Annotated in this window: 31 protein-coding genes; all 31 read left to right on the forward strand. The window is 43.2% G+C overall.

Translation table 11 applies throughout. The annotated features are described in order from the left end of the window. Positions 1-407: 407 nt before the first annotated feature. The gene (pilV, locus tag H8K32_RS18845; protein ID WP_222613196.1) at positions 408-983 is read left to right on the forward strand and encodes a type IV pilus modification protein PilV; all 576 of its coding nucleotides are present in this window, start codon (positions 408-410) and stop codon (positions 981-983) included. An 8-nt stretch (positions 984-991) separates the two neighbouring features. Further along, complete coding sequence (locus H8K32_RS18850; RefSeq protein ID WP_281388618.1) at positions 992-2,041, forward strand: PilW family protein; 1,050 nt, start codon at positions 992-994, stop codon at positions 2,039-2,041. Positions 2,042-2,069: 28 nt separating this feature from the next. Beyond that, a complete protein-coding gene (locus H8K32_RS18855; RefSeq protein ID WP_186914111.1) occupies positions 2,070-2,696 on the forward strand; it encodes a pilus assembly PilX family protein in 627 nt (208 codons plus the stop codon). After that, positions 2,693-6,676, forward strand: coding sequence for a pilus assembly protein (locus tag H8K32_RS18860; protein ID WP_186914112.1), 3,984 nt, complete (start codon positions 2,693-2,695; stop codon positions 6,674-6,676). The genes H8K32_RS18855 and H8K32_RS18860 overlap by 4 nt, the downstream gene beginning before the upstream one ends. Positions 6,677-6,751: 75 nt before the next feature. After that, entirely contained in the window at positions 6,752-7,210 is a 459-nt protein-coding gene (locus H8K32_RS18865) for a type IV pilin protein (RefSeq protein ID WP_186914113.1), read from the forward strand. Between the two features lies 1 nt (position 7,211). Next, complete coding sequence (locus tag H8K32_RS18870; protein WP_186914114.1) at positions 7,212-7,775, forward strand: GspH/FimT family pseudopilin; 564 nt, start codon at positions 7,212-7,214, stop codon at positions 7,773-7,775. 304 nt (positions 7,776-8,079) lie between these two features. Then, positions 8,080-11,586 carry an exodeoxyribonuclease V subunit gamma gene (gene recC, locus H8K32_RS18875; RefSeq protein ID WP_186914115.1) on the forward strand — a complete coding sequence of 1,169 codons (3,507 nt, stop codon included), beginning with the start codon at positions 8,080-8,082 and terminating at the stop codon, positions 11,584-11,586. Beyond that, positions 11,583-15,332, forward strand: coding sequence for an exodeoxyribonuclease V subunit beta (recB, locus tag H8K32_RS18880; RefSeq protein ID WP_186914116.1), 3,750 nt, complete (start codon positions 11,583-11,585; stop codon positions 15,330-15,332). Before recC ends, recB begins: the two co-directional genes overlap by 4 nt. Then, complete coding sequence (gene recD / locus H8K32_RS18885) at positions 15,329-17,407, forward strand: exodeoxyribonuclease V subunit alpha (protein ID WP_246447501.1); 2,079 nt, start codon at positions 15,329-15,331, stop codon at positions 17,405-17,407. The genes recB and recD overlap by 4 nt, the downstream gene beginning before the upstream one ends. A 366-nt stretch (positions 17,408-17,773) precedes the next feature. Then, positions 17,774-18,520 carry an isoprenyl transferase gene (locus tag H8K32_RS18890; protein WP_186914118.1) on the forward strand — a complete coding sequence of 249 codons (747 nt, stop codon included), beginning with the start codon at positions 17,774-17,776 and terminating at the stop codon, positions 18,518-18,520. A gap of 163 nt (positions 18,521-18,683) precedes the next feature. Then, positions 18,684-19,148, forward strand: coding sequence for a MarR family EPS-associated transcriptional regulator (locus H8K32_RS18895; protein ID WP_246447502.1), 465 nt, complete (start codon positions 18,684-18,686; stop codon positions 19,146-19,148). A 34-nt stretch (positions 19,149-19,182) separates the two neighbouring features. Next, positions 19,183-20,625: a mannose-1-phosphate guanylyltransferase/mannose-6-phosphate isomerase gene (locus tag H8K32_RS18900; RefSeq protein WP_186914119.1), complete on the forward strand. Its 1,443-nt coding sequence runs from the start codon at positions 19,183-19,185 to the stop codon at positions 20,623-20,625. A 141-nt stretch (positions 20,626-20,766) separates the two neighbouring features. Then, positions 20,767-21,021, forward strand: a complete 255-nt coding sequence (locus tag H8K32_RS18905; RefSeq protein WP_186914120.1) for an acyl carrier protein — start codon at positions 20,767-20,769, stop codon at positions 21,019-21,021. Continuing rightward, positions 21,018-22,355, forward strand: coding sequence for a class I adenylate-forming enzyme family protein (locus H8K32_RS18910; RefSeq protein WP_186914121.1), 1,338 nt, complete (start codon positions 21,018-21,020; stop codon positions 22,353-22,355). The genes H8K32_RS18905 and H8K32_RS18910 overlap by 4 nt, the downstream gene beginning before the upstream one ends. After that, positions 22,352-23,071, forward strand: coding sequence for an SDR family NAD(P)-dependent oxidoreductase (locus tag H8K32_RS18915; RefSeq protein ID WP_186914122.1), 720 nt, complete (start codon positions 22,352-22,354; stop codon positions 23,069-23,071). The genes H8K32_RS18910 and H8K32_RS18915 overlap by 4 nt, the downstream gene beginning before the upstream one ends. Next, on the forward strand, positions 23,068-23,844 hold the full coding sequence (locus H8K32_RS18920) for an acyltransferase (protein ID WP_186914123.1): 777 nt from the start codon (positions 23,068-23,070) through the stop codon (positions 23,842-23,844). Before H8K32_RS18915 ends, H8K32_RS18920 begins: the two co-directional genes overlap by 4 nt. A 173-nt stretch (positions 23,845-24,017) precedes the next feature. Beyond that, positions 24,018-24,443, forward strand: a complete 426-nt coding sequence (locus H8K32_RS18925; protein ID WP_186914124.1) for a sugar 3,4-ketoisomerase — start codon at positions 24,018-24,020, stop codon at positions 24,441-24,443. Next, on the forward strand, positions 24,440-25,531 hold the full coding sequence (locus H8K32_RS18930) for a DegT/DnrJ/EryC1/StrS family aminotransferase (RefSeq protein ID WP_186914125.1): 1,092 nt from the start codon (positions 24,440-24,442) through the stop codon (positions 25,529-25,531). The genes H8K32_RS18925 and H8K32_RS18930 overlap by 4 nt, the downstream gene beginning before the upstream one ends. Next, positions 25,528-26,784 (forward strand): O-antigen translocase, encoded by a 1,257-nt coding sequence (locus H8K32_RS18935; protein WP_186914126.1) that lies wholly within the window; start codon positions 25,528-25,530, stop codon positions 26,782-26,784. Before H8K32_RS18930 ends, H8K32_RS18935 begins: the two co-directional genes overlap by 4 nt. Positions 26,785-26,910: 126 nt before the next feature. Beyond that, the gene (locus tag H8K32_RS18940; RefSeq protein ID WP_186914127.1) at positions 26,911-28,161 is read left to right on the forward strand and encodes a glycosyltransferase; all 1,251 of its coding nucleotides are present in this window, start codon (positions 26,911-26,913) and stop codon (positions 28,159-28,161) included. 4 nt (positions 28,162-28,165) lie between these two features. Beyond that, complete coding sequence (gene wecB, locus H8K32_RS18945; RefSeq protein WP_186914128.1) at positions 28,166-29,335, forward strand: non-hydrolyzing UDP-N-acetylglucosamine 2-epimerase; 1,170 nt, start codon at positions 28,166-28,168, stop codon at positions 29,333-29,335. Next, positions 29,332-30,417, forward strand: coding sequence for a glycosyltransferase family 4 protein (locus tag H8K32_RS18950; RefSeq protein WP_186914129.1), 1,086 nt, complete (start codon positions 29,332-29,334; stop codon positions 30,415-30,417). Before wecB ends, H8K32_RS18950 begins: the two co-directional genes overlap by 4 nt. Next, complete coding sequence (locus tag H8K32_RS18955) at positions 30,408-31,442, forward strand: hypothetical protein (protein WP_186914130.1); 1,035 nt, start codon at positions 30,408-30,410, stop codon at positions 31,440-31,442. The genes H8K32_RS18950 and H8K32_RS18955 overlap by 10 nt, the downstream gene beginning before the upstream one ends. Before the next feature lie 25 nt (positions 31,443-31,467). Next, positions 31,468-32,412, forward strand: coding sequence for a glycosyltransferase family 2 protein (locus H8K32_RS18960; RefSeq protein WP_186914131.1), 945 nt, complete (start codon positions 31,468-31,470; stop codon positions 32,410-32,412). A gap of 62 nt (positions 32,413-32,474) precedes the next feature. Then, positions 32,475-33,287: a glycosyltransferase gene (locus H8K32_RS18965; RefSeq protein ID WP_186914132.1), complete on the forward strand. Its 813-nt coding sequence runs from the start codon at positions 32,475-32,477 to the stop codon at positions 33,285-33,287. A gap of 15 nt (positions 33,288-33,302) precedes the next feature. Next, positions 33,303-34,304, forward strand: a complete 1,002-nt coding sequence (locus H8K32_RS18970; RefSeq protein WP_186914133.1) for an NAD-dependent epimerase/dehydratase family protein — start codon at positions 33,303-33,305, stop codon at positions 34,302-34,304. An 11-nt stretch (positions 34,305-34,315) separates the two neighbouring features. Next, on the forward strand, positions 34,316-35,308 hold the full coding sequence (galE, locus tag H8K32_RS18975; protein WP_186914134.1) for a UDP-glucose 4-epimerase GalE: 993 nt from the start codon (positions 34,316-34,318) through the stop codon (positions 35,306-35,308). A gap of 271 nt (positions 35,309-35,579) precedes the next feature. Continuing rightward, the gene (locus H8K32_RS18980; protein ID WP_222613197.1) at positions 35,580-36,686 is read left to right on the forward strand and encodes an MraY family glycosyltransferase; all 1,107 of its coding nucleotides are present in this window, start codon (positions 35,580-35,582) and stop codon (positions 36,684-36,686) included. Positions 36,687-36,811: 125 nt separating this feature from the next. Further along, positions 36,812-39,241, forward strand: coding sequence for a polysaccharide biosynthesis/export family protein (locus tag H8K32_RS18985; protein WP_246447503.1), 2,430 nt, complete (start codon positions 36,812-36,814; stop codon positions 39,239-39,241). Between the two features lie 2 nt (positions 39,242-39,243). After that, complete coding sequence (locus H8K32_RS18990) at positions 39,244-40,479, forward strand: Wzz/FepE/Etk N-terminal domain-containing protein (RefSeq protein WP_246447504.1); 1,236 nt, start codon at positions 39,244-39,246, stop codon at positions 40,477-40,479. A 163-nt stretch (positions 40,480-40,642) separates the two neighbouring features. Beyond that, on the forward strand, positions 40,643-40,822 hold a 180-nt coding region (locus H8K32_RS18995; RefSeq protein WP_186914136.1), incomplete at its 3' end, for a GDP-mannose 4,6-dehydratase.

A 40,822-nucleotide genomic window follows, 5' to 3' on the forward strand; every position in this document is an offset into this window, starting at 1 on the left:
CAAATTGCAACCCCTCTCTGTGAAAACAGCGAGGGGTTTTGCTTTTGTGATTCAGAAATTCTTCTACAATCACCAAGGTTATCAAATCCCATTCTCCGTTCACCGTTCTCAGTTCTTCGCCCCACAACGACTCGCTCTAAGCTCTGCAATGTAGGACAACTGCAGCCCGCTGATCTAAATATCCAACACCCTGAGAGCTACCCCACAGCGTACTCTCGTCAACACAAGTTTTCGGTGTGAATGATCCTTTCAATATTTTTCATTTCGTTCTGTTTTTTTTTAAACCATAAATAGTTACCTGTATCAAATTTGAAACAAGTTCATTGTTTTTTTTAAACAAAAAACGCAAGAGTTTTATTGTTCATAGGGTAATATAAATATCATTAAGTAACGTAATGTATATTTATATGATTCAAAGAACTCAACAAAGTGGTTTTTCGTTAATTGAAGTGCTCATTGCTTTCGTTATCTTATCGATCACATCGCTATGCGCAGTTGGATTGCAACTCGAAACCTTAAGAGCATCGCAGCAAGCAGGGTTTAATACTTCAGCTGTTGCGTTGGCTAACGAATTAGCGGAAAAGATCCGCTCAAACGACGCTCAAATGAAACTCTCTGATGGTGCAAATTTATTTAGTAACATCAGCTACGATTCACGTAAAGACGGTGCGTTAGCGAGACCGACTATGTGCTACGCAACTTCAGCAAATTGCACTCCGGTTGAACTTGCAAAAGCAGATATCTACGAATGGCTGTCAAGCTTGAAACGCGAGTTGCCTGCGGCGCGCGCTGTGGTTTGCAGAGATGCATCACCCTTTGATGGCTCAAAGGGCGCACTGACCTGGTCTTGCACTCCGGGCGGTCAGGCAGGTTTTGTCATTAAGATTGGTTGGCTTTCAAAAAAGCCGACGAGAGAGGTTTCTGACAGCGATGAAGCTGCATCGCCTCAAATTGCGATACCTGTTGAGCCCTACGCGAGGTAATAGTAACGATGTCAAGACTTTGTTGTTACGATTCTGAATCTCATCTCCAGCAAAACCGAGGATTCACCTTAGTGGAATTGATGGTGTCAGTCACTTTAAGCTTGTTATTGCTGCTTATTGCTTCGGGCTTGATTTTCTCGACCAAAAGCGTCTTTTTGACGAATGCTGACTACGCTGATACTCAGGAAACCGCGAGGTTCGCTTTGGATAATATTGGCCGTTCATTAAGACAGGCTGGATTTGTTAACCTTGATTTTAATAATGCGCCCCAGATTACACCATCGATAGCATCCGCAGACGTTGGCGGTCTGGATGCAAACAGTCTGAGTGCTGCTTCGTCAGATCTTTCGTCCCCTCTTGGTGTGTCGGTCAATTCAAGCGATGTCTTGGCGGTGCGTTTTTTTGGTTCTGGCACATCGTCTGGCGGAGATGGCTCTATTACTAATTGCGCTGGGTTTTCTGTTCCGGCACCATCCTCAGCAGAAACTGTCGACGAGGATCGGGGATGGAGCATTTACTACGTTTCCAACGATATAAATAAAGAGCCCGAGCTATTTTGTAAATATCAGTCAGTCAATTCTAAAGGTGGATCAATCAGTTGGAATGCGCAGGCTGTCGTTAAAGGTGTGGAGTCATTTCAAGTGCTATACGGTATCGATACAAATGAGCCCGCTAATGGTAGCGCCAGTAAATTTTTAAATGCCACTGCGATTAATGCGCTTGATGCGGGTTTAGTTCTGTCTGGAGCGACTGAAGCAGAGAAAAAGGCAGACTTGAACCGCAAGACCTTTTGGAAAAAAGTAACGGAGATCAAAATCGCGCTTCTGATTAGTGGTTCAGAAAGTGCCAGGGTCGATAGTGCAACGAACACCTATAACTTGTTTGGTGATGACTACGCATCCCTTTCAGCAAGTACTGACAAGGGCACGACGATCCGTGAAAAAGACCTGACTCCAGATCGTAGAAAACGACTGAGAAGAATTTACACAATGTCCGTAGTTTTGCGCAATCGCTGTGATGTAGATCCTGTGCGTGGTACTTGTCAGGCACCAAACTAATTTTCTGATTTGCTTTAAAAATTACTCAATGAAAGTCTTGATTCAAGAAAATTTGATTTCCCGCCCACGCGGCATTTCCCTCGTCGTCGCGCTTTTAATGACATTAGTAATTCTGATTCTAAGTATGTCACTGGCAAACCTTGCGCTTCAAAATGAAAAAGCATCGCGTACTGACAGGGATCGTCAAGTTGCTTTTATGGCGGCAGAAGCTGCATTGAAAGATGCTGAGATGGATATCGATTCGCAGGCAGTATTACCAGGAAGTCGAAGTTATTTATTTGATTCTGCCTCTCAGCTTTATTTTGAGACTGGATGTGCAAAGGGGAACGGCAATATTTATCAAGGTATGTGCTTGCCGTCACCTCCCGGACAGATCCCAGTCTGGTTAAGCATAGATTTAGCTGATGATAGTGATGATGCATCGTTGGTGAAATTGGGCCGCTTTACTGGACAAACTATGGCCATCGGCAAGGGGATATTTCCAGCGAAGTTGCCAAAGTATCTGATCGAGGTGGTGCAAGATGTCGAAGCGGGGCAGAGCGCAGACGAACGGACAAAATATATTTTTCGAATTACGGCAATTGGTTTTGGATCTGATTCCAAAACACAAGTCGTACTACAAACTTACTATCGAAAGGCGCCGAAGTCCGCATGAGTGATTTTATTCTCCAAGCCATCAATACAGTGAAGCAAAGTACGTTATGCGTTCTTCCATGGATTTTTTTTACACTCGGCATGTGTTCTTATTCCTTTGCGACACCTCCAACATTGGTATTATCTGATACGCCGCTGTATATCAGTAGTGGTCGTGTTCATCCTAATTTGCTATTGGATTTGTCAGTTGAATTTCCGACTGTTAAAGCGGCGTATGCTAATGCAAGTGACTACAATAAAGCGACCGAATATCTGGGATATTTCAATAGTAAAAAATGTTACTTAAGTGGCGGCGTTAAAAATTTTGTGTTGGCAAATAGCAGCGGTTTCAATACAGTCGATGCCAACGGTAATGCCACCCGATTTGCAAGTTGGTCTGATATGCAGAATGGCTATTTTTACGTGGTCAAGGATGCTGATACAAACCATGAGTGCGATGGGGCTTCCTTTAGTGGCAACTTTATGAATTGGGCTTCAGCCTCAGCCATAGACATGCTGCGGCTGTCGCTGACTGGTGGTGATCGAGTCGTCGATAACGTTTCCCAGACGATTTTGCAGCGCGCTTTTTTACCTTCCGGATTTTATAACTCTGGATATTTCCCCAAGAAAATAGTGAGTGCCACATCAACCATGAGTGCACCGGGCAAGGTGACCCCATATCAGGTGGCTAAACTCTACGTTCTTAACTGCGAGAATAAAATTATTTTTTCAGACGTTGACACTCAAAGTTCATGCGCAGCTACGCGTACCTATCCGAGTAATAATGCCTCTTCAGATATCAAACTTTATATGTCGTCTGACAGGGGGCTGGGAGAATTTTTAGTTCGTGTTCAGGTTTGCGATAGTTCCGAAAGTAATTCCAGAATTGACTTATGCATGCAGTACCCTGGCGGAAATTACAAGCCAGTTGGTCATATGCAGCGTTACCAAAATTCGGTGAGATATGGCGCATTCGGCTATTTGCTTGACAACGCAAACACACGCTATGGTGGCGTATTAAGAGCGCCTGTTAAGTATATCGGCAGCTTACAGTATCAGGCAAGCAGCGGCTTCTTAGCCGAACCAAATGACAGACCAGAATGGGATTCTGTAACAGGCATATTTGTCGTCAATCCAGAGAAAGACCTCAGTGGTAATAGCGGGGTCATTAATTACCTCAATAAATTTGGACGTAGCGGGAACTATAAAACCTATGACCCATTAAGCGAGTTGTATTATGAAAGCATCCGCTATCTGCAAGGAAACTCCCCTACACCAGAAAGTACCAATGGCATGACAATAGCCATGCGGGATAATTTTCAGGTGGTGACGAAATGGGTGGACCCGATTGTTGCCTCATGCCAGCGAAATTATATTGTCGCCATTGGTGATGCCAATACGCATCAGGATACATATATTCCGGGGACTGCATTGACTGGCGCAAATCGTTCTAAACGCGCTGTTGAGACTTCATCTAATGATGCTAGCGGTAACGCCAGATTACCTGCATTTGACGTTAAAGCGCAGACCGATGTGTTAGCAGCAATGGAGTCCAGTGCCATCTATGGCAACAGCAATCCATATCCGAATTTATCCAACATGTCCACGTCTTATACCGGGTCAGTGAATGGGACCTTTTATCTCGCCGGTATCGCCTATTGGGCGCATACCAATGATATTCGTTTTGATAAGCCTGTGAGGGTAAAAACCTTCACGCTCGATGTCGATGAAAGTGGCAATGGTTCTATCGATAACCCGGCGCGTGTCAATACTGGTCCGCGGGTATCTCAATTATATCTGGCTGCCAAATATGGTGGTTTTAATGATGTGAATGGAGATAAAAATCCGTTTAAGACATTCGCTAGTGATGGAAAGTCTGTCGTCAATAATAATTCCGAGTGGGCGAGTGGTAACAAGCTTGATCCCGACAATTTCTTTCTCGCAAGCGATCCAAAAAAAATGATGAAGGCGATCAATACGATTTTTCAGTCTGTCACGTCATCGGGTGGCACCCTGTCTGGTGTTGGTATTTCATCCTCCATGATGAGTGACAACCCTTACGTTTATGAGCCCGGTTTCTCGTCTAATAAATGGTCAGGGAGTTTATTGAAAAAGAGTGTAATTAACGCAAATCTGATCCCAGAGTGGGATGCTGGTCAAATTCTGACGGGTAACGTCGTGGAAAAAATTGCGCCATTTCCAGCACCTGAGGACAGACAGATATATACGGCAAGAATAAATACGGACGGTAGTTTAAAAATGACGCCATTTTTGTGGGCTGATGGTAGCAATTTTAGCGCCGCTGATCAGGAAAAGCTTAACACGGATCAAAGCAGCGGCGTCATTGATAATCTCGCTACAGAACGCATTAAGTATTTGCGCGGTGATCGTAGCCTGGAGTCGCATATAGATGGTAAGGGCATGCCAGCTGGGCGATTCAGAACAAGGGACAGTGTTTTAGGCGATATTATCAACAGTACACCTAGTTACTATGGCGCACCGGCAAAAAACGTTTCAGGTCCAGGTTACACAGCTTTTTATAATCGGAATGCTGCACGCAAAAAAGCCGTTTATGTCGGCGCCAATGATGGTTTTTTACATGCATTTGATGCGGATAATGGCAAAGAACTATTTGCCTACGCTCCGAATGCCTTGATACCACAATTGAGTAACTTAACGGATCCGTCCTACACTCATCAATCGTTTGTTGACGGAAAAATTGTCATCAAGGATGTGCAAATTAAGGAAAATTGGGCAACAGTCTTAATTTCCGGAATGGGAAATGGGGCAAAAGGTTTGTTCGCTTTAGATGTTACTCGTCCGGATCACTTTGCAGAGGGTTATGGTGCCTTATGGGAGTTTACTGATAAAACAGACCCAGACATGGGGAACCTCGTCTCCGCGCCTTTGATCGCTAAATTCCGGGTAGGTGGAACAGCAAGTAATCCGACCTACGGAAATTTTGCTGTTGTTTCTAGTGGCTACAATAATTACGGCCAAGACAAAGGAAGCGGGCAAGGTGCCATCTTTTTTCTATCTCTCGATAAAATGCCGGATGAGCCTTGGGTGCTTAATTCAAATTATTTTAAATTGATGACGCCAGTGAAGGACGCAACTCAAGCAAACGGACTCGGTGCGCCCAATGTCACTTATGGCGGCGATGGCGCTGTCAATAATCTGTATGTCGGTGATTTGCAAGGAAATTTGTGGAGGTTTTCGTTTATTACCAGTGGCTTTGGAAATATTCCCAAAACGCCGACCCTATTATTTTCAGCTAAGTCTGCGAATGGTAAAGCACAAGCTATTACGGTCCAACCCCAAATTGTCTTTGCACCTGGCGGTGGTTATTTAGTGCTATTCGGCACCGGCAAATATCTGGAGGCAAATGATATTGTTGTCAGCAATTTTGTACAAAATTCGTATTACGCCATTTTTGATACGACCTATAACGCTGATGTTGTGACGGGACGTAGTCAATTGGTGCAACGTGTAATGATAGCAACCGCGAATGGCTATGCTATTGCTGGAAAAAATTTTTCTTACGGAACAAAGTCGGGAAGCAACAAAGGCTGGTATGTGGATTTCGTGAATTCCCAGCTTACTGGTGAACGTATTCATCACGATTTGCCAGGTACGGTTGTCGGTAATTACTATGGATTTAATAGTATGACTTTGACTGGCAACCCTTGCTCACCTGGAAGTGGTCGTAGATATTTGGTGGATGTTTTAACTGGATTGAGCTTGGGAGAAACTGGGTTGATATCCGGGATAGGTTTGCACAGTGCGCCAGTGACAGTGCATGTGAATACCACCGTGAGCGATAGAAACGCAACTGGAAGCCGGCGTGTGACAAGTACTTTTGTACAAAAAAATTACGGTCCCAACGGAAATGAAACCCTAGCCTTGCCAGATGTCATTACTCGCGCGGGGAGACTCAGTTGGCGTGAACTGCAGAATTACCAGGAACTTCGCAAAGACGCACTGTCTAGAAAAACACAATAAAAAGCTCGATAAATGCTGTATGAAAACAGTCAAGATCATAGTGAAGATTGGAAAACGAAAAGTTAAGGAAAACGTATGAAAACAGATAGGAGCAAAGGGTTTAATCTCATTGAATTAGTTATTGCACTTGCGATAGTCGCTGTATTGAGCACCGTCGCGTACGCATCGTATAGTTCTGGCGTGACAAAGGCAAAACGCGCAGAGGCAAAAAGTGCTTTGCTCAAAATGATGCAACAAGAAGAGAAATTTTTCACGCAAAACAATCGTTATATTGTTTTTGGAAAATCATCAAATGATCCCGATGCAGTAAATTTTTTATGGTATTCCAGTGATGTCGCTGGCAAAAGTAGTTATGAATTAGAAGCTACTGCTTGTAAGGACGGCGATATAAAAAGCTGCGTTCTCATTACAGCAGTGCCCGGCTCTTCTAATGTTGATAATCGCTTTCAAGATTTAGTATGCGGTAATTTTACGCTCAATAGTAACGGCGTCAAAGGATACACGGGATCTGGTAGTAAAGAACAATGCTGGTAATATGAAGAAATATTTATCTAGCAGTCTTCGTATCGCTGGCGTGACTTTAATTGAACTCCTGGTAACCATCAGTGTGATTGGCATTTTGTTGACCTTAGCCGTTCCTAATTTTAGTACATTGATAGAACGGCAAAAACTAATGACGACAGCTACAGAGTTTTATGCCGCGGTCAATTTAACGCGCTCTGAAGCGATCAAACGTGGTTCCCAGGTCAGTGTTGCGGCGAATGATGGCGTCAGTTGGAAATCTGGTTGGACAATTTTTATTGACAGCAATATCAACGGCCATGCTGATCCGGGTGAGACCATTATATTTTCACACGAAGCATTAAACGAAAAATTTAAAGTAAGCCATAACTTTACCGATGCAGCACAACCTTACATTTCGTATGCCGGTAATGGGCGTTGTCGTACGAATGCTAACAGCCAGCAACCACAAGCGGGTACCGTTTCTTTTTCTTTGGGCGATAGTACTAAGCGTGTGAAAGTAAATTTTTTAGGCAGAGTAAAAATTTGCAACCCTGAACGCGAGCTAGGTTGTGGCGATACGCAAACAGGCAATTGATGTCTGAGTTTTAAAGGGTCAACATCCCAGCGTCGCTATATCACCATATCATTACATTAGTTAAATCAGAAAGATCAGATTCATCAGATTCATAAAAAATCTTTTCTGGGTCTAATTCCTAAGACATGCCTTCCGCTTCATTGATGAATATTCGTTAATATATGTCACAATATGTGCTTTCCGCATTCGCGGTTTACGCTCAAGGTTGAATAGAGGTTTGAGCTTTTCTGCCTAGGTTTGTTGGCATGAAGTGGCTTAGCTTAAAACTTCAAACGATGCGCATTTCATTTTAGTTGGAACACATATGGCGCCAGTGATAAAACCAGGTTTGATTATTCTGCATGGCAATCAATTAGAGCTATTACAGGAAGCGGTATTTGATTGGATTAAGCGATACCCTTTGAACCCTCTCGAAAAAGACATCTTCCTGGTGCAATCGAATGGCGTCGCAGAATGGTTGAAAATAGCCTTGGCGGAAAATGCCGGCATCTGCGCTGCCAATCGAATTGAATTGCCGGGCCGTTTTTTGTGGATGGTGTATCGATCCATGTTGGGACGCAGTGAAATTCCATCGAGTTCATTTTTAGATAAATCACCATTAACCTGGCGCTTAATGCGCCTGATTCCAGAATTGCTCGGTGATACAGATTTTTTACCACTTAGCAACTTTTTAGCCAACGGTGATGCAGAGCGTCGATTGCAATTGGCTGCACGTCTGGCAGATTTGATCGACTTATATCAAATGTATCGCACAGACTGGTTGATTGATTGGAGTCAAGGCAACAATCGACTCAATCGCGCTAGCAGTGATGCGCTTCCATTGAGCGATGATCAAGTTTGGCAAGCGAAACTGTGGCGCGCTATTTTGCAAGACATTCCCGAACATGAAAGGCAATTAGGTCGCGTTAATGTTCACCAGCGTTTTATCGACGCTATTCATAGCGGTAAAAAACCACAGGCTGCTTTGCCCCGGCGCGTTATTTTGTTTGGGGTATCTGCGTTGCCACGCCAGACTTTAGAGGCACTATCAGCATTATCCGTTTATACGCAAGTGATTTTGGCGGTACCAAATCCTTGTCAATTTTATTGGGGCGACATCATTGATGGACGTGAATTACTGAAGTCGCAATTCAAACGCCAAAAAAATCGCAACGACATCGACTTATCCTCAGTACCTCTGGCGCAATTGCACATACACAGTAATCCATTACTAGCCAGTTGGGGTAAGTTAGGGCGTGACTTCATCCGTATGCTGGATGAATTTGACCAGGTAGAGCAAACCAGATCGAATTTCTCCAGTCTTAAAATTGATCTTTTTTCGGAAGAAGCGAGTACGCATTTGTTAGGGCAAGTACAAAACGCGATTCGCGACCTATCGCCAATCGATGAAGTCGAACGAAAAAGCATTAGCGCCCAAGACCAATCGATAGAATTTCATGTGGCACACAGTGTCCAACGCGAAGTAGAGGTACTGCATGACAGACTTTTATCCATTCTCGCAAACGCTAATCCTGGTCAGCATGTAATTCAGCCCAAAGACATCGTCGTTATGGTTCCCGATATTGCCGTATTTTCAGCGCCGATCAGGGCTGTCTTTGCGCAATACAAACGTCACGATGCGCGTTATATTCCTTTTGAAATTGCGGATGCCTCTGACCGCAAAAATAATCCTTTATTGCTTGCGCTTGAATGGTTGCTGCGCTTGCCGCAACAGCGATGTTTGCAAAGTGAAATTTGTGATCTCCTTGATGTCCCAGCACTCTCCGCGTGTTTTGGTCTTACAGAGGGCGATCTGCCCAAACTCAAACATTGGATACAAGGCGCAGGAATACGTTGGGGTTTGAATCAAGCTCACCGCAGCGGTTTAGGCTTAAGTGCCGCCGGCGAGCAAAATTCATGGATATTCGGTATTCAAAGAATGTTGCTTGGCTATGCGGTAGGCGCGGCAGAAGACTACCAAGGGATTGAGCCTTATGCAGAAATTGGCGGCCTGGATGCTGATCTGGCTGGATCATTGGCTGAATTCGTCACGCGCCTGATCGCGTGGCGAGCACGGATGCTCTCTTCAATGTTACCTAACGAATGGAGCGTTGTAGGGCGCGAATTTTTAGAAGCTTTTTTTGTTGCAGCGTCTGATAATGATCGCGTCGTCTTAATGCGCTTAAATGAGTCTTTAGCAACATGGGCAGATCTGTGTGAACAAGCCGATTTCTCAGAACCCGTTTCCCTCGCGGTGTTCCGTGAAGCATGGCTAGGTGGCTTAGATGAAGCGAGCTTGAATCAGCGCTTTATTTCTGGTGGCGTAACATTTTGTACTTTCATGCCGATGCGTTCTATGCCTTATAAAGTCGTGTGTTTGCTCGGTATGAACGAAGGTGATTTCCCGCGACGTGCTCAACAGGTGGATTTTGATTTGCTTGCTTTGCCGGGAATGGCTCGGCCTGGTGATCGTTCGCGCCGCGACGATGACCGGTATTTGATGCTCGAAGCCTTATTATCGGCACGAGATAAGCTCTATGTCAGTTGGGTAGGGCGCAACATTCGCGATAATTCTGAACAGCCACCATCCGTTCTGATTTCTCAATTACAAGACTATTTGCGTGCTGGTTGGGATATCGATCTCAACCAGCATACAACGGAATATCCGTTGCAACCATTCAGTGCCAAATACTTCTATCCTTCAGAGCAAAGACCTGTCACCTACGCCACCGAATGGGGCGCGGCGCATGGCTTGCGAGATATAGACAATAATAAAAAAAAGCGGGATAAAAATGATGCCGCTACGCAATCGGTGCAACCTGAAATGCCAATCACTGAAGAGCCAATTCATGTCTTTGAATTAGAACCAGAGTTCCGCTTAAAGCTCAGTGAATTGGCACGCTTTATCCGACAACCTGTTGCCTATTTTTTTCAAAAACGCCTTGGTGTGATTTTTAATGAAAACCATTTAGCGAGCGATGATGAAGAACCATTTGCGATTGACGGTTTGAGTGAATACTTATTTGCAGAGCGCCTGTTAAGTGCAGACGCGGAAAATCGTGACGGCATGAATGTTGAAGAACAATTGCGCCTCAAAGTCCAGGCCCTGGCGCGAGAAGGTAGCTTCCCCATTGGCTTGCCAGGGCGATATTTACAGGACAGGCTCGTCACTGAATTAACGCCTATCGTCGATGCTTATCAGGCACTACGTAATGACTATCCGATTGAAGCGGAGAAATTGCCACTGATGTTTGAACATCAAGGCATCATTTTGTCTGATTGGTTAGATCGCTTGCGGCACAATCATCAAGGCATCGACAAAGAGACGGTGTGCTTGTTGAAAACGCCAAGCAAAGTTCTCGACGCAAAAGGTATGATACGCCCGGACAAGTTAATCGACGCGTGGCTCAGACAATTAGCTGCCGCGCAAGCTGGCCTGACTGTCAGCGCCTATCTAGTCGCACGGGATGCTGTCATCGTTATGCCACCATTGTCTGCGGCAGAAGCGACAGCGAGCTTGTCATGTCTGATCGAATTATGGAAAAAAAGTCTGGATCATATTTATCCATGTACCTGCAAAACCTCCCTGGCATTGATTGCCGGAAAAGATCCGCGACCGGTTTATGACGGTGGTTTTAATCAGTCTGGTGAGGTTGATAATGCTTATCTCGCACGCGTTTGGTCAGATTTTTCTGCGCTCAATGCCACCCCTGAATGGGAGTCCAGTGCCCGCGCGCTATATGAACCTTTATGTACCTGGGTGAACCAATTGCAAATCCGGCCACTTGTACCAGAACAAAATGACTTCTCTGCGTCTGGAGTCGCGTTATGAGTCTTCACCTCCAACCTATTCGTTTCCCGCTCCATGGATCACGCCTGATCGAAGCCAGTGCAGGTACCGGCAAAACGTGGACGATTGCCGCTTTGTATTTGCGTCTGGTGCTAGGGCACGGTGACGAGAACGCATTTAAGCGCAGCTTACATCCGTCAGAGATTTTGGTCATGACGTTTACCCGCGCAGCGACCAGAGAGCTGACCGATCGCATTCGTCAGCGACTCTCTACGGCTGCCGTGTATTTTCGTGCTTCTGGCGGTGAGAAAATATTCGATGATGATCCATTTTTGAATCTGCTTTTGCAAGACTATCCTGATCTTGAACAACGTCAACAAGCCGCCTATAAACTTAGCATGGCGGCAGATGCGATGGATGAAGCGGCGATTTTTACCATCGATGCCTGGTGTCAAAGGATGTTGCGAGAGCATGCATTTGATAGTGGCTGTTTGTTTGATGAAGAGTTATTAAGTAACGAATCAGGCATCACAGAAAACGCCGTCCGTGATTATTGGCGACAGCAAGTGTATCCGCTCAATAGCCAGGCGTTGAATATCGTCACTCAATGCTGGCGTGACGTTTATGCTCTGCAAGATGTCTTGAGAAGTTTACTACCCCATGCGGCGATCATGGCGGACAGTTCTTCGGCGTCACTCGCAAATGTCATCGCTCAGGCGCAAGCTGCGCAAATTGAACAATTACATGAGATAAAAAAAGGCTGGTCAGAAATAGCAGACCAAATGCTCGCGTGGTTTGCCAGCGAACAAGAAAGAGCACCTAAACAATTTAGTGCAACAAAATTAAAGCCCGCGAATGTGCAAAAATGGTTGATTGCCCTCAAACAATGGGCGCTCGACCCTGCTTTGTTGTGGCCACACGATTTTGATAAAGCCTTTGAAAAATTTCAGCCAGACGCGCTGGTCGGTGCTTGCAATAAAGCTTATCAAGTCGTCGTTCCGGAGATCTTTGATCGCATTGCGCCGCTGCAAGAAGCATTAAGTCAAATCGAACCAATCGCCCATATTTTGTCCCGCCACGCTGTGAGCATGGTTGCCGCACGGATTGATGAATTAAAGTTGCAACAAAGTCAGTTTGGTTTTAAAGATATGCTGCAAAGGCTAAAAGCAGCATTGACCGGAAAAAATAGCGTCGCAATGCGAAATCGCATGATCATGCAATATCCGGTTGCTTTGATTGATGAATTCCAGGACACGTCGCCAGACCAATATGCGATCTTTGATGCGCTCTATCACGTGCAAGACAATGCTAGTGATCTGGGCTTATTTTTGATTGGCGATCCTAAACAATCGATTTATGGTTTTCGTGGAGCAGATATCCATAGCTATCTGGCCGCGCGTAAAGCGACGGAAGGGCGACATTATTTGCTGGGAATGAATTATCGCTCCACCACCAATTTGGTTGATGCAGTGAATCAGGTGTTCTTGTTTTCCGAAAACCAGTCCGGATATGCGGAACATCAACCCGGCGCGTTTCGCTTCCGTACTGAGTCTGAAAACCCTGTCCCATTTGAAGCTGTGCAAGCAAAAGGCTTGAAATCACACTTCATAGCATTCGATACCAAAACTAACTCGCCAGCACCCGCCACAGCACTGCAATTGTTCTATGCGGACAATGCAACTGCGACCAAAGACGACGCGCAACAATTTTTTGCAGGGCATTGTGCGCAATACATCGTTGAACAGCTCAATTCTGAACAGGCCGGTTTTCAGTCTGAAGATGGATTTGTTCGATTAAAGCCGGCTGACATTGCCATTCTGGTCAAAGACCGCAATGAGGCAAGCGCAATCCGTAAAGCCTTGCAAGAACGCAATGTCGCCAGTGTCTATTTGTCCGATAAAGATTCAGTTATCAAGAGCGATGAGGCGCGCGATGTCTTGCGTTGGTTGCAGGCATTTGCTGAACCGTTAGATAGCGAATTGGGGCGCGCAGCATTTGCGACCGAAACAGCGATGCTCAGCCTTGCTCAACTCGTAGAACTCAGCGCCGACGATATTGCGTGGGAATTGCGTCTGGAACAATTGAAAGACTGGCATCTGGTATGGCAACGGCAAGGTGTGTTAGCGGCGATACGACGCTTTATCCATGATCTGGCTTTACCAGAAAAATTATTGCAGCACGTCGGTGGCGAGCGGAGCTTAACCAATGTATTGCACCTGGCAGAACTACTCGAGAGCGCGACTGAGCAACTGGAGGGCGAACATGCGTTGATACGCTGGTTTGCCGAACAAATCGCTGATGACACTGATGGCAGTGATGAACACATTCTGCGGCTGGAAAGCGATGCCGATTTGGTCAAGGTTATTACGATTCATAAATCCAAAGGTTTGGAATATCCTTTGGTATTTTTACCATTCGCCAGTTCGGCTAAGGTCACGCAACGACGTAACCGCAGCTTTTTCAAATACCTTGATGATCAAGGTAATCAGGTCATTGATTTGAGTCTGAGTGACGAAGCATTACAAGCCGTCGATCGTGCGCGGATTGAAGAAGAATTACGGTTGTTTTATGTGGCGTTGACCCGCGCCTCGCATGGTTTGTGGCTGGGTGTCTCATCGCACCAAAAGAAATTGCACGAATCTGCCCTAGGCTATTTGATCAATGGTGGTCAACAACTAGAAATAGAGCAATTGCCAGCGGTCTTGCAGCATTGGCGAGCTCAATGCGATGCAATACACATGGACGTATTAACGGACGAGGCACCACGGTCACAACTCAAACAAAAACAACAAAACCAAACGCCGATAGAGTTTCCGATCTATCAGGCGCAATTTGATCGTGCCTGGTCCGTCACCAGTTTTTCTTCTATCGTTCGTAATCTGAGCCAGACGTTTTCAGTCGCACGACTAGAAGACAATAAGCTATTCGAAGATGATGAACCTGTCGTGGTACATCCATCACAAAATGCCGCCTGGCATCGTTTTCCAAGAGGGGCTGTGCCAGGACAGTTTTTACATGAGCAATTAGAGTGGATGGCAAACGAAGGATTTTGTATTGTCGCAGATGATAATTTCAGCGCGCGTTTAGCTAAACGCTGCTTACGTGCCGGTTGGGATAATCATCAGGAAGATACCCTAACGTGGTTGTCCAAAATCGCCAGTACAACACTCCTGCCACTTGGCGCGAGCTTGATGGAAATCGAACATTCGATTCCAGAGATGGAATTCTGGTTTCCATGTACGGCCGCATCAGGTCAGGCACTGGATGCAGTGTGCCAAAAATACTTCTTAAACGGCATCGCCCGTCAAAACCTGAGTGAGAAAAAATTACACGGCCTCTTGATGGGCTTCGCTGATCTGGTCTTTGAGTATGAGGGTAAATATTGGGTGCTTGATTACAAATCAAACTCGATAGGTTCAGACGACGCCGGATATCATCAATCTGCACTGGAATCTGCAATGGCAGCACATCGCTACGATGTGCAAGGCGCGATTTACATGCTGGCGCTGCATCGCTTATTGCGCTCACGCCTGGGCGATGAATATGATCCAGAAATATATTTGGGTGGCGCTGTGTTTTTCTTCTTACGAGGGATAGCGAATGAAACAACACATGGTTGTTATCATTTACCTGCCAGTACAAAGGTATTGAACGAGCTTGATGTTCTCATGAAAAATATAGAAAAGATTGCAGAAATAAGCGCAGAAACCAACGCTGAAACAAGTGCAGAAAAAGAAGCAGAAAAATCGGCTGTGCAAGCAAAGAACAGCGAATGGGAGCGCAAATGAAGACCACGGCAGATCTGTTGGCAGACTTGACTTTGCTGGTGGAACAATCTCACTTGCGTCGCTTAGCGCTGGCATTCGCCCGCTTTATGATTGATCGTGGTATGCGCGATCCGGTGCAGCTATTTGGTGCAGCGGTTCTGACAGAAATCGAGGCACGTGGCCACATATGTCTTGACCTCAATAGCTTTGCGCAAGATCCGTGTGCGGTCCTCGAATGGGAACCCAGCATCTGGAATAAACTGAGCACCGAATGTGATTTCCCCAAAAACAGTCAGGCATGGATGGCGGCCTTAAAGACAGGCGAGCATATTTATATCGCCGACCTTGATGCGCCTCCATGCAGCGCCGGGCAAACGAACGATTTGTTTTCCCCATCGTCCAATGAGGACCAACAACAGCCTATGGTTTTACAAGGACATCGCCTTTATCTGAGACGTTATTGGAAAGACGAAACTGTCGTCGCGCAAGCGATACGAACGCGGGCCAATAGCCGTATTGATGTTGCCGAAGACGATGTACGGCGTTGGCTTGATGTCTTGTTCGACGCGTCATCTACAGTTCAAAATACGTCAGTCAACACAGAAACAGATTGGCAAAAAGTTGCCTGCGCGATCGCCGTCAGAAGTCGTCTTTCTATCATTACGGGTGGTCCCGGTACCGGCAAAACATATACCGTCGCGCGGCTGATCGCACTGATGTTTGCGCTAAATGAAAGACCAGAACGTTTGCGTATAGCACTGGCAGCACCAACCGGCAAAGCAGCAGCACGCTTAAAACAATCGATAGATAATGCCTTGCAAGAGCTTGCCCGCAAGCTCGGCAATTCTTTACCTTTGCAAGAACTAACCTCGCGTATGGGCGCCGCCCGCACGTTACATAGCCTGCTGGGTGCCCGACCAGATACACGTCATTTCAGACATCATGCTGGCAACCCCTTGGATGTGGATATTCTGGTGGTCGATGAAGCCTCCATGATCCATTTAGAAATGATGGCGTCCTTGCTTGACGCCTTGCCACCGAACACCATTTTGGTATTATTGGGCGATAAAGATCAACTTGCCTCCGTCGAAGCAGGCGCAGTATTAGGCGATTTGTGCGGCGACGCAGAGGTTGGTGGATACTCCGATGCCAGCATTTCGTACATACAAAGAACTGCCGGACAAACTATTGCAAAACCATTTGCCGGCAATGCAGGTTCTATCGCACAGCAGACGGTGATGCTGCGTAAAAGCCGCCGTTTCAGTGGCCCCATAGGGATGTTGGCGAATGCGGTTAATGATGGTGACACCGACGCCGCCAATACGTGCCTCCGCACTAGCGAACCTATTTTGCATTGGATAGAACATGCAAAACCTACCCAGCTTATCCAATTGGCGATGGCGGGGCGTGCTGGCGCTGCTGGTGGCTATAAAGCCTATCTGGAATTGCTGAAGCAGCGTCCCGCACCAGTACCAGCACCAGCACCCGCGCTGTCGCCCAGTCAAACCCAGGATCAACACGCCGATGCAGAAAATAGATTTAAAGAATGGGTCATTACTGTTTTACGTGCTTTTGATACGTTCAGAATTTTGTGTGCCATCAAAGAAGGCGAGTGGGGTGTCAATGGTCTCAATGCAGAGATAGAGCAAAGCCTGCACGCACAAGGCCTCATCAAGCGCGATAGCGAATGGTATGTCGGACGCCCGGTCATGGTTACGCGCAACGACTACAACACTGGTGTGTTTAATGGTGATATTGGCCTGGCATTACCTGATACCGATCCCGGTAAGCCAATCCGCGTGTATTTTCTCGATGGCGACAAACTACGCAGCATTTTGGCATCCCGCTTAAGGTATGTAGAAACCGCCTACGCCATGACCGTACACAAATCCCAAGGCTCAGAATTTGCCCATACGGTGTTGGTATTGCCGCAAGACATGTCGCCGGTCTTGACCCGGGAGCTGGTGTACACCGGCATTACGCGCGCCAGAACTCACTTTTCCTTAGTCAGTCCAGTCAACCTGATCTGGCAGAAAGCGTTATCTGTCAAAACGCGCAGAGCGAGTGGCTTGATGGCTGCCCTGCATTCTGAATAGATTGCCTTGCCGAAATTGGGATAGGGGATGTTTATCAGAACTCACTTATGTAAGACAGCTATATCCCTAGTGATAGAAATGCCTTCGGTCTGTTCGGCTTTAGTCGGATTTGATTTATAAAATAAGCTACATTATGAACATAGTTCGCCCCGAAACACGAAGATACAAAACTTAATTCACATTACCATGCCAATAAAGCAACGAAACTGATTTTCAAGTGATTGTTTTAATTATAAAATGGGAAGATATATACATTGTGGATTGTCACAAGTGGTATTCGCTCAGTTATCAGGGACTTTAAGAGCGTGCGTTTTGCACCTTAAGTTCCCCTTTAGTTGTGCAATGTAAAAAGAAGATAACGAGAATATGAGTAAAAATAATAGCGCTTCAGTGGATGAAAAAAATAACGGTGTACCACGTCATATCGCCATCATCATGGATGGAAATGGACGTTGGGCTACAAAACGCTTCATGCCGCGCTTCGCTGGACATGCTAAGGGTGTAAGGACGGTCAATAAGGTTGTCGAAGCCTGCGTCAACCGTGGTATAGAGTATTTGACCCTGTTTGCCTTCAGTTCAGAAAACTGGCGTCGTCCGCCAGATGAGGTTTCACTGCTGATGCAGCTTTTCAGAAAAGTCCTGATCGGTGAAATCAGAAAAATGGGCGAGAACAATATCCGCCTAAAAGTCGTTGGTGATCTAAGCAGATTTGACAAAGACCTTCAATCCTTAGTTCGTACCGCGGAATCTGAAACGGCTGGCAATACAGGTTTGACACTGACGATCTGCGCTAATTACGGTGGCCGCTGGGATATTTTAGACGCTTGCAATAAGCTAGTTGCTGCCGGTGTGAAGCAAGAAGATATTACCGAAGATCAATTGAGCGCCAATCTGGCGATGGCGTATGCGCCAGATCCAGATATGTTAATCCGTACTGGTGGCGAGGCAAGGGTCTCAAACTTCCTCTTGTGGCAATTGGCCTATTCAGAATTCTATTTTACCGACACCTTCTGGCCAGATTTTGATGTCAAAGCACTCGATGAAGCGATAGAGTCGTTTCAAAAAAGAGAGCGTCGTTTTGGTAAAACTAGTGAGCAAGTGCAGGCGCAATAAGGAGTATGTAGCTAAGTGCTCTAAGGTAAATACCGAGGGCGCTTAGTTGATGTTGATATGTTTTTGATCTGTGGCTAATGATTTTTATTTCATCACATTGTCATTTAGCTTGAATACAATGAGTCGGAATAAAAATTTATGGCAAATAAAATAATGCTATACTTTGCGTTCATTAGTTGAACGCACTTTATTTGTGGCCATTGAGCTTGTGGATTTTGGCGTTCATCCGGTTCGCATCAGTGGCTTAAACGAAAACTGCATATTTTATTTAAATAGATCCCAAGCACGCATGTATCGCCAAAAAATTGATGATGAAGATGCCTACCTGGAGGTTATGCGCTTGCTCGAAGCTAACCCGCAAATGTCGCAGCGTGAAATAGCCGCAGCACTGGGGGTGAGTTTAGGTAAGGCAAATTATTGCTTAAAAGCCTTACTCGATAAAGGTTGGCTAAAGATGCAGAATTTTCAGGGGAGTAAAAATAAGTTGGCTTACGCCTATTTATTAACCCCCAAAGGCATCATAGAAAAGAGCGAAATTACTGCCCGTTTTCTGCAAAAAAAAATGCATGAATACGAGCACCTGAGATCATTAATTGAATCACTGCAGTCAGAAGTGAATTCAAAATGAATCTGACGTAAAAAGATATAGAAGGATAAAGCTCATGTTAAAAGTATCCCCAGTGATTTTGTGCGGCGGCTCAGGTACGCGCTTATGGCCTTTGTCACGCTCTGGTTTTCCTAAGCAGTTTTTGGTGTTATCTGGCACCACCAGTTTATTTCAACAAGCAGTTGAGCGCATCAATGCGATCACTAGCCATGATATTACGCTTGACGAGACCCTGGTCGTCACCAATGAAGAACATCGCTTTTTAGCGCTTGATCAATTGCGTGAACTAAAAACGGTCAATGCCACTTTATTGCTTGAGCCCATCGCTCGCAATACCGCTCCGGCACTGACTCTGGCTGCCTTGCGCGCGGTAGAGCAGGGCGACGATCCTATTTTGGTCGTAACACCTGCCGACCAAACCATTACTGATCAGGCCGCCTTTACAACAGCCTTGCAACAAAGCGTACGTGCCGCAGCTGATGGCGCCATTATCATTTTAGGTATTACGCCAACGGCACCAGAAACTGGCTACGGTTACATCAAACACCAAGGCAATGTTAAAACCTTTGGTGAATACAGCGTTGCCCAGTTCGCAGAAAAGCCAGACGCAACGACCGCACAACAATATGTAGATAGCGGCAACTACTGCTGGAATAGCGGCATGTTCGTCTTGCGCGCTAGCACATGGCTCAATGCGCTCAATCAATTCCGCCCTGATATCGCCGAAGCGACACAAGCATCCTGGCAAGACCGTAGTTCTGACGCGCAATTCATTCGCCCAGCTAAAACAGCGTTCGCAGACATCCCTAGCGAATCCATCGACTATGCCGTCATGGAAAAATGCCCGGGTTCAGGTATTACCATCAACATGGTGCCGCTGGCCGCAGGCTGGAATGACCTCGGCGCTTGGGATGCCGTCTGGCAGGTAGGCGCACAAGACACCAATGGCAACGTCATGCAAGGTGATGCATTTCAGGCGGACACCACCAACAGTTTAATCTACGCATCCAGCCGCTTAGTTAGCGCGGTCGGCGTCGACAACCTCGTAATTGTAGAGACCGCGGATGCTGTATTGGTTGCTAATCGTAGTCAAAGCCAGCAAGTAAAGCAAATCGTGAATGCATTAGAAGCGCAGGGTCGCGAAGAACATACTTTGCATCGCAAAGTGTTCCGTCCTTGGGGGTGGTACGACAGCATTGATGAGGCAGAACGATTTAAAGTAAAGCGTATTCAAGTAAAACCCGGCGCCAGCCTGAGTCTACAAAAACATCACCATCGTGCAGAACACTGGATCGTTGTCAAAGGCACTGCTGAAGTCACATGCGGCGAGAAAGTGATTTTGTTGACGGAGAATCAATCGACCTATATCCCGCTGGGAGAAGTGCATCGCTTAAAAAATCCTGGTGCTATTCCACTAGAAATTATAGAAGTTCAGTCCGGAAGTTATTTGAATGAGGATGATATCGTGCGGTTTGAGGATACATATGGAAGATATTGAGTTATATACTTGCTTCAATAACGATAGTTCACTCATAAATATAATTTTTTAATGGATTTGAGTTCGAATCAAAAACTAATTTACCGTTATTTTGTAATTGCTTGTAATTACATTTTATATTCAACCTATTTAGGAATTTAAATGAATAATCTTCGTGCAAATATTATTGCAGCAATTGAGGAAACCGCTGATGTCAGGGGTGCGAATATAGTTGGTGCTTTTGTAGACGAAACTGTTTTGCTGGATTCTGGCTTGGATTCATTGGGCTTTGCTATTTTGGTCGCTCGCCTTGAGGAAGAGCTTGGTTATGATCCATTTGTTTTGATGGATGAGCCCGTTTATCCTCGTACCCTTGGCGATTTTGTTGCGATTTATACGAAATTTTATCCAAAATGAGAAATTTGGCAGAAAGATTTGCAACTTTTAATGCCAACGAGATTGCTTGGTATGGTGCGAATGATTTTTTTATTGATGCTACAAAATTGAGCAAAGTATTTGGTCAAATTTCTCCCGAAGCTTGGAAAGGGAAGCGTGTTGCCATTAGCGACATGTCGGTTATTGAATTGGTCGCGTCCATGGTTTTTTTGGATGGAATTGCCGAAACAATTTTACTGCTGCCTAGCGAAGATAACTCAGAAATACATACAGAACGTTTAGTACAAGCAAAAATAGATATTGTTTTGAATGAGGATGGGATCGGATTCCTGAAAATATTGCATGGAAAATCGCCTGATATTGCTGTGTCGCCTAGGCAATGGCCGTCAAGTGACTATTTAGATGATCCGATTTCTACCACATGGTTGTTGCCTACTTCTGGTACAACGGGTATTCCAAAGCTTATTCCGCACACATTTCAATCGTTAACACGTAGCATGGTCAGCCGTAACGTAAGTGCTAAATTTGTGTGGGGAAGTCTTTACAGTTTGCGACGATTTGCTGGTTTGCAGGTGTTTCTACAATCTTGGCTCTGCGGAACCCCTCTAATCCTAAATGATGATTCGGATTCGTTAGATACCAAACTAACTCGATTTGCTGAGTTAGGGTGTAATGCACTCTCTGCCACTCCTTCGATGTGGCGAAAACTTGCTATGCATCCCATGTTTGACCAGTTGAAGTTGACTCAAATCACTTTAGGTGGCGAGATAGTGGATCAAACTGTTCTTGATTTGCTATCCAGAAAATTTCCTTCTTCACGCATCACGCATATTTATGCTTCAACAGAGGCCGGAGTTGGATTTGTTGTACGAGATAATAAGGCTGGATTTCCCTTAACATTTTTGAATTCTTCTATCTCTGGAGTAGAACTCCGTGTTGATGAATTAGGTCATTTGTGGCTCCGCTCTCAGCGTGATAATCAGGCGGCATGGATTGATTCTGGGGATATGGTTGATGTTCGTAAAGAAAGAGTGTATTTCTTAGGACGTGCCAATGGTTCGATCAACGTTGGTGGAAACAAAGTGATGCCCGAAGAGGTCGAGTTGGTCATTCAGGAGTTGTCCGAAGTGGCTTTTGTGCAGGTCCGTGCACGTAAAAGTGCTATGTTAGGTAGTTTAGTTGAGGCAGCCATTACGCCCTCACCGGGCATTTCTTTTGATGCATCTATAAAAAAGAAAATTATAGATCATTGTCGTGAGCGCTTAGAGGGCTTTAAAGTCCCTGCGTTTGTTGTAGTAGCCGACTCCATTGCTTTGTCGGCTTCTGGGAAACTTTTACGAGGTAATTTGGAATGAAAAAAACGGTCATTGTAACTGGTGCACGCCGTGGACTCGGCCTTGCTATTTGTTCGCGGTTGGCGGCTGATGGTTATAAGGTGGTTGCTGTCGGACGTAGTGAGAGCGAGGAGCTTAATTCTTTGCGTGCAGCTGGGAATGTTTTTTTTGAGTTATTCGATTTGTCAAACGTAGAAGAAATCCATACTTGGGTGAATGTTTTAACCAAGCGTTATGGAAGAATTTACGGGCTCGTAAATAATGCTGCTGTTGGTAGTGATGGTGTGTTGGCAACAATGCATGAACGCGATATTGCTGATTCACTATTAGTTAATTTGCAGTCACCGATCGTGTTGACAAAATATGTGTCGCGCTCGATGTTGTTGGCCGGTGGTGGACGAGTCATTAATATTTCATCGATTATTGGTTTCACAGGGTTCAGCGGATTGTCAGTTTATGCAGCTACAAAGGCAGGGATAATTGGCTTTACAAAGTCGCTGTCACGGGAGTTGGGAAAGGCGGGAATTACCGTTAATTGCATAGCTCCTGGGTATATGGATACTGATATGACCAAGGGAATCGCGCCGGATAAGCTGATGTCCATCAAGCGGCGTAGCCCTTCAGGTAAACTTGCATCCGTAGAGTCTGTCGCCGGATCAGTTTCTTATTTACTCGGGGATGATGCAGCCATGATTAATGGTACTACGATCACAGTAGATGCAGGGAGTACAGCATGACGAATTGTATCCATCCTAGTGCTATCGTTTCTCCAAAAGCGAAATTGGGCGATAACGTGACTGTCGGCCCGTTCACAGTCATTCATGACAATGTTCAAATTGGTGCCGGCGCGCGGATTGATGGTTATTGTGAGTTAGGTTATCCGACCGCTCTTGCCGAAGGTATGTCTTTAGTGATCGGTACTAACGCAACTATTCGATCGCATAGCGTTTTTTATGAAGGCTCAAGTTTTGGCGATGGTCTTGTAACGGGACATCATGTGACAGTTAGGGAAAAAACGATTGCTGGTAAAGGTTTTCAAATCGGTACGATGGCTGATATACAAGGTCATTGTGAAATTGGGCATTATGTCAAAACGCAAAGTTCAGTCACTATTGGACAGAAATCCAAAATTGGAAATTTTGTATGGCTTTTCCCTGGCACATTATTGACGAATGACCCAAATCCTCCGAGTAACGACTTGCAGGGCGTTGAGCTTGAAGATTATGTTGTGGTTGGCGTTAAGTCGACCTTGTTACCAGGAGTACGAATTGGGAAGGGGTCATTTGTTGCGGCACATTCGTTGGTCGGGCAGGATATGCCTGAGGATTCATTAATATCTGGTGTTCCCGCGAAACGTATTCTCAAGGCTAGTGATATGCGTTTAAAAGGTGATGTCAGAGTTAAAGCATATCCTTGGACGAAACGGTTTGCTAGGGGCTACCCTAATTATGTCATTGAGCAATGGGCAAATGGCATTGATATCGTTGAGTTTAATAGTTGTGAGACTTAGATTCAAATTCCTGATATATAAAATCGCGAATTTGATTCCTTGTTAATTTAAAAATTATAAATTAACAAGCAGAGTCGTTATGCTGTAATGTCCAATCAAATTGGTATATTTTTGTCTTTGCGCCTTTGACATGGGTGTAAATAAAAAAACTTTACTGAAATTTAAATTATTTTATGAAAACTCCATTTAATGTTGATGCTTGCGGAATCATTGCATTGCCAAAAATTTCTGATCCACGTGGAAATTTAACTTTTATCGAAGGTGGTGATCACATCCCTTTTGATATTCGTAGAGTTTATTATCTCTACGATGTTCCCGGTGGTGCTGAACGAGGGGGGCATGCACATAAGGGACTGCAGCAACTTATTGTCGCAATGTCAGGAAGCTTTGACATCGTCTTGGATGACGGTGTAAATAAAAAGCGTATCCATCTTAATCGTTCGAATTTTGGATTATATGTATGCCCGATGATTTGGCGAGAGCTTGATAATTTCTCGTCGGGCTCGGTATGCATGGTTCTCGCTTCTAATAAATATGATGAAGATGATTATTACCGAAATTATGATGAATATTTGGCCGCGCGCGGAGTTTCTAAATGAACGTACCTTTTCTTGATTTAAAAGCAGCCTATACGGAACTGCAAACTGATATCGATACTGCTGTAGCACGTGTTCTTGCTAGCGGTTATTATATCCACGGACCAGAAGTTGAGGCCTTTGAAGTTGAGTTTGCAAAGTACTGTCAAGCAGATCATTGCATCGGGGTTGCGAATGGCCTTGACGCGTTATCTTTGGCGCTGCGAGCAATGGATGTTCAACCTGGTGATGAGGTGATTGTCCCAAGTAACACGTTCATCGCGACTTGGCTGGCAGTGAGTCAATGCGGGGCTATTCCTGTTCCTGTTGAGCCACACCCAGCTACGTTTAACATAGATGTAAGCAAAATCGAAGCGGCTATTACTCCGCGGACTAAAGTCATCATTCCTGTGCATCTTTACGGACAACCTGCCGATATGGATGGTGTACTGACAATTGCGAAAAAATATGGTTTGAGAGTCCTTGAGGATGCTGCTCAGGCACACGGAGCAAGTTACAAGGGGCGAAGAATTGGTTCTCACGGGGACGCTGTGACATGGAGCTTTTATCCTGGGAAAAACTTGGGTGCCATCGGTGATGGCGGAGCGGTAACAACAAACGACTCGATGTTAGCAGAGCGTATTCAGGTTTTGCGAAACTATGGTTCAAAACAAAAATATGTCAATGAAGTAAAAGGTGTAAATAGCCGACTCGATCCTCTTCAGGCTGCGATTTTACGGGCTAAATTGCCACATTTAGATGAATGGAATAATCGCCGTCGTGAAATAGCGAAACGTTATCAGCACGAGCTAGCCGGGTTAGGTTTCATCTTGCCAACAGTTCCAGAGGGGACTGAGCCAGTATGGCATCTCTACGTTATTTGTAGCGATGACAGAGATGGTTTGCAGGCTCGCTTAAATGCGGTTGGAATAACGACACTAATACATTATCCGATCCCGCCTCACCTACAACAAGCATACGCAGACATGGGAATGAAAGTCGGCGATTATCCGATTGCAGAAAAAATGGCTCGTGAGGTGTTGAGTATCCCGATTGGGCCGCAGATGAATAACGCGCAAATTGAAGCAGTGATTGCGAATATCCGACAATGACTCTAGTAAGAACCAGTCTTTTAAATGCTATTGCAGTTGCTGTTAAAGTAAGCTGTTCAATGGTTTTAAACAAGATTTTGGCGATCTACGTCGGTCCTTCCGGATACGCTGCGATTGGTCAATTTCAAAATATCTTATCCGTTCTCTCAAATTTGGCGGGTGGCGTAATGTCATCCGGCATTACAAAAGGGACGGCGGAGAACTATAACGATCAACTTCGCCAACACTGGATTTGGCAAACTGCGGTGAAGTTGACTTTGGTTTGTAGTTTGTGTTTAGCGATACTACTGCTCTTGTTCGGCTCATGGCTCTCTCGGGTCTTACTACAGGGACATGATTTTGGTGGTGGCCTCGTTTGGGCTGCACTTGCTTTACCAGCAATTGCAGCAAACAACTTGCTCTTGGCGATCATTAATGGCAAAAAAGAGATTGGTATTTATGTTGTAGCAAATATTAGCGGAAGTATCGTCAGCTTATTGACTATTGGTCTTCTGACATATTTTTTTCATTTGCAAGGGGCCGTAATTGCTTTGTCTGTTAGTCCAGCAATGTTGCTACTTGGTACGGGCTATATGGTATCGAAGCGGCCATGGTTTAAGCTCCATTTTTTGATTGGTGCAGGGCATAGATCAATCGTTAAAGAGCTTACGAACTTTGGACTAATGGGATTAACTACGGCTTTGGCAGCACCGATTACATTTATATTTATTCGGGATTTTCTATCTAAGGAACTTGGTGTAAATGCTGCTGGATTTTGGCAAGCATCGTGGAAGATAAGTGAGATTTACTTAATGCTCATTACGACGACGCTTTCTGTTTATTATTTACCAAGGTTGGCCGAAATAAAGAATGCTGAAATATTACGATATGAAATATTCAAAGTATATAGATTTGTACTCCCAGTCGTAATTTTCGGTGCAGTTTCTATGTTTTTTTTGCGCGATTTCATAATAACTACATTGTTTTCTGCGCAGTTTTTTCCAATTAGAGAATTATTTTTTTGGCAGTTGAGTGGAGATGTGATCAAAATTGGATCGTGGATTTTGAGTTTTATTATGCTCGGTCGAACAATGACGAAGTCTTTTATTTCAACTGAAATTCTTTTTTCATTTACTTTCTATTTTTTTACAAAATTATTTGTTCATAGCCACGGATTGGTGGGAGTATCAATTGCATACGCACTAAATTACGTAATATATTGGATTGTTATGTATTTAATAATAAAAAAAGAAATAACTAAGATGCGAAATTAAAAATGTAACGTTTAAATAAAAATTTCTGATAAATACGGTTGTTTTTGACTATATTCTTTTAGAATTTTTCCAGAATATTTATATAAATATATACTTTTAAGCAATTAATGCGTGGTAATAAATTTGATGATTAACACTGAATACTTACTTTTTTACCCCAGCGTTGAGGTAGGTGGAGCTGAGATGCTTTTTGCTAGGCTTGCTGATGAATTGGCAAATTTGGGTCATAAAGTTACAGTGCTGGATAGTGAAAAAAAGATCATATTTAAACATATTCAAAACGAAGCAGTCGAGCTTATTGTGGTTTCAGAGGGAGACCCAGTTCTTATTAAATCTAAATATATTTTAGCCTTTGCTTCTCACATTGCAAATATCGCCAGATATATCCATAAGGATTCGCTAGGGCGGCTTTTGTTTTGGAATGTTCATCCGTTGAATGGTATCTATCTCCCCCCTATCATTGGTGAGAAAATATTTCATATTGGCATTAATTGGCTTAAAAGCGTAAACAGATTTTTTTTTCAGGAAGAGGATGATGTCCGTAAAGTTGCGCTTGCATACTTGATAAAAAACCGAGCGTTTGTTTGTATGGATGGTGAATGTTCAGATACTCTAAGCAGGTATTACGCAGGAATAAGAATTGGTGATTATGTTCCCGTTCCTGTTCCTAAGTTGTCATTAGATGTTACGCACGATCGATCGATTTCCTTGAATGACACCGTCACTTTTTTATGGTACGGGCGATTATGCGATTTCAAATGTTATGGATTGATTTATCTGATAAAACGAATCGCGAGTTTTAAAAATGCCAACAGTTTAATCAAATTGATTATAGTCGGTGATGGACCTTATCGCAAAACAGTTCAAAAAGCATTGAAAAAATTTAATGTAGAGGCATCCCTTCTTGGAACATTGCCTAACAAGGAAGCTCTCGAATTAATTGCCACGAACGCAGACATAGCCTTTGCAATGGGAACGGCCGCTCTAGAGACCTCAGCATTAGGTATTCCTACTATTCTAGCTCCAGCATCATTTGGTCCAATTAAAAATAATTATCGATTTAATTGGTTTTACAACACGACCCATTACAACTTAGGAAGTTTTGTAAAGTCTAATTCTAATGTCGAGGGTTTGACAATTGAGGAGCTTCTGTTTGAATTGAGGGCTAACTTTGCAAAGCATTCGAATTTATCGAGCTCATATGTCGAAAAGAACCATCGAATGGATCACGTTGTTAAGTTAATCGAGTACTTCGCAGCACACTCTACGATGGATTTTTCCAATTTTGCGAACATTACCCAATATAAGCGTCCATTTTTAAATAGATTTTCAAAATATTGCATTAACAAATTTAACGTGCTCACTAAAATTAATTAAGAATATGAAAAAGAAAATACTAATCGTATTTGGTACTCGTCCAGAAGCTATCAAGATGGCACCAGTTGTTTCGGCGTTAATTGAACGCCAGGAATTTGAGACGAAGGTCTGTGTTACAGCACAACATCGGGAGATGCTAGATCAGGTACTGAATATTTTTAAAATAATTCCGGACTACGATTTAAATCTCATGTCTACTGCTCAGACTTTAGATTGGATATCTGCGAGGATACTTGAATCCATGTCTAAAGTACTTAGCGAGTTTATTCCTGATATTGTGTTAGTCCATGGCGACACGACAACTACCTCTATGGTTTCACTTGCGTGTTTTTACAAAAGAATCCCAGTTGGGCACGTTGAGGCTGGATTGAGAACTGGTGACATTTGGTCGCCGTGGCCAGAGGAGTTAAATCGTAAATTAACTGGAATGATTTCTCATTTGCATTTTGCGCCTACTATCAATGCTGAGCAAAATTTACTTGCCGAGGGTATTCCAGCATCCAATATTCAAGTAACCGGAAATACAGTAATAGATGCTTTATTGCAGGTTACTCAACGATTGTCCGCAAATAAAGATTTGATTTCCCCACTGGAGCAACGTTTCTCTTTTATCTCAAATATTAAAAAATTAATTTTGGTTACAGGTCATAGGAGAGAAAATTTTGGTGGTGGGGTTCGTGAGATTTGCGAAGCTCTTCTTACGTTAAGCCAAAGAGATGATGTTCAAGTAATTTACGCGGTACATTTGAATCCTAATGTCAAAGGTCCTGTAGAAGCTATATTAGGACAACAAAATAATATATTTCTAATTCCGCCACAAGACTACCTATCATTCGTTTATTTAATGATGAAAAGTTATGTAATTCTCACTGATAGTGGTGGAATCCAAGAGGAAGCTCCATCCCTCGGAAAGCCAGTACTCGTAATGCGCGACACAACCGAGAGGCCTGAAGCGGTAAGAGCAGGGACGGCATGTTTGGTTGGTGCGAATTCGCGTAATATCGTCACTTCGGTTAGTAAATTGTTAGATGACTGCGAATTTTACTCTTCTATGTCGACACGTCAAAATCCCTATGGCGATGGCAATGCTGCTGAGAAAATTGTACGCAGATTGACCGAGTTCTTTTTTCCGAAGAATACGCAGTCTAGTATTGCAAAGGAGAAACTTTCATGAATTCTCTGGTTATCGTTGGACGCTATCCATTTCCTGGCAGAAGACTTGAGGGAATGGTTCAGCGAATTGCGAATATCGATGGAAGGTTGCAAGATATTCCACGTACATACCTTGACCTATATGGATTTAAACACTTGAAATCTTCTAGGGAAAATATTGCTAACGTTGAGGTGTACACAGCAAGTTTTCTACACATGTTTGACATTTTTCTGATCCTAAGATCGGCTCGAACAGTTTATGTCCACTCAATATATTTTTATGCGTTAATTCTCTTTCCATTGTTATTGGTTGGGAAAAAGACAAAAGTAATTTTAGATATACATGGAACAGTTCCTGAAGAATTGCAGCATTCTGGGAAAACGGTTTTATCAAAAATAATGAAAATCGTGGAAAGAGTCGCTTTTTCACGTATTAAGCTTGCTGTTTGCGTTACAAGGCGTATGTGCCGACTTTATAGCGAAAGATATCCAATTAGTGATGCGAAATTTTTATATCTTCCGATCTTTACCTCACAAGTTTGCTGTCGGGCAAATTTTGATGAAGTTGAGGAGCTTAGGCTCAAGTTAGGAGTGCCAATCTCTGCAAAGGTTTATTTATATTCTGGCGGTTTGCATACCTGGCAAAATATTGACTTAATGCTTAAAGTATCTAAATCACTTTACTCTTCAGGGGATAACTGGTTTCTATTTTTGACTGGAGAGACTGAAGAGCTGAACAGAAAAATAGGACAGGTTTTTGGCGAGGCAGCATCTCGGATTATCGTGACTCACGTGAAGCCAGAAGATTTGCGAAATTATTACGAGTTAGCTGATTATGGATTTATTCTTCGCGAAGATCACATTCTGAACAAGGTCGCGAATCCGACAAAAATGATTGAATATTTATATTTTGGGATGAGGCCAATAGTTCTGTCATCAGATATTGGTGATTTTAGTGAGCTTGGATATGAATATGTTGACGTAAATACAGTCAATTTTCTCGCAGAAAATAACGAGAAATCAGAAATAAACCGAAATATTAGCTTGAGATTATTTGCTGATGTCGAAACCGTAAATTTACCGGAACATATTCAATGCCAGTGAGTGGTGATCATGTAACAACGAAAAATTTCGGATCTCGAAAGAGGAGTCGTGGCCTGTCATTTTCGATAAAAATGCTGCTTTTCGGGATTTTTTTTGTATTATTTTTTTTAGCACCACAACTTCCAGATTATGAAACTTATCGAAAAATTTATGAGTCTGGTGGAGGGCATTTAGCCGCGTTTGGTAGGGATCTAGGCTTTGTCGTGTTGATTCAATTGGCAAGCCAACTTCTTAGTTATGACGAATTTCGTTTTGCTGTCTTGCTTTTCATTGAGATATTAATTTTTGACTCTCTTAGTCGACTGCAAAAATTTCATCAATATCGTATTAGTCCCCATATAGTTACTGTACTAGTTCCGATTATTTTATTGAAATTTGGAGCTCAAATCCGTGAAGGGCTCGCCCTAGTGTTGTGGTTGCGTGTTCTGTTATGTGCCAAAGTGCATCCTCGTGCATTGCATTTTTTAGTTATGGCTCTACTCTCTGTTTTGATACACATGGGTACTGCGCCATTGTGGCTATTATTATTTGCCGCATTTTATTTGCAAAAATTTAAGAATATTTCTATTTTAATTTCTTCGATAGTTTATGCTGCGTTCATTTACGAAGTTTCAAATGTCTCGCGGTTAGATGTAGATGCTTTTTCGGGACTCAACACTGAAATAGTTGTCCCAGACATTTCTCAAATAATTTATTGGACGATATTTCCTTTGATAATGGTACATACAATTTTTTGCAAAAAATTGGATTTAAGGGGGAACCAACGATTTAGTTTACCTATTCGTGGGTTTAGTGTTGTACTCAAATCAGCGATGATTGGTCTGCTACTAGGTTTATGTCTCCAAATTGCGAATAATGGGTTTTCTTTTTTGCAAAAAGGAATTTTTGCTGACTTATTGCGTGTTGAATCTTTAATACTAATGCTCTTTTGTATTTATCTAGTGCTGATTGGGAAAACCAGATATGCGATTTATTTGAGCTTTTTTTTGATATTGGATACCGTGCGTACGCTGATGGCTGCCTAACAGTGGTTGATTTTTATTTATATATATGAAAAATTTGCAAGAAAATATTTTGAGTTCTGATTTAAAGAAAGTTGTTGTTATTTCAATAATAGTTACCTACAATCCTTCATTGGAGGGAATTTCTCGTGTTTTTCTATCTTTGGGGGGGCAGGTTGATCAAGTGTTTGTTGTAGATAATGGGAGTCAAAATTCTCAGGAAGTTCATCAAATGGTTTCGAGGGTAACTAACGCTAGATTTTTTTCGTTAGCAAAAAATTTTGGAATTGCTCACGCACAGAATGTTGGAATTCGCGCTGCACACGACTTAGGTGCAACTCACGTTCTTACACTTGACCAAGACTCTGTTCCGTCACCTGACATGGTGAATAAGTTACTTAGTGTCTACACCGAAAATATTGGCAGTGATAAACATATTGCTGCTGTCGGACCACTTTTGAGAGATGAGACTACTGGCATCTCTCTACCTTTTTTTTCTTTTTCTGATGGAAGAAAAAAACGAATTTCTCCCGTAGTGGGGACTGGTAATTTTGACGTTGGGTTTCTTGTTAGTTCCGGGTCTTTAATTTCAATGGATTCTTTGGTTGAGGTCGGATTGATGCAAGAGCAGTTATTTATATCTTACGTTGATGTTGAATGGGGTTTGCGTGCACGAAGTTTTGGTTACCAAATACTGGGTTGTTGCAGTACATACATGACCCACAATCTTGGAGAACGGCGGTTAAAAATTGGACGCTGGTTAATCCCGATGCATTCGCCTTTGAGGCACTTTTATCTAATGAGATCTGGAATATATATGCAAAAACTTGAGCATATTCCGGCGAGTTTTAAACGTGGAGATGTTATACAACTACTACGAAGTTTTGTCCTTTTCTCTATTTGTGGATTACCTCGGTTGAATGAATTTCTATGTATGGCAAAAGGCGTTATTTCAGGCATCAAACTAAAGTTAGTGACTGCTCCTAGACTATAACCCAAGCAGGTTAAAGTAGAGGCAATTTGTCTCTAACGTTTTTAATGTTGTAAGGAATTAGTATGGCTTCTGAAAAAACCTTTACTGTTTTAATGGCCGTTTATAAAAACGACGATCCTGCACTATTTGACATGGCTTTGAATAGTGTTTTCGAAAACACGTTACTGCCACAAAGAGTTTTATTGATAGTTGATGGTCCGATACCCCATACGTTAGATGCGGTAATTATTAAATATCGTCATAAGAATATTTTGGATGTTCATTATTTACCTAAAAATGTCGGTTTAGCAAATGCCCTTAACGAGGGAATATCTATGATCAGTACAGAATGGATTATTAGAGCTGATGCAGACGACTATAATTTACCTAACCGATTTGAAATTTTGGTTGACAATATGTCATCTGATATTGGATTGATGGGGTCACTAATCCAAGAAGTCGATAAAGATAATACAAAACTTGGAATCCGTAGGGTCGCGAGCAAGCACGTAGAAATTCTTAACTTTGCTAAATATCGAAATCCGTTTAATCACATGAGCGTGTGTTATCGCACCAGTGCTGCTAAAACAGCAGGAGGGTATCCTGATATTTTCCTGAAAGAAGATTATGCGTTGTGGGCAACAATGCTATCCCAAGGTGTTTTATCGAAAAATCTGGATGTTGTCCTAGTGAATGCGACAGCTGGGGTAGACATGTACAAACGGAGAGGCGGAATAAAATATGCCCTCGCTGAAATCGAATTGCAAAGGCATTTGCTTCGGGTTGGGATTAAGTCGCGATTATCAGCGTTTATTCATGGAAGTTCACGTGCAGTCGCTTTTTTGTTGCCTTCATCGATCAGAGGGCTTCTATATACGAAAATATTAAGAAGTTAAATTTAAGGAATTGAAATGATTCAAAGAGAACAGTTTGCAGTAATTGGCGGCTCAGGTTTCGTCGGTAGCCGACTCAGCAAGCGACTGGCAGAAAATGGTGATCAATTTTGTATTTTGGATAAAGTGCAAAGTTCGTCTTTTCCTGACGTTACAAAAATAACAGATGTAAGAGACGTTGAGAGCCTAAAAAAAAATATCCCTGAAAGCTCAATAATTTTTAATCTTGCTGCCGAACATAGGGATGACGTTACACCCATCAGTCTCTATGATGACGTGAATGTGGGTGGAGCGAAAAACATTTGTGACGCTGCGCGCTTGAAGGGGGTAGATAAGATTATTTTTACAAGTACTGTCGCGGTCTACGGGTTTGCTCCAATAGGAACTGATGAGAGCGGAGTCATTGCTCCTTTTAATGATTATGGACGCACGAAATACGAAGCGGAAAAGATTTTCGTTGCTTGGCAACAGGAACAGCCTGAGAAAAGAACATTGATTATTATTCGCCCAACTGTCATTTTCGGCGAAAAAAATCGCGGTAATGTTTACAATTTGCTTAAACAAATATCCTCTGGACGTTTTTTGATGGTGGGTGACGGCGAAAATAGAAAGTCTATGGCCTACGTCGAAAACATTAGTGCATTTCTGCATTATGTTACTAACTTCAAGCCTGGTATTCATACCTATAACTACGTTGACAAGCCCGACTTCACAATGAATCATCTAGTGATGACGGTGAATCGTATGTTGGGTAGGAAAGGAAAAATTAAATTTAGGGTACCTTTTAGTCTTGGTTTTGCTGCGGGAAAAATCTTTGATTTGCTGGCTTGGTTGACTAACAAAAAATTTGCAGTTAGTTCCATAAGAGTGAAGAAATTTTGCTCAAATTCTGTTTATAACACCGCTGTTTCAGAATCAGGTTTTGTGCCACCAGTTTCTATGGTCTCAGCACTTGAAGGGACTGTTAAATATGAATTTTTAGAATCGCACGAAGGTGAGCGAGTCTTTTATTCAGAATGATGGTGTATAAAATGTTAAATATTCTCGTAGTTGGTGGCGCTGGTTATATTGGCTCGCATATGGTTAAATATCTCAGCCAGAATGATTGTAAAGTTGTGACGGTTGATAATTTATCAAGCGGTTATAGAGATGCGATAGTTTTTGGCGAATTTATTGAAGGCGATATTTCAGAAGTTGAATTTCTTCGTCAAATTTTTGAAAAACATCAATTTGATGTGGTGATGCATTTTGCTTCGTTCATTCAAGTTGGAGAGTCGGTTCGTGAACCAACCAAATATTATCAAAATAATGTAGTTAATACACTAAATTTGCTTTCTGTAATGAAAGAATTTAATGTTGATAAATTTGTTTTTTCTTCATCGGCGGCAATATTTGGAGAACCTGAAACTCGCTTGATCACCGAAAACCATCCCAAAAATCCGCTAAATCCGTATGGCAAATCAAAATTAATGGTGGAGCAAATTTTGGAAGATTTTGCCAAGGGATACCAACTTAACTCTGTCTCCCTACGCTACTTCAATGCGGCGGGCGCTGACCCTGAAGGAGAGTTGGGGGAGCGACATTTACCCGAAACACATTTGATTCCACTTGTTTTGCAGGTTGCTTCAAAAAGGAGAGATTCAATTTCTGTATATGGTAATGATTACGATACGCCTGACGGGACTTGTATACGCGATTATGTTCATGTAAGTGATTTGTGTTCTGCGCATTGGTTGGCAGTAAAAACTCTGGTTAATGGTGCTTCAGGTCACCAAGCATTTAATTTGGGTAGTGGTAAAGGATTCTCGGTTCGGGAAGTGATTGACGTCGCGCAAAAAGTAACGGGCCGGCCAATTCCTAATGTTGTTGAGTCTAGACGTTCCGGTGACCCTGCTTGTTTAGTCGCTGATTCAACTTATGCCAAATCAGTATTGGGATGGAAGCCGCAGTTTGGGAAGCTTGAGGAGATTATAAAGGACGCATGGAATTGGGAAGTGAAAAATTTCATTTTAAATAATCACTAAAGGTGAATGAATTTGCCTAGTAAATTCCCATTTTTAATATAGCTGCAATATGTTTGTGAACAAGCTAATTTATAACTTATGAAAAAGTTGAAGGTAGATATTTTTTTAACGTTTATTTACTGATAATTAAGCTTAATGTGTAGTAAGAGCCACAAATTTTACTTCACTTTTTTATGTCAATTAGGATGTGTTATTTACTTTACTCTATTCCGATTGTTAGTATTGATTTATAAGGTTTCTAATGATTAACGTTCTTGCTGCAAGTTTAGCTATGTCTTGGTTGTTGTGTTTTGGATTGATTATATTTAAGCACGCACATCAACACTTTACAACTGATCATGTTGGTTCTGGTCCTCAAAAAATGCACCACGATGCAACACCACGTATTGGTGGTGTTCCCATTTTTGCCGGTCTTCTGATCGGCATGGTGATTTTGTATTTCGGAGAGTGGCAAATCAACAGCCTGTTTATGGTTTACTCGATTTTACCTGTATGGATAGCGGGTATTATAGAAGATCTGACTAAAAAAGTTAGTCCACTCAAGCGCTTAATTGCTGCGTTTGTTTCTGCGCTTATCGGCATGTGGTTGCTCGATGCCAAGTTGGTACGTCTTGGAACGCCTTTGCTTGATCAATTAGTTACTAGCTATATTGTTTTGAACGCACTTATGATTATGTTAGCAGTTGGAGGTATTACTCACGCGATGAATATTATCGATGGCTTCAACGGCTTGGCTGGTGTCGTTGTAGTAATGATTTTGTCTGCGTTGTCCTACGTGAGTTACCAAGTAAATGACATATTTTTGCTCGGTCAGTGCATAGCATTGATCGGTGCAACTATCGGCTTCTTATTCTGGAATTACCCCAAAGGTACTATCTTTGCTGGTGATGGTGGTGCCTACCTTTGGGGTTTCATGGTTGCAGAGATTTGCGTGATGTTGGTCTACCGCAATCCAACCGTATCGCCATGGTTTCCGCTTTTATTGGTCATCTATCCTGTCTGGGAAACGGTGTTTTCTATCTATCGCCGCAAAGTCATTCGCGGCTTGCCTGCAGGCTTGCCGGATGCTATCCACTTGCATTCGCTCGTCTACAAACGCATGGTGCGTCACATGATTGGCTCAAAGGAAGGCGCACACATGATCAGGCGCAACTCATTGACAGCACCTTATCTTTGGGGGCTGGCGGCATTTTCTATCATTCCGGCGACGTTGTTTTGGTCCAGTACCCCTGTATTGATGTTGTTCGTGGTTCTGTTTATTTTGTGCTATTGCACGTTTTATGCAATGATTGTGCATTTTAAAATTAAGCCGTGGATGACCGTTGGCGGCCGTAAGCAATGTCCCAATGAAAAAGAACGTGCGACATCAGAGGTTTGATGTATTAATCGAATGAATATTTAGAGGCACTGACAAGGGTCGGTGCCTTTATTTTGTCGTACTAGTCCTACAGCTGATTTTTTTATTTTTACTCTCTTTAAAAGTACTTACCTATGCATCGAACAATGAAGAGTACGCTCCCTATTTTTGCAATCTTTGCTGCGACCAGTATTTTTGCGCAACAAATTGATAATACAAATCAAGACGCGAAGAATTCTGGCGATTTTTCTGCCAATACGCCAGAGATGGTCAGAACGCCTCGTATTACCAATCAAGGTCAAAACCAAAACCAGAATTACAATAACAATGGTGTTGATGGCGCGAATGGAAATGGCTTAAATCCTCAATCTAATATGAGAGATAACGGCCAATATGGTAAAAATTATGCCAACCAAAAGCCTGAAAAGAGTGAATTTCAAAGCTTTATTCAGTACGCAACAGGTAAGAAGTTAGCACATTTCGGGTCTGACTTTTTCTCTAACACACCATCTAGTTTTGCTCCTTTACAAAATACACCTCTGCCATCCGATTATGTCTTGGGTGCCGGTGATGAGGTCATGATCAGGGCGTGGGGTAGCGTAGATATTGATTACAAGGCGACGGTGGATCGCAATGGTGTTATTAATATCCCGACTATTGGCTCGGTTGCGCTCGCTGGTGTCAAGGCTGGTGAAGCTGATGCCGTCATCAAGTCTTCTATTGGCAAGCTGTATCGCGACGTAGCGGTGAGTGTGACCTTTGGTCGTTTGCGTGCAATTACTGTCTACGTTGTTGGTCAGGCTAAAAAGCCAGGTTCCTATACGGTTTCTGGTTTTTCTACTTTGGTGACTGCTTTGCTTGCTAGTGGCGGGCCAAACGCCAATGGCTCTATGCGTAATGTTCAGGTCAAGCGTGATGGCAAAATGGTTGGTAACTTGGATATGTATGCGTTCATCGCCAAAGGTGATAAGAGCCATGACGTTAAGCTGCAAGATGGCGATACGATCTTTATACCCGCTGCTGCTGGCCATATTGCGTTGGTAGGCAAAGTTAATACACCTGCGATTTATGAATTGAAATCAGCAAACGAGTCCCTTGGCAGTATTCTGGAAATTGCAGGTGGTTTGCCTGTTATTGCTGATCCGCGCCGTGCATTTTTAGAGCGCATTGATCCAAGTAAATCACAACCGCGTAGCGTTGAAGAATTTAACTTGAACAAGGTTGGATTGAGCAAGACTTTAAAAGATGGCGATATGTTGACAGTATCGTCTATTACGCCTGAGTTTTCTAATGCAGTAACCTTGCGTGGTAACGTAAGTCAACAGCTACGTGTACCATTTACACCCGGTATGCATGTACGTGATTTGATTCCAAGCCGTGATATGTTGGTCACCAGGTCATCGATCGCTCGTCAAAATTTGGAAGGTAGAGATCTTAAAGATTACAAAGATGCAGCGGATAACACTGAAGGCAGAGATATCCCTAAAGACAGAGATATCCCTAAAGACGGGTTGAATATTTCTGCTGATGATAATCTGTACGGCGATAAAATAAAAAAACAAAACGCCAATTCCATTGCTTCTAAGATTGGCAGTGCCGTTGATGAAGTCAATTGGGAATACGCGTCGGTCGAGCGCGTTGATCGCGATACTCTTAACGTAAGCTTGGTATCGTTTAATCTTGGAAAAGCAATGGCTGACGTAAATAGCCCGGAAAATATTGCTTTGCAGCCCGGCGATACGGTCACAATTTTCTCTCAAGATGATATTCAGGTTCCCTTAGCTAAGCGTAAAGTGTTTGTGCGTGTAGAGGGTGAGGTTAATGTGCCAGGTGTGTACCAGATGTCACCAGGCGAAACATTGCCTTCTTTGATTGCTAAAGCAGGTGGTACTACTTCGAACGCTTACTTGTTCGGTACTGAGTTCTATCGTGAGCAAGTGCGTAAAGAACAGCAAGCTAACTTAGAAAAAGCAATTCGCCGTTTGGAATCTCAAATGCGCTCTGAGAATGCTAAGGCGGCAGCCAATGATTCTGGTGGTCAGGATGCAGCAACCATCACCGCTAAATTAAAAGCAGCGCAAGAGTCCAGTGCGCAAGCGATCGCTAAAATGCATGAACTGAAAGCCACCGGACGTATTTCGTTTGGCCTCGCAGCCAATGACGAGAGCTTTGATAAATTACCAACGCTGAAATTAGAAAACGGCGATCAGTTGGTTATCCCAAGTCGTCCTGATTTTGTTCATGTGTTTGGTGCGGTTAATCAAGAATCTTCTATGATCTGGCGAAGAGGCGGTACGGTGGATAAATATCTGGAAGATGCTGGTCCTACGTCAGAAGCAGACATGGATAATATTTTTGTGTTACGTGCCAATGGTACTGTACTGTCAGCCACCGGCCGCGGTTGGTTTTCTAGCGTGAAATCTTCAGAATTGATGCCTGGCGATAGTATCGTTGTGCCTGAGCGTCTAAACAAAGAACCCGCTTATAAAACCTTCACGAATGGTTTGAAAGATTGGGCGCAAATTCTTTCTGGATTTGGTATTAGTGCAGCAGCAATTAAGAGTTTGAGACAATAAGCATGACAGCGATCAATCAAGAGCAACAAGCTCAAATTCATGAAGATGAAGATGGCATTAGTTTGATGGACATCTTTTTGACTCTGGCAAAGCATAAGAAAAAGATTTTTGTTTATCCAGTAGCGTTTGGAATTGCGGGTTTGGCAATCAGCCTTGTTTTACCAAACGCGTACAAAGCTAATACGAAGATTTTGCCTCCTCAACAAAGTCAGTCAACAGCTTCAGCAATGCTGAGTCAGTTGGGGGGCTTGGCTGGTGGCGCCGGTGCTGCGTTGGGGATCAAGAGTCCTAATGACCTTTACATTGCGATGCTTAAAAGCCGCGCATTAACTGATAAGTTGATTCAACGTTTTGATTTACAAAAGCGATACGACGCGAAGTTTTTAGAGTCAACCAGAAAAGAATTGGATGAAAAATCTGTTATCGCTTCTGGTAAGGACAACATGATTTCTATCGATGTTGAGGACAAAGACGCTAAAGTTGCAGCAGCAATTGCTAACGCTTATGTGGAAGAATTGACAGTTTTGACGAGTAAGTTTGCTTTGACAGAGGCGTCTCAACGTCGTGTTTTCTTTGAAAAGCAGTTGGAATTGGCTAAAGATAAGATGATTGCCGCAGAAACTGCCTTGTCCTCCGGCATAGATAGCAAAGGGATGATGAGTGTTGATGCCCAAAGTAAAGCTGTTCTGGAAACGGTAGCGCGTTTGCGAGCAAATATCTCCGCTAAGCAGATTCAACTCAAGGCGATGCAAGCCTTTGTTACGCCAAGCAACAACGAGTACAAGCGCGCCAATCAGGAACTGTTGGGCATGCAAGACGAGTTAGCTAAGCTGGAAAAGGGTTCTGCTTCGAACGCTGCGTCAAAGTCGGAATCTGCAATGCAGGCAAGTGAAGCCGCTGCGAGTGCTGGCAAACCTGCAGAAGCCGGTGCAAGCAATATCCAGCTGTTGCGTGACGTCAAGTATTACCAAATGTTGTATGAAATGCTGGCAAAGCAATATGAGGTTGCTCGTTTGGACGAAGCCAAAGATATCCCTCTGATTCAAGTATTGGACAAAGCGGTTGAGCCTGAGCGTAAGTTCAAACCGCAAAGTGCATTGATTACAATTGCTGCTGCGTTTTTTGGTTTGATCCTTGCATTGGTCGCAGCTTTTGTATCGGAAGCGATGAGTCAACCTAAGTCTGCTGAGGACGCAGAAAAGTGGCGTCAGTTAAAGGCTTATTTGCAGTTTTCTTAAACTGTATTATTTAACTTATGAACAGATCTAAGATCTATTAAGGTAGTCTGTTATTGCAATAGCAGACTTTTTCATATTTTAAGACAGATCTTCGATAAACATTACCGCTCATCGTAAGTTTCTAAGATCGTCTTTTTAAAAATATTTTATTGAGGTTTATGAAATGATATTTGTTACAGGCGGCGCTGGTTTTATTGGCGCTAATTTTGTCTTGAACTGGCTGGCACAGTCCGATGAGTCGGTACTGAATTACGATAAATTGACTTATGCCGGTAATCTAAACAACCTGACCAGTTTGCGCAATGACGAACGCCACCTGTTTGTGCAAGGCGATATTTGTGAC

Origin of the sequence: Cognatundibacterium jejuense (assembly GCF_014284255.1) — a bacterium.
GTDB lineage: Bacteria > Pseudomonadota > Gammaproteobacteria > Burkholderiales > Burkholderiaceae_D > Undibacterium > Undibacterium jejuense.

Coding starts and splice junctions, on each gene's coding strand:
- recD (WP_246447501.1), top strand. CDS start 15,329: ATGAAGACCACGGCAGATCTGTTGGCAGACTTGACTTTGCTGGTGGAA.
- H8K32_RS18970 (WP_186914133.1), top strand. CDS start 33,303: ATGATTCAAAGAGAACAGTTTGCAGTAATTGGCGGCTCAGGTTTCGTC.
- H8K32_RS18900 (WP_186914119.1), top strand. CDS start 19,183: ATGTTAAAAGTATCCCCAGTGATTTTGTGCGGCGGCTCAGGTACGCGC.
- H8K32_RS18910 (WP_186914121.1), top strand. CDS start 21,018: ATGAGAAATTTGGCAGAAAGATTTGCAACTTTTAATGCCAACGAGATT.
- H8K32_RS18850 (WP_281388618.1), top strand. CDS start 992: ATGTCAAGACTTTGTTGTTACGATTCTGAATCTCATCTCCAGCAAAAC.
- H8K32_RS18950 (WP_186914129.1), top strand. CDS start 29,332: ATGAATTCTCTGGTTATCGTTGGACGCTATCCATTTCCTGGCAGAAGA.
- H8K32_RS18890 (WP_186914118.1), top strand. CDS start 17,774: ATGAGTAAAAATAATAGCGCTTCAGTGGATGAAAAAAATAACGGTGTA.
- H8K32_RS18985 (WP_246447503.1), top strand. CDS start 36,812: ATGAAGAGTACGCTCCCTATTTTTGCAATCTTTGCTGCGACCAGTATT.
- H8K32_RS18960 (WP_186914131.1), top strand. CDS start 31,468: ATGAAAAATTTGCAAGAAAATATTTTGAGTTCTGATTTAAAGAAAGTT.
- H8K32_RS18925 (WP_186914124.1), top strand. CDS start 24,018: ATGAAAACTCCATTTAATGTTGATGCTTGCGGAATCATTGCATTGCCA.
- H8K32_RS18855 (WP_186914111.1), top strand. CDS start 2,070: ATGAAAGTCTTGATTCAAGAAAATTTGATTTCCCGCCCACGCGGCATT.
- H8K32_RS18980 (WP_222613197.1), top strand. CDS start 35,580: ATGTCTTGGTTGTTGTGTTTTGGATTGATTATATTTAAGCACGCACAT.
- H8K32_RS18930 (WP_186914125.1), top strand. CDS start 24,440: ATGAACGTACCTTTTCTTGATTTAAAAGCAGCCTATACGGAACTGCAA.
- H8K32_RS18935 (WP_186914126.1), top strand. CDS start 25,528: ATGACTCTAGTAAGAACCAGTCTTTTAAATGCTATTGCAGTTGCTGTT.
- pilV (WP_222613196.1), top strand. CDS start 408: ATGATTCAAAGAACTCAACAAAGTGGTTTTTCGTTAATTGAAGTGCTC.
- H8K32_RS18870 (WP_186914114.1), top strand. CDS start 7,212: ATGAAGAAATATTTATCTAGCAGTCTTCGTATCGCTGGCGTGACTTTA.
- H8K32_RS18955 (WP_186914130.1), top strand. CDS start 30,408: ATGCCAGTGAGTGGTGATCATGTAACAACGAAAAATTTCGGATCTCGA.
- H8K32_RS18915 (WP_186914122.1), top strand. CDS start 22,352: ATGAAAAAAACGGTCATTGTAACTGGTGCACGCCGTGGACTCGGCCTT.
- wecB (WP_186914128.1), top strand. CDS start 28,166: ATGAAAAAGAAAATACTAATCGTATTTGGTACTCGTCCAGAAGCTATC.
- H8K32_RS18990 (WP_246447504.1), top strand. CDS start 39,244: ATGACAGCGATCAATCAAGAGCAACAAGCTCAAATTCATGAAGATGAA.
- H8K32_RS18865 (WP_186914113.1), top strand. CDS start 6,752: ATGAAAACAGATAGGAGCAAAGGGTTTAATCTCATTGAATTAGTTATT.
- H8K32_RS18965 (WP_186914132.1), top strand. CDS start 32,475: ATGGCTTCTGAAAAAACCTTTACTGTTTTAATGGCCGTTTATAAAAAC.
- galE (WP_186914134.1), top strand. CDS start 34,316: ATGTTAAATATTCTCGTAGTTGGTGGCGCTGGTTATATTGGCTCGCAT.
- recB (WP_186914116.1), top strand. CDS start 11,583: ATGAGTCTTCACCTCCAACCTATTCGTTTCCCGCTCCATGGATCACGC.
- H8K32_RS18920 (WP_186914123.1), top strand. CDS start 23,068: ATGACGAATTGTATCCATCCTAGTGCTATCGTTTCTCCAAAAGCGAAA.
- H8K32_RS18905 (WP_186914120.1), top strand. CDS start 20,767: ATGAATAATCTTCGTGCAAATATTATTGCAGCAATTGAGGAAACCGCT.
- recC (WP_186914115.1), top strand. CDS start 8,080: ATGGCGCCAGTGATAAAACCAGGTTTGATTATTCTGCATGGCAATCAA.
- H8K32_RS18940 (WP_186914127.1), top strand. CDS start 26,911: ATGATTAACACTGAATACTTACTTTTTTACCCCAGCGTTGAGGTAGGT.
- H8K32_RS18860 (WP_186914112.1), top strand. CDS start 2,693: ATGAGTGATTTTATTCTCCAAGCCATCAATACAGTGAAGCAAAGTACG.